The sequence below is a fragment of the Priestia sp. YIM B13490 genome (assembly GCF_042787735.1).
In the GTDB taxonomy this organism is placed as follows: Bacteria; Bacillota; Bacilli; order Bacillales; family Bacillaceae_H; genus Priestia; species Priestia megaterium.
In genome coordinates this window covers 749,731-805,482 of sequence record NZ_JBHZOT010000003.1, presented here as the reverse complement: position 1 = coordinate 805,482, position 55,752 = coordinate 749,731, and the positions used below count along the sequence as shown (strand labels likewise).

The window sequence follows — 55,752 nt, the reverse complement described above, 5'->3', positions numbered from 1 at the left end:
TCTTATTTAAATAAAGGTTCTGCTTTTACTGAAGAAGAAAGAGAAGAGCTTCATCTGCAGGGACTTCTCCCTCCAACGGTTTTAACGTTAGAAGAACAGGCAAAAAGAGCATATGAACAGTTCAAAAAAGCACCGAATGATCTTCAAAAAAATAATTCGTTGAATGATCTACATAACCGGAACGTTGTCTTATTTTATCGTTTATTAACCGATCATTTAAGTGAAATGCTTCCCATTATTTACACGCCTACTGTAGGTCAATCCATCCAAGAATACAGCCATGAATACCATCGACCTGACGGACTATATTTATCCGTAAATGAAGCGGATCGATTAAGTGATGCGATTGAAAACTTAGGACTCGACGGCGAAGATATTGATTTGCTTGTTGTAACGGATTCAGAAAGTATTTTAGGAATTGGGGACTGGGGTGTAGGAGGAATAAATATTGCCGTTGGAAAGTTAGCGGTCTACACAGCTGCAGCGGGAATTGACCCAAGCCGCGTACTGCCTATTGTTCTTGACATGGGAACCAATAACAAAAAGCTTCTTGAAGATCCTTTGTATTTAGGAAATCGTCATGAACGAGTAAAAGGAGAAGACTATAATCGTTTTATTGCTCAATTTGTAAAAGAAATAACGACCAAGTTTCCTAAAGCGCTTCTTCATTGGGAGGATCTTGGGAATATTAACGCGCGTCACATTATGAAAGAATACGGCGATAAAATTTTAACGTTTAATGATGATATTCAAGGAACCGGAGTAATTACTCTTGCAGCCGTTTTAACAGCGGTGCGCATTACAGGAACGCCCCTAAAAGATCAGAGGGTTGTTGTATTTGGACCGGGATCTGCTGGAATCGGGAATGCTGATCGTATTCATAGTTCGATGATGCTTGAAGGGCTGTCTGAAGAAGAAGCATATGATCGTTTTTGGGCATATGATTACAGAGGTCTGTTAACCGAAGATATGGAAGATTTAGCTCCTTTTCAACAGCCGTATGTTCGCCAAAATGAAGAGATTAAAGAATGGGAAAAAGACGATGAAAATAAAATTTCACTGTTGGAGCTTGTTAAGCAAGTGAAGCCAACGATTTTAATTGGAACGTCAGGCGTCACGGATGCTTTTACTGAAAAAATTATTAAAGAAATGGCAAAGCATGTAGAGCGCCCGGTGATTATGCCGCTTTCAAACCCAACTAAACTTGCTGAAGCTGTTCCGGAAAATATTATAAAATGGACGGAAGGAAAAGCCCTTATTGCAACGGGAAGTCCATTTGAACCCGTTGAATATAACGGGCACACTTATGAAATCGGACAGGCTAATAATGCGTTTGTGTTTCCGGGTCTTGGTTTAGGTGCAATTGTCGTTCGCGCTCAAAAGTTTACTGAATCTATGTTTGCAGAAGCAGCCAATGCAGTAGCGCGTATAGCAGAAACAGATACAAAAGGAGATACGCTTCTTCCCAACATTAAAGATCTTCAAAAAGTATCAAAGGCGGTTGCTGTAGCAGTTGCTGATGCTGCTGTAAAAGATAACGTAGCAACTGTTACGGAGCAAAATGTAAATAAACTTGTAGAAGCAGCGGTATGGCAGCCTGCTTATAAACCGGTTAAGGCAAAAAATGAATGAGGTGATGATAAATGAGCATAGGTCAAATTTTTCTCATTCTCGCGCCTATCTTTTTTGTCATTTTGCTTGGTTATTTAGCAGGGCACTTTAAAAAATTTGATAAGCAAACGTCTAAGGGGCTCAACACATTAGTAACGAAGTTTGCGCTTCCTGCACACTTATTTGTAGGTGTAACGACAACCCCAAGAAAAACACTCATAGACGAATGGCCGTTTTTAGTAACGCTGATTTTAGGAATCGTCGGGTTTTACCTCATTATATTGCTCGTCGTGAAGTATGCAGGGAAGCATACGTTAACTTCTTCTTCTATGTTTGCCCTAAACTCAGCTCAGCCAACGTTTGCTTTTATGGGCATTCCAGTACTCGGAGGATTGTTCGGTGCAGGCGCCGTAGCGATTCCAATTGCCATAACAGGCATCGTAGTAAACGCGATTTTAGATCCGCTGGCAACGATTTTAGGAACCGTTGGACAACGGGGGCGAAAAGAAGGGGAAGAGAAAACAAGTTTATTCAAAGTAACGGTTCATTCCATTTTGCATGGTTTATCTGAGCCTTTGGCATGTGTACCGTTAATTGGAGTGATTTTAACGCTTTGCGGCTTTCAGTCACCTAAACTTTTACAGGATATGCTTGATCAAATCGGAAGTATCACATCGGGAGCAGCTTTGTTTGCGGTAGGAGTAACGATTGGAATTGGAAAAATTAACTTCAGTAAAGGTGCGCTTGGGATCGCTGTCTTAAAAGTAGCGGTTCAACCCATCGTTATGCTCGGAATTGCAGTATGGATAGGATTATCTTCAGATGAAGTGACAAAAGCTATTTTGCTGGTAGCTTTTCCTGGGTCTGCTGTAGCTGCGATGATTGCTTTGCGGTTTGAAAGCTTGGAAAATGAAACGGCGTCTGCTTTTGTCATTAGTGCTATTTTATCGTTGATTACGCTGCCGCTTCTTATTTCTTGGCTTATGTAAATAAAAAAACGAAAGAGGAGAATTCCTCTTTCGTTTTAAGACGGATTAATAAGCTAATGCAAATAATCCTTTGATATGAGATAAGTAACGAACGTTACTTGCTTCTTTCATAAGTGATGCTGGTAAACCTTTTAATTGCGTTTTGTTTCCGCCGATTGTACCAATTGCATCTTTGCGTCCAAGACTTCCTAGTGTACCAGAGAAGACAGGAACGAATGATTCCATTGCTCCGCCGCGAATAGCTACTGCTAAGTTCACGCCTACAACTTCACCCATTTGCCAAGCTAATTGAGCAGTAGGTGGGTAAGGGCGACCTTCTGGACCCATTACAACCGCTGAGTCACCAGCAAGGAATACATCTTTATGAGATGTAGATTGTAAGAATTCATTTACAAGTGCACGACCGCGGTTTACTTCGATACCTGAGTTAGCAACTACAGAGTTACCTTGAACTCCGCCAGTCCATACCATTGTTTTTGTTTCAATTTTGCTGCCGTCTTTAAGTTCAACAGTTGTAGCATCCATTTTTGTTACAGGTGTACCAGTAACAAATGTAACGCCACGTTTTGTTAAGCTTGATTGAGCGCGCTCTACTAATTCAGCAGGGAAGCCTGGAAGAACTGTAGGAGCTGCTTCTACACAGTATAGAGAAATTTCTTTCGGATCAACACCGTGTTTTAGACATAGGCTTGGCATTAAGTCAGCGTATTCACCAACAAGTTCGATACCTGTTAATCCGCCACCGCCAACTACGATTGTACCGTCAGCTTTATTTTTTGTTTTGCTGTATTCAGCGATACAAGCTTCTACGTGTGCACGTAAACGGTTTGCATCATTTACTGATTTAAGAACGAAGCTGTGCTCTTCTAAACCAGGGATACCGAAGTAAGCAGTTTCACTACCTAAAGCTGTAACAAGGTAGTCGTAGCTTAATTTTGTACCATCTTCAAGAGATACTTCACGTTGATCTGGTGAGATTTCTTTTACCGTTGCAATTTTTAAATCAACGTTGTAGTTTTTAAGTAATTTATCAAGTGGTAAAGCTACCGCTTGTTCAGAAACGCCGCCTACAGCTAGACGGTGTAATTCTGTAATGATTTGGTGAGTAGCAAAACGGTTCACTACTGTAATTTTTGCTTCATCCGCACTTAGGTGTTGGCGAGCTGTCATTGCAGTTAATAAACCACCGTAACCGCCGCCTAAAATTAAAATATGTTTTGACATAGTCGATCCTCCGTCCACACTTTTTAATGAAAATTATTTTTGTTTTTCGTTTGTAATGTCTAAATACGCTTGTGCAAAGCGGAATAGTTTTTGAGCTTGTGGATCTTTAAGCATGCGTAATAAACCGAATAAACCGATTGAATTAGAAGCATTTGCTTCTGCACGATCGTTTGCTTCGATTGCAGTAGCTGCAAGACCTTTTACTGTTCCTTCTACCGGCTCGATAAATTCTTTTACTCCACCAAGTAGATCTTCTTTTAATACGTCGTCAGTTAATAATGATTGCGCAACGTCGTAAGTTTTTGTAAGCACCGTTACCATTTCAGATAATTTTGGTAAATTATCTACAAGAACAGTAAGAGCTTCTTGTACTTCAGGCTTTAACAATTGATCTAACACATCCGCTTGACCTTTGTTAACTGCCGCTTCTGTTTGTACAGCAGCATTTTCCTCTGCAGCTGATTTTTGAATAGTTGATTGAGACATGAAAAGTCCTCCTTTGCTGGATACTGTTGCATATGTAGTTCCTAGTTATCTGCTAGACTTTCAAACTACATTGTGAAGTTGTGAAATCTTGCACATAATTCTATTTTAATTTTAATACGAGATAAAATCAACTCATTTCGTTGAAAAAATAAGTGAAGAACCTCGTAACCCTTTGTTTAATAAAAGTTTATAAGAAATAAAGCCAATAATTGCCTAGGTAAATAAAATTAAAATAGGGAACTAACATGATTCCTCTTCCTACGATAAAACAAATAACGTCATATTTCAACACATACGAACTTAATATTCTATAAGTAGTAAAAAGATAGGGCGCATTTACTATTTAAAGAGTTTTCAAAAAATTACATTGACTTACTATAGCGTTCTACATATAATCAGAATATAACATCTTATGTAAGGAGATATAACATGGTTATAGTGGATGAACTTTATCATAATGTGATCATTACATTGCCTCAATTAAAATTAATTGAATTTATAATGAAGTTAAAAGAAGCTAAAGCACAAGAAATAGAAGATATAAAAACGAAAATTAGTAAATACGAAGAGAAGAAACGTGCTGAAGAAGCTTGGTATCAATCACTATCACCGTTTCGTAAATTTTTTACCGGGCGTCCTTTAAGTCAGCATCAAGCGGTCGAGTATATGGTATACGTAAAGGAACGCTTTAAAAAAATTGATCACCTTAAAGCACAAATGCGAGAACTTCATGAAGTTCTTGAATTAATAAAAGCGGAAAATGAAGAAACAAGTGAAATTACGCTTTCGCCTGCTATTGTACAAGAAATAAAACGATTAAAAAGCAGTGGAGGCGTTGGGATATGAGTGTTAATGAACTAAGTTTAGGGATAAATACAACGTGGGTCGTGTTAACAGCGGCGATGATTTTGTTAATGGAAGGCGGCTTTGCCTTGTTAGAGGCAGGTTTTGTCCGCTATAAAAATAGCGTGAATATTATTATGAAAGTATTCGCTGATATTACAATAGGAACGCTTTGTTTCTATTTAATTGGTTTTGGATTAATGTACGGTGATGATTTAGGTGGAGTTGTTGGTAAAAGCGGTTTTGCGCTCTCGGGTAATTTATCGCACCTTGACATTCCAATTGGACTTGAAACGTTTTGGCTGTTTCAATGTGCGTTTGTTATTGCGGTCATTTCTATCGTTTCTGGAGCGGTAGCAGAACGAATTAATTTCCGCGCATATCTTTTATATGCGATTTTGATGACTACATTTATTTATCCTATAGCCGGCCACTGGATTTGGGGAGGCGGATGGATTAGTAAGTTAGGGATGCTTGATTTTGCCGGTTCGGCAGTTATCCATGCTCTTGGCGGTTTTTCAGCTTTAGCAGCTGCAATAATGATTGGACCGAGGAAAGGGAAGTTCACGAAAAATGGAATCAGTTCTGTTTCTCTTCCAAGCAATTTGCCGCTTGCATCAGTGGGTGCTTTTTTATTATGGTTTGGATGGTTCGGGTTTAATGCAGGAAGTACGCTAAGTGCCACTGACGTTAGAATTGGTCACATTGCTATTGTCACAATGTTATCAGCAGCAGCAGGCGGAGCAGCTACTTTATTTTATACTTTATTTCGCTACAACCGTTCAGATGCACCTTCTGTAATAAATGGATCGCTTGCCGGACTGGTTGGCATTACGGCCGGGTGCGCTTTTGTTAACACACCATCTGCTATTTTTATTGGAGCTGTATCTGGCTTATTAATGATGGCAGCTACAAACTGGCTCGAAGCACGTCAAATCGACGATCCTGTAGGAGCTTTTCCTGTACACGCTGCTTCGGGAATATGGGGTACGTTGGCTGTAGGCTTGTTTTCTACAGACGGCGGTGTGTTTACCGGAGGGAGCTGGACGTTACTTGGCGTTCAACTTCTTGGGTTAATCGCTCTATGCGCTTGGGGATTTGTTACGACGTGGATAGGGTTAAAGGTTATTTCCTTGGTGGTTCCGCTTCGATCTACGGAAGAAGAAGAAGAAGTGGGCTTAGATATCAGCTACCACGGTATCATGGCAGCTCATCAGGCTCCTGAATTTATTGAATATGAAAACTACTATGCGGAAGTAAAAGAAAAAGCCGCAGATTCGTAATAAAAGGCCGCGCTTTATAACAAAAGGGCGGCCTTTTTATATGAAAAAAATAGATTTAAAATACTTGGTTTAAATGATTGAAAAGTCAGAATATTTGTGTTATATTATAAAAAAGCCAAGGAGTTGATTTCTTATGAAAAAGAATTTACTTAATTCACCGCAAAAATCCAACGGAAAGGTGCTTGATGCATTATTCGCTGAGATGATTTTAGACAAGGCGATTGCAGAATTTCGTAAAGCACAGCTAAAAGAAGAAATCGACCGCACGCTATTGATGAAAAATAAAGAAGAGTTTTTGAAACTCTCATCAGAACTTAAACAAATTTCTTAATTACTTACTATACTTCACACACCATCTATTTTTAGGTGGTGTGTTTTATTTTTGAGACCTACTAAAAGGGATTAATTAGTAATAATTATGAATATATTCCTATTTAAAACTTTATTTACATTAATTGTATTGACTTCTTTTATGGATTTTTTTAACATAAACAAGAATTAAAGAGGAGGGGTTTGGTTGGGACATCTATTATTAGTAGATAGCTTGATTGCGGGTATTGTTTGCATTGTGTTAGGAATTTTATTTAGAGCTCATAAAACAAGCAAATTTTTGTATGGCATAGGGATTGTATTTGGTCTTATTTTTGTCATTGGGACGGTCACTCATTCTCCATCTAATACAGAAACTTCATCAGTTACAGCTGAGAAAGTAGAAGCAAATCAAAAAGACAGTAAAGACACATCAGAACTTAAAGCTCTCGTTACTAAGGGAATGACAGATAAGGAATTTCAAAAAGAAAAAGAGAAAGCCGCTTTTCAACAGTCAGACTTAATTGCGTTAGGTAACGGAGAAGTCGGATATGTGATCAAAGCTGAAGACGGTTACGTTGTAGCTGATACGAATGGCGAAACCATTTCAAGCGTTGAAACGTTTAAAACGGCTGATGAAGTAGAACAGTATGAATTAAATGAAGTTAAAAAAGTACATAAAGATGTAAGGACAGTTGATGCTCATTATACAGCTTCAGATTTAGAAAGCTTAGAAGATTTTGATCAAAAAATTAATGAAGTGCTGAAGCGCGTTAATCTTACAAAAAAGGAGTTTAATGAACTAAAATTAAAGGATGTTAAAACATTAACTTCTCATGAAATAGAAGTAATGAAGGCTATACGTGACTCTGTTTCACCCCTTACAAAAGATACGCTGCTGCAAAAAACGATCCCTGCTAAAGATATTGAAAAGTATGTAGATGGATCTTATACAGCAGTGGGAGGATATGTAGCTAAAGCTGAAGATGTTCATGATATTACTTCGTACAAAGAATTTGTTGAAAGCTTACGTTTAGATTACACCGATGGTTCAGGCAAAAGGCCGTTTCCTGAAGAAGGATCGACATACGGCGTAATCAAATTCAAATCGCAAGCGGTAAGCCATGTTGATATTCCCTACGGGACTGTGTTCGGAGGAAAAACAACAGACGGACCTCCATGTACGCTTAATGGGTTTACAGGATCTCGAAACGGGGAAACCGTTCCAGAGTTCAAATTTGATAACTATTATCCACCAGCAAACGGAGCGGAACTATACCAAGTGGTAAATGGGGAAGAAGTACTTTTAGCTACCTATGTGGTAGAAGAAAAACGATTTGTGCCAGCGGTTGCTAATCCAATGTAAAGGACTGGTTTTTTGTGATTCGAAAAGGTTTGTATGCAGCATATAATGAACGAGATTACGAATGTTATGAAACGGAAAACGGGTGTGTAAAGCTGATTAGCTATGATAAAGGCGATGTAGCAAATGGATTCATTCCATACAATGACACTACTTTCACAAAAGAAGTTCCTCGTGATGCTGTTGAAGAAGTGTTTTTTGTAGCTCCGTATGCTACTTATCAAAATGAAACGTTTGGTGTGTCAGATGCTTCTGATCGTCGAGTGCTTTTGACCACATCTGAAAAAGAAAAAGCTGATAAATATCATTTTCAACGAACGGATAAATATCTATACGAAAAACATGTGTTAAAAGAAGAAGTAAAGTTAATGGAGAAAAAAACTCCTTATTCATAAGACCCCATAATAAAAAGAGGATGCACTCGCATCCTCTTTTTATTTAATCAATTTTCTTGAAGTGTTTCTGTTCGTATTATCATTTGTACGAAGGAAGGTAATGCCAAGACCGATTAATCCTCCTACGATAGCAGGAACTACCCAGCCGAGACCCACTCCATACATAGGTAGAATGGATGTAAACAGATCGTTTACTGCCGCAATTTTGAATCCAGCAGCATTTAAGCCATCAAATAAACTAACGATAAACGTGAACAGAAGGCTTACTTGGTAAACTTCAGAACGTCCTTTAAATAAAGGATGTAAGAATGTTAAAGCAATTAACACAATAGCTAACGGATAAATAGCTGTTAAGACGGGAACCGAAATAGCGATTAATTCCGTTAAACCAAAGTTTGCTACAACGGCGCTGAATGCTGATAAAATGACAGCAATCAACTTATAAGAAACCCTTGGAAACAGCTTATGGAAGAAAGATGAACAAGATGTTACAAGGCCTACACTTGTTGTTAAACAAGCAACGGTAATCATCAGACCTAAAAGAATTCCTCCGTAAGAGCCGAAGTAGTAATTTGATACTTCAGCCAAAACCGTACCTCCGTTATCAAGACGTCCAAGCTCTGATACGCTTGAAGCACCCATATAAGACAATGCACTATAAATAAGAGCTAAAATAACGGCAGCGATAGCCGTAGCTTTTGCACAAATTGTGATGATTTGTCGGTTGGTTTTTGCTCCTTTTTCTTTAATTGCATTAATAATAATAATTCCAAAAACAAATGATGCTAGTGTATCCATTGTTAAGTAGCCTTCTTGGAAGCCTTTAAAAAATGAGTGTGTTGTATAAGCTTCGCTTGGTGCTTCAAATTTTCCAATTGGGTTCACAACGGCTACAACTACCAATATTCCAATAAACGTTAATTTAATAGGTGTTAAAACTTTTCCTACTAAATCGACAATTTTCGCAGGATTTAGCGAAAAAAAGCAGGTAATAGTAAAGAAAATTACCGTGAAAATGATAAGGGGAAGATGCCCTGGATTTTCTGATAAAAAAGGCTTAACGCCAATTTCGAACGAAACGCTTCCCGTTCTTGGCATCGCAAAAAGCGGTCCGATTGCCAAGTATAAAATCGTAGTAAAGATAATACCGAAAGCTGGGTGTACGCGACTAGCTAAAGACTGCAAATCCTCTTTTCCGGAAAAACCAAATGCGAGAACGCCTAGAAGAGGCAGACCTACACCCGTTACTAAAAATCCAGCGTTTGCTGACCAAATATTGCTTCCAGCAGACTGACCTAACATTGCAGGAAAGATTAAATTACCTGCGCCGAAGAATAGGGCAAAAAGCATAAAGCCAATAACCACTATAAATGAAAAAGGAACTTTGTTTGACACGTTAAAACCTCCAAAATTATAAATGCTTTTTATTATCGTGTTGAATAATTAAAATTTTCAGAATTTTATATTCGAATAATAAAAATAAACATGTATCGTATTATACTAACCTAAAATGCATATTTCAATATAAAATTTTATTTTTTTAATTTATTCGCTGAAATAGCAAAAATAGAAAAATACTTAGCAAAAAAATCTCAATATACAACAATTATTTGATATGATAAAACAGAACCGTGGCTTTTAAAAATTCGCATGTGCGGCCTTACATCCTTTTAGTAAAGAACTGTTTACATAAGGTGCTGTAAGGATGTATATTTATACACGGTTCGCGGAACCGCATATGCTCGATGGATGAAAGTCAACTGTGCGAAAGGAGCAAGAAAGTGAAAAGGTTAGGTCTAGCAACTCAGATTCTAATTGGACTGATTTTAGGCGTAGCTGTAGGTGCTATTTTTTATGGAAGCGATACAGCCATTTCTATTTTACAGCCGGTTGGAGACATATTTATTCATTTAATTAAGATGATTGTCGTACCGATTGTGATTTCAGCATTAATCGTAGCGGTCGCAGGAGTAGGCGATATCAAAAAATTAGGTAAGCTTGGCGGAAAAACAATTCTTTATTTTGAAATTGTTACAACCATTGCTATTGTAGTGGGGATTATTGCCGCGAACTTATTCCACCCTGGTGCAGGGGTTGATATGGGACATATTGAAAAAAGCGATATTTCTCAATATGAGGCAACGGCAAAAACGTCTGAAAGTACTGGCATTGCTCAAGAGCTTCTTCATATTGTTCCAACAAACGTCTTTCAATCGGTAGCAGAGGGCGATCTTTTACCAATCATTTTATTTTCCGTACTGTTTGGTGTAGGCGTAGCTTCGATTGGAGAGAGAGGAAAACCTGTTTTAGCCTTTTTTGAAGGCGTCTTGGATGCAATGTTTTGGGTAACTAATTTGGTGATGAAATTTGCTCCAGTAGGTGTATTTGCACTTATTGGTGTTAATATTATAAAGTTTGGTGTCGGATCACTTATTCCATTAGGAAAATTAGTGTTCGCCGTTTACTTCACCATGATTTTCTTTGTGCTTGTGGTTCTTGGAATTATTGCTAAAATGGCTGGAACAAGCATGTTTACGCTGATAAAAGTGTTAAAAGACGAGCTGCTTCTTGCTTTTACAACGGCAAGTTCAGAAGCCGTTTTACCATCTCTTATCAAAAAGATGGAAGACTTCGGTTGTTCTAAATCGGTTACATCGTTTGTTATTCCAACAGGCTACACGTTTAACTTAGATGGTTCAACCATTTATCAGGCGCTGGCATCGCTGTTTATTGCTCAAATGTACGGCATCGACCTTTCCATTATGGATCAAATTCAGCTCCTTCTTGTGCTAATGTTAACCTCAAAAGGAATGGCTGGTGTACCGGGAGCATCGTTTGTAGTTGTACTTGCTACACTTGAATCTATGGGCTTCCCTCTTGAAGGCATGGCATTTATTGCAGGAATTGACCGCATTCTTGATATGATGCGTACCACAGTTAACGTAGTAGGAAATGCTTTAGCTGCAATTGTGATGTCAAAGTCTGAAGGCGAATTTGATAAGCAAAAATCATTAAATTATACAAATGAATTAAAGAAATCAAACATAGCTTAAAACAAAACAAGCCGGGCAGCTGCCCGGCTTGTTTTGTTTGGAGCTGACTGTTATCTTTTTTGAAACATATGGTAAAATAAAAGAAATGAGAGACAAAGGAAGTGTCATAATGACGGAAACTGTTCAGTTAATTAAAAAGCTTGTTTCGATTCCCAGTCCTTCTGGAAATACAGAAAAGGTAATTTCATTTGTCGAAGACTATATAAAAGAGCTAAATATTCAAACGTACCGCAATCGAAAAGGAGGCTTAGTCGCTACTATTCCCGGTAAAGATACAGATCACCACCGCATGCTGACGGCTCATGTCGATACATTAGGTGCTATGGTAAAAGAAATCAAACCGAGTGGACGTCTGAAAATCGACTTGATTGGAGGGTTTCGCTACAATTCTATTGAAGGAGAATATTGTGAAATTGAAACTTCATCAGGAGAAGTATTTACAGGAACCATCCTTATGCATCAAACATCTGTTCATGTGTATAAAGATGCAGGGAAAGCTGAGCGAAATCAAGAAAATATAGAAATTCGACTGGATGAAAAAGTACATAGCGCAGAAGATGTTCGCAGCCTTGGAATTGAAGTAGGCGACTTTGTTTCGTTTGATCCTCGTGTAGAAATAACAAAAAGCGGTTTTATTAAATCTCGTCATCTCGATGATAAAGCAAGCGTAGCTTTATTGCTCCAGCTCATAAAAACAATTCAAGAAGAACAGATCGAACTGCCATACACTACGCATTTTCTCATTTCAAATAATGAAGAAATTGGATACGGAGGGAATTCGAACATTACGCCTCAAACAGTAGAATACTTAGCGGTTGATATGGGTGCTATGGGAGATGGACAATCTACCGATGAATACACCGTGTCTATTTGTGTAAAAGATTCAAGCGGCCCATATCATTACGGTTTGAGAAAGCATTTGGTGGAGCTAGCTAAGCAGCATGATATTCAGTACAAATTAGATATTTATCCGTTTTACGGATCAGATGCTTCTGCTGCTATTCGTGCCGGACACGATATCGTACACGGCTTAATTGGTCCAGGAATTGATTCTTCTCATGCGTTTGAGAGAACGCATCAAGATTCATTAAACCATACGTATAAGCTTCTTTATCACTATGTGCAGTCGAACATGGTTCTGCTTTAAGAAAGCAATATTTAATTAGTGTATTTTTATGCAAAATAAAGAGCAGGACGGGATTGTGATGTCTGTACTTTCCTTTCCTAAAAAAGAAGCCGGCTGTCCGGCTTCTTTTTTTAATAAATACTATATATTTTTTACTGGTGAAGCAACAGTTGGTTAAAAAAGCACCTTTTTAAAGAGGTATAATATTGCTTAAACCTTTTGTACATTTTGTTCATTTACAGAAGTTAAAATGTTTTTAAATTTTTAAAAGTTTCTTGTGACAAGTTTTGTAGAATGGGTTTTCAAAAGGAAATGGTTTCGGCATAATGTGGATATAGCGATCACTACAATAATCGGAGGCGAATCTTTTCATGTGGGTACTGACGGTATATGCTGGAAAAGAAATGAAAATGTTTGAATTTGAAACTGAAAAGCAGGCGAGAGAAGCTTTTGCCAAAACAAATGGCTGTAAAGTTCTTTCAGAAGTGGTGTATTATAATGATCCTCATTTAACATTAGTAGCTATATAATGAAAAAACAAGAGCTGACTTTATGCTCTTGTTTTTTTATAGGTGCTTGTATCTTCCGAAAAGAATAGAGTTGAAATAAAAAAAAATGTACGCTATGATATGGTAGTTACTTCTATTATTCTGATAGTTTAAAAGGTTCATATATATCAAACAGCAACAGTAAAGATGCCAAGAAGGCTTAATAGGGAAACTGGTGAAAGACCAGTACTGCCCCCGCAACTGTAAGTGTGGACGAACGAGTATAACCACTGTGAAAAAATCACGGGAAGGTTCTCAAGTAGAATGATACACAAGTCAGGAGACCTGTCTTTATTGTGAAGTTTCTATTTCTCCGGGGAGCGGGAAGGGAAACGTTGGCTTAAAGTGGCATTCGTGTACACTCTTATTCTGACGTTTTACCCGCTCGCATATTAGCGAAGCGGGTTTTTCTCGTATCGAAAAACTACATATCGTGCAAAAAAGGTGCGCAATGTTCACATTGCGTTAAATGGGAAGTCTGGTGTGAAGCCAGCGCGGTACCCGCCACTGTGAAGAGGAGCTGATTGCATATGCCACTGTATTTGGGAAGGCGCAATCAAGTGATGAATCGAAGTCAGGAAACCAGCCTTTTTCTAATGCGAAGCTTACCCTACGGGATATAGGTGGAAGTGCAAAAACTTAGTTTGAATTTTCTGCGCCTCTATCATTGATAGAGGCGCTTTTTTTAGTAAAGGAGCGAATGAGTGTGACGACGTGGAACTTAAACGGAACAAAACATCACGTATTGATTTGTAATGGAAGCAGCTGTATGAGAAAAGGTGGAGAAGAAGCCACACAAGCTATTCGAAATAAAGTGACGGAACTGGATTTGGATGAAACGGTTCATACAACGCGTACGCGCTGTAACGGACGATGCAAAGATGCTCCTGTAGCTATCGTCTATCCTTCAGGAGATTGGTACAAGCAGGTCACTGAAACCGTGGCTCACCGGATTGTCGAAGAGCATTTAGCAGGAGGCTGCAGTGTAAAGGAATCGCTTATTTATGAATATGATCAAAATGGTTTCGTTTCTCCGGAAAACAGTGACTCCATAGAAGGAATTGACAAAGTAAAAAGTAACGCATAAAGGAGGAGCTAGCATGAAAGGTAAACTGTTAGTTATTGGATTTGGGCCGGGGAGCTTTGAACATATTACACAGCGAGCAAGAGAAGCCATTCAAGAAAGTGATATGATCATCGGTTACAAAACCTATGTGGAATTAATTCAAGGACTGTTAACGAATCAGCAAATTATTAGTACGGGAATGACCGAAGAAGTAAGCCGTGCACAGGAAGCTGTAAAGCAAGCCGAAGCAGGAAAAACCGTAGCTGTCATTTCGAGCGGAGATGCAGGAGTATACGGAATGGCAGGCCTTGTATATGAAGTGTTGATTGAAAAAGGCTGGAAAAAAGAAACGGGCGTAGAGCTGGAAGTAATTCCTGGCATTTCGGCTATCAATTCATGCGCATCTCTCCTTGGAGCGCCCGTGATGCACGATGCTTGTACGATTAGTTTAAGTGACCACCTTACGCCGTGGGATCTAATCGAAAAAAGAATTGAAGCAGCTGCACAAGCAGATTTTGTAGTGGCTTTTTACAACCCAAAGAGCGGAAGACGAACAAGACAAATTGTTGAAGCGCAAAGGATTCTATTAAAGTACCGTTCTCCTGATACGCCTGTTGGTCTTGTGAAAAGCGCTTATCGTGACCGTGAAGAAGTCGTAATGACTAACTTAAAAGACATGTTAAACCATGAAATAGGCATGCTGACTACCGTTGTTGTCGGAAATTCATCTACGTTCTTTTACGACGATTTAATGATTACACCGCGCGGGTATCAGCGGAAATATACCCTCAACCAAACGGAGCAGCCGCTAAGACCGCATCAGCGACTTCGAAAAGAAGCAGAACCATGGGCTCTCGATCAAGAAGAGACTGTAGAGCAAACAGCTTCAGCAATTGAAGCAGTTCAGACCAAACCAGAAGAAACAGCAACTTCACGAGCTCTTGCAGAAGAAGCGCTTCAAGCAATTTTAGGTGAAACCACTTCTGGGGTCGTACACCAGCCAATACAGTCAATTTTCGAAGTCGCGGTTAGTCCAGGACTTGCCAATAAGAAATTCACGCCTGTTCAAATGACAACACTAGCAGAAGTTGTTGGTGAAAAAGGTACGATGGAGTATACACCTGACCATCAAATCAAACTTCAAATTCCAACAGCCCAGCCAGATGTGATTATTAAAAAGCTCCAAGCAGCTTCCTTTTTACTATCTCCGGTCGGAGACGTGTTCACAATTAAAGCGTGTGATTTTTGTGATGGAGAAAAAAGCGATGCTATTCCACATACGGAAGAATTACAAAAACGCCTCGGGGGAATGGACATGCCAAAAGAGCTGAAGCTTGGTATTAATGGATGCGGTATGGCCTGTTATGGCGCAGTTCAAGAAGATATCGGCATTGTCTATAGAAAAGGTGCGTTTGATTTATTTTTAGGAGCTAAAACGGTTGGACGAAATGCGCATTCAGGTCAAATTGTGGCGGAAGGCATAGCACCCGATGACATTGTTGAAATAGTGGAGAACATTGTCCATGAATATAAAGAAAAAGGTCATCCTAATGAGCGATTTCATAAATTCTTTAAGCGTGTGAAGAACGTTTATGGATTCGACTATCAAGATATAACACCAAAAATAAAAGTAGAACCAGCTCCGTGTGGAGATTAAAAAATGGGAGGGCATTATATGAAATCAGTTTTATTTGTCGGTCATGGAAGCAGAGATCCTGAAGGGAACGATCAAATTCGCGAATTTATTTCGACTATGAAGCATGATTGGGACGCATCTATCTTAATAGAAACGTGTTTTCTAGAATTTGAACGCCCAAATGTAAGTCAAGGCATTGATACATGTGTGGCAAAAGGAGCAAAAGATGTAGTTGTAATTCCAATTATGCTCTTGCCTGCTGGCCACTCTAAAATACATATTCCGGCGGCTATAGATGAAGCTAAGGAAAAATATCCACACGTAAACTTCGTATACGGACGTCCCATTGGCGTTCATGAAGAAGCCCTTGAAATTTTAAAAACGAGATTACAAGAATCAGGAGAGAATTTAGAAACTCCAGCTGAAGACACGGCTGTTATCGTCTTAGGGCGAGGGGGAAGTGATCCTGATGCAAACAGTGATTTATATAAAATTACGCGCCTTCTTTGGGAAAAAACAAATTATAAAATCGTTGAAACTTCTTTTATGGGCGTGACCGCTCCACTGATTGATGAAGGCGTGGAGCGATGTTTGAAATTGGGCGCTAAAAAAGTGGTTATTCTCCCGTATTTCTTATTTACAGGAGTATTAATTAAGCGATTAGAAGAAATGGTGAAGCAGTATAAAATGCAGCATGAAAACATTGAGTTTAAGCTCGCCGGCTATTTCGGTTTTCACCCAAAACTGCAGACAATTTTAAAAGAACGTGCTGAAGAAGGATTAGAAGGTGAAGTGAAAATGAACTGCGATACGTGTCAATATCGCCTTGGCATTATGGAGCATATTGATCACCATCATCATCACGATCATGACCATGATCACGGACACCATCACCACGATCACCATCATGACCACGATCATCATGAAGATAAGGTCGGCGAGCTAAAATGATTTTATTGTTAGCCGGAACTAGCGATGCACGTGCATTAGCCGTGCAAGTGAAAAAAGCAGGTCATGAGGTTACGGCAACGGTTGTAACCGAAAACGCAGCTATCGAATTACAGCGTGCAGAAGTGAAAGTGAAAATTGGACGTCTCACAAAAGAAGATATGATGGATTTTGTAAACGAACATCGTGTAAAAGCTATTGTGGATGCAAGTCATCCTTTTGCAGAAGAAGCATCTAAAAATGCTATCGGCGCGGCTGCTGAAACAGCGATTCCTTACATACGCTATGAGCGGGCTTCGCAGGCTTTTACCTATGATAATATGACAATGGTTTCTACGTATGAAGAAGCAGCAGAAGTAGCAGCTGAGAAAAAAGGAGTTATTATGCTGACAACAGGCAGCAAAACGCTGCAGGTTTTTACAGAAAAGCTGCTTCCTCTTTCAGATGTACGGCTTGTTGCTCGTATGCTTCCAAGGCTGGATAATATGGAAAAGTGCCAGCAATTGGGATTTTCGCAAAAAAATATTATTGCTATTCAAGGGCCGTTTACAAAAGAGTTTGATCGAGCGCTGTATAAGCAATACGGAGTGACGGTCATGGTCACAAAAGAAAGCGGAAAAGTTGGATCTGTGGATGAAAAAGTGGAAGCAGCTAAAGAGTTAGGCTTAGATATTATTATGATTGGGCGACCGAAAATTGAGTATGGAACCGTGTATTCCACTTTTGAAGAAGTGGTTCATGCTTTAGTAAACCAAAATAGGAGTTGATTGAGATGGATTTTCGTACAGAATTTAAACCGTTAACTGTTCAGCCTCAGCAAATAGAAGGAAAAAGTTTTGAGATGATTACAGAAGAGCTTGGGCCTCATCCGTTTACAGACGAACAGTACCCAATTGTTCAGCGCGTAATTCATGCGTCTGCAGACTTTGAGCTTGGACGCAGCATGCTGTTTCATCCGGATGCGATTCAAGCAGGAATTAAAGCTATTCGCAGCGGCAAGCAAGTGGTTGCAGATGTACAAATGGTGCAAGTAGGAACAAACAAGCAGCGAATTGAAAAACACGGCGGTGAAATCAAAGTTTATATTTCGGATCCGGACGTAATGGAAGAAGCAAAGCGCTTAAATACAACGCGTGCAATTATTTCTATGCGAAAAGCCATCAAAGAAGCAGACGGTGGAATTTTTGCAATTGGGAACGCACCCACAGCTTTACTTGAATTAATTCGTTTGATTAAAGAAGGAGAAGCGAAGCCTGGGCTTGTTATTGGTCTGCCGGTAGGATTTGTTTCAGCAGCTGAATCTAAAGAAGAACTTGCAAAACTTGACGTGCCGTTTATTACAAACATCGGGCGAAAAGGCGGCAGTACGGTAACGGTTGCTGCATTAAATGCAATTTCAATTCTTGCAGATCAGGTGTAACGCATGAAGGAAGTACCAAAAGAACCTAAGAAACTCAGAGAAGGCTATACGACGGGCGCTTGTGCCACGGCAGCTACGAGAGCAGCTCTGCTTACGCTAATTTCAGGAGAAGTGCAAGATGAGTCAACGATTTACCTACCTGTCGGCCGCTTTGCTACGTTTCATCTTGAAGAATGCGAGTATCGCACAAGCAGCGCTGTAGCTAGCATCATTAAAGATGCTGGAGATGATCCCGATGCCACGCACGGAGCGCTGATTATTTCTGAAGTTTCGTGGTGTAATGGTGCAGGTATTATCATTGATGGAGGAGTGGGAGTAGGGCGTGTAACAAAGCCCGGCCTCCCGGTTCCTGTCGGTGAAGCAGCCATTAACCCTGTTCCAAGAAAGATGCTGAAAGAAACGGCTGAACAGCTTCTAGCTGAATACAATATACAAAAAGGCGTTAAGATTGTCATCTCGGTTCCTGAAGGAGAAGAAATGGCGAAAAAGACATTAAATGCGCGTCTAGGTATTTTAGGAGGCATTTCGATACTGGGGACGCGGGGAATTGTCGTTCCGTTCTCAACAGCTGCTTATAAAGCAAGTATCGTGCAGGCAATCAGCGTTGCTAAAGCGAGTAATTGTGAGCACGTTGTCATTACGACAGGGGGCCGAAGCGAAAAGTATGGAATGAAACAGTTCCCTGAACTTCCGGAAGAAGCATTTATCGAAATGGGAGATTTTGTTGGATTTACGTTAAAACAATGTAAAAAGCAAGGAATGAAAAAAGTATCGCTCGTAGGCATGATGGGAAAGTTTTCAAAAGTCGCGCAAGGCGTTATGATGGTTCATTCAAAAAGTGCACCCATTGATTTTAATTTTTTAGCAAAAGCAGCTTCTGAGTCAGGCGCTTCTGCTGAACTGGTAGAGGAAATAAAAGGTGCAAACACAGCTTCTCAAGTGGGGGATTTAATGACGCAAAGCGGTCATCATAAGTTTTTTGAAAAACTGTGCGAGTACTGCTGTTTATCAGCATTAAAGGAAGTAGGGGACGGAATCGATGTCGATACGTCTCTTTACACATTAAAAGGAGATTTTTTAGGACAGGCGGTGCAACATGGCAATTAAAATTATTGGAATTGGTGACGATGGGAAGTTAAGCTTGCTTCCTATGTATGAACAGTGGGTGTATGAAAGTGATGTGCTAATTGGAGGAAAGCGTCACCTGGATTTTTTTCAAGATTTCGAAGGAGAAAAGGTAGCGATTGAAGGGGGTCTTTCTCCTCTTGTTGAACGTTTAAAAAACGAAGAAGGAAATGTGGTTGTGTTAGCGTCAGGCGACCCGTTATTTTACGGAATAGGAAGCTATCTTTCTACGAAGCTAGACGTTGAAATATATCCTTATTTAAGTTCTATTCAGCTTGCATTCTCACGTTTAAAAGAGCGATGGCAAGACGCTTATTTTACAAGCGTGCACGGCAGGAGCATAAAAGGGCTGGCTCAGCGCATTGACGGCTATAAAACAGTGGCGATTTTAACCGATGAGCAAAATTCTCCTAGTGCTCTGGCAAACTACTTATTATCATTCGGCATGAAGGAATACAAGATGTTTGTAGCAGAGAATTTAGGAGGAGAAACGGAGCGCTGTCAGCTGCTTTCGCTGGAAGAAGCGGCGAATCAACTGTTTTCTCCGCTTAATGTCGTGATATTAAAACAGGTAGAAAAAACCCCAGTCTGGCCTCTCGGAATAGAGGACGATGAATTTATTCAACGCAAGCCGGACAAGGGGCTTATTACTAAAAAAGAAGTTCGCACACTTAGTATTAGCGCCCTGCAGCTAAAGAGAGACAGCGTCGTATGGGATATCGGAACATGTACGGGTTCAGTCGCAATTGAAGCGGCTAAAATTGCGCGTGAAGGACAAATTTTTGCCGTGGAAAAAAACGAAGCAGACTTAGAAAACTGCAGGGAAAATCTATTGAAATTTCGAGTAGACGCCCACACTGTGCACGGAAAGGCACCGGAAGGGTTAAGTGAGTTTGCTGATCCTGACGCGGTGTTTATTGGAGGCACAGCAGGAGGCATGGAAACCATTTTAGACGTGTGCTGCAGCCGGTTAAATGCAGGAGGGCGCATCGTATTAAATGCCGTAACGATTGAAAATTTAGCAGAAGCAATGAAAGCTTTTAAAGAGCGAGGATTCGAGACTGCTGTTACCCTTGCACAAATTTCAAGAAGCAAGCCCATTTTACATTTAACGCGATTTGACGCTTTAAACCCCATTTATATTATTACAGCCAAAAGAGGAGAATGAATATGATTGGAACATTGTACGGACTTGGAGTTGGACCGGGAGATCCAGAACTTATTACAGTAAAAGCATTTCGTAAATTAAAAGAATCACCCGTTATTGCGTACCCGAAAAAACAAAAAGGAAGCAAAAGCTACGCCCAAAAAATTATTGATGTCTATTTCAGTGCAAATGAAAAAGATATGCTGGGCCTTGTGTTTCCAATGACAAAAGATCCTGCTATTTTGGAAAGAAAATGGACCGAAACGGTAGAACGAGTATGGGAAAAGCTCCAGGAAGGAAAAGATGTAGCATTTGTCACAGAGGGAGACCCTATGCTTTACAGTACGTTTATTCACATGATGCGTCTAATGCAAGAACGTCACCCTGAAGCTCCGATTCAAGTAATTCCTGGTATTTCATCCATTAATGGAGCTGCATCTCGTTTAGGTATTCCGTTAGCAGACGGTGATGAACATGTAGCAATTGTTCCTGCTCGTGAAGATTATGAAACAATGAAAAAAGTATTAATGGAAAACGACTGCGTCATTTTTATTAAAGTGGCCAAAGTCATCGATTTTATGGTCGGTCTTTTAAAAGAGCTTGATCTGCTTGAAAAAGCGTCAGTGGTGACAAAAGTAACGTCAGATGAAGAAATTATCTGGAAAGCTTCAGAACTAGAAGGAGCCGATTTACAATACTTAACGCTAATGGTGGTGCGAAAATGAAGTTATACATAATCGGAGCTGGACCCGGAGATCCAGATTTAATTACCGTAAAAGGCTTAAAATTACTTCAGCAAGCAGATGTTGTCTTGTACGCTGACTCACTGGTAAGTCAAGAGCTAGTTGCTAAGTCTAAACCAGGAGCTGAAGTGTTAAAAACAGCGGGTATGCATCTAGAAGAAATGGTCGGTACGATGCTTGAACGCATGCGTGAAGGAAAAATGGTTGTAAGAGTACATACCGGAGATCCTGCTATGTACGGAGCCATTATGGAACAAATGGTGCTTTTAAAAAGAGAAGGCGTTGATATTGAAATCGTTCCGGGCGTCAGCTCCGTATTCGCTGCTGCTGCAGCGGCTGAAGCAGAATTAACCATTCCAGATTTGACTCAAACGGTTATTTTAACTCGTGCTGAAGGAAGAACGCCTGTACCTGAGTTTGAAAAATTAACTGATTTAGCAAAACATAAATGTACCATTGCGTTATTTTTAAGCGCGACGCTCACAAAAAAAGTAATGAAAGAATTTATAAGCGCGGGTTGGAGTGAAGACACGCCGGTTGTAGTAGTCTATAAAGCAACGTGGCCAGATGAAAAAATTGTTCGCACAACGGTAAAAGACCTAGATGATGCTATGCGAACAAACGGCATTCGCAAGCAGGCGATGATTTTGGCAGGCTGGGCACTTGATCCACACATTCATGACAAAGATTATCGTTCAAAACTTTATGACAAAACATTTACCCATGGCTTTCGAAGAGGAGTGAAGTCGGAATGATTCAACTCCAAGAAGGAAAAAAAGCCCTCATTACACAGCGCGGAGATTATGCCGTTGTAGCTATCACAAAACACGGCGTAGAAATTGCAAGAAATCTAGGCCGCACTTTTCAGCAGTCTGATGTGTATTACATGAGCAAGTTTGAAAAAGGAGACGAACAAGAGCAGAACATCCAGCTGTTTTCAGGAAGCGTTCGGATGCTTTTGCCTTCTCTTTTTGAATCGTATAAAGGACTTATTATTATTATCTCACTGGGAGCAGTTGTGCGTATGATTGCCCCTATTTTAAAAGATAAGAAAACGGATCCTGCGGTTGTTGTCATTGATGATAAAGGTGAAAATGTCATTAGCGTGCTTTCGGGTCATATCGGAGGAGCAAATGAGCTTACGCGTGAAGTTGCGGCAGCTCTTGAAGCTCATCCTGTCATTACAACAGCATCCGATGTGCAAAAAACAATTCCGGTTGATTTATTTGGTAAGCGCTTTGGATGGGTGTGGGAATCAGCAGAAAAACTAACGCCTGTCAGCGCTTCTGTGGTGAATGAAGAAGAAATAGCAGTGGTTCAAGAATCAGGTGAAAAGAACTGGTGGCATTATGAGCACCCTGTTCCAGCTAACATTAAAACATATTCATCGATTCAGACAGCTCTTGAAGCATTGCCACATGCAGCTTTGGTCGTAACGCATCGCAATTTAAAAAAAGAGGAAGAAGCAATCTTAGAAAACGGTGTTCTTTACCGTCCAAAAGTACTGGCGATTGGGATGGGGTGCAACAGAGGAACAAGTGCAGCGGAAATTGAAACCGTTATTGAAAAAACGCTTGCTGAACTTCAGTTTTCAATGAAAAGTGTAAAAGCATTATGTACAATAGAGATAAAGAAAGATGAAGAAGGGCTATTAGAAGTGGCGTCTAAGTACGGCTGGGAGTTTGTCTATTATTCGCCCCAAGAGCTAAACAGCATAAGTATCCAACAGCCTTCAGATACTGTCTTTAAATATACAGGTGCATATGGCGTGAGTGAACCTGCTGCTATGTTATACAGCGGTGCTGATAAGCTTGAACTTGTGAAGAAAAAGTCAGGGAATGTCACCATTTCAGTGGCGCTTATTCCCTATGACTAAAGGAGAGAACAACATGTCAAACAGAAGACTCGTCATTGCCGGTACTGGAAGTGGCGTAGGGAAAACAACACTTACAATCGGGCTGATGGCAGCATTAAGACAAGCTGGTTACAGAGTTCAAGGGTTTAAATGCGGACCCGATTATATTGATCCAACGTATCATACGGCTGTTACAGAACGAACGTCTCGAAATATAGACAGCTGGATGCTTGAACACGATATGGTTAGAGAAATTGTCGCTCGTGCTAGTGAAGATGCTGATATTTCCATCATGGAAGGAGTTATGGGATTTTTCGATGGGAAAAACCCGTTAACGAACGAAGGAACAACAGCAGAAATCAGCTTAATCACCAATAGCCCTGTCCTTTTAGTTGTCAATTGTGCTAGTATGGCTAGAAGTGCAGCGGCGATTGTAAAAGGGTTTCAGCAATTTTTACCGGAAGCTAACATCGTTGGTGTAATTGCTAACCGGGTTGGAAGTGAAGGACATTATAAACTTGTTAAGGCAGCGATTGAGCAGGAATGTCATATCCCTGTAGTAGGCTACTTGAAAAGAAACGATGATCTTACGATTCCTGAACGTCACCTCGGGCTCATTCCGTCGATTGAACGAGGAGAGTTAACACCGTTTTTTGAACAGTTAGGAAAGCTTGTTCATGATACAATTGATATCGAAAAAGTATATGAACTGGCTTTAGCTCCTAAAATAGAAATTAATGATCCTATCTTTACAAAGCCGTCCGTACCTCAAGTGAAAATTGCTGTAGCGAGAGATGCCGCTTTTAACTTTTATTATGAAGAAAATTTCGAATTGTTAAAAGCTTACGGAGCAGAGCTTGTAGAATTTTCGCCTTTAAAAGGAGAAGTGGTTCCACAAGATGCTGACGGTCTTTATATAGGAGGCGGATTTCCAGAAGAATTTGCTGAAACGCTGGCTCAGCAAATCGACGTTAAAAATTCTGTTCGAGCAGCTATTCAAAAAGGGATTCCTACGCTTGCTGAGTGCGGAGGGTTTATGTTCTTAACAGATGCTATTGTCACGACAGATGATACATGCCATGAAATGGTGGGGCTTATTCCCGGACAAGTAAGAATGCAGACAAAATTAGCTGCTTTAGGGTACCGAGAAGTGACGGGAAAGCAGGGGAATTTTTTATTTAAAGGCGATATACAAGCTAAAGGCCATGAATTTCATTATTCAACCTTTCATTCAGAGAAAGAGTTTTCGCCTGCCTATGATACAAAAGGGATGCGAGGAATGAAAGAAGAAGGCTATATGAACAATAATTTAATTGCCGGCTATACGCACTTTCATTTCGGCTCTTCTATGAAGATGGTAGAAAACTGGGTGGAACAGTGTAAAGCGGTAAAAAAAGAAAGAAGAGATGCCGTGTGACAGTTGGAAAAGTATATTTAGTAGGAGCTGGACCAGGAGATCCGAAGCTAATAACCGTATATGGAATGGAGTGTATTCAAGAAGCGGATGTTATTTTATATGACCGCTTAGCCAACGAACAGTTGTTAAACTATGCTAAAAAAGACGCGGAGCTTATTTTTTGCGGGAAATTACCGGGTAAGCACGGAGTCATCCAAGATCGTATTCACGAACTGCTTGTTGAAAAAGCGCTTCAAGGAAAAGTAGTGACGCGCTTAAAAGGAGGCGATCCTTTTGTGTTTGGCCGCGGAGCAGAGGAAGCGGAAGTGCTTGCTACTCAAGGAATTCCTTACGAAGTCGTGCCTGGTATAACGTCAGGAATTGCAGCTCCAGCTTATGCAGGAATTCCTGTTACCCATAGAGATCATGCCACTTCTTTTGCGATTGTAACGGGTCATGGAAGAGAAGAAAAAGGAAAAGATTATTTAAATTGGTCAGCGCTTGCTCAAGGAATAGATACAATTGCGTTTTATATGGGCGTTGGAAATTTACCTCATATATGCAAGCAGTTGATGGACCATGGACGAGATAAACATACGCCAGTAGCGCTTGTTCAATGGGGCACAACGAAGTATCAGCGCACCGTAACAGGAACGCTTGCCACAATCGAAGAAATAGCAAAAAAAGCAGAAATTGCTCATCCTGCCATTGTGCTTGTAGGTGAAGTTGTGACAATTAGAGAAAAAATAAAATGGTTCGAAGAAAGAGCGGAAAATATTCTGCTTTAACGTTAAAAGGAGGAGACAATATGACGATTATTTCACAGCTAAAAGAACGAAGAGCGGTACGAGATCATGAAGCGCGTGAAGTGGAAAAAGAGAAAATCGAACAGCTGCTTGAAGCAGCGACGTGGGCTCCAAATGACCGAATGAGAGAGCCTTGGAGCTTTTATGTGATTCAAGGAGAAGCAAAAAAGAAGTATGAAGAACTGGCTGAAGCTTATTTAAAGGAGCGCTTTCCTACAAAGCCTCATTTAGTAGAAAGTTCGTTAAAAGCAGTAAAAAATACGCCTGTACATATCGTTGTAACAGCTGACACAGTTGAAGGAGACGATGAAGCCACTGAAGACAACAAATATGCGGTTTCATGCGCGATTCATTCCATGTGGCTAGCGGCTAAAGAACTAGGTCTTGGATTCGTTTGGAGAACAAGAGGCGTTGGTCTTGTTCGAGACGAGAGATTACATGAGTTTATTGGCAACCCTTCAGGTAAAGTCGTAGTAGGAAACGTATTTCTAGGCTATCCAAATGAAGAGTCTCTTACAAAAATGAAAGAGCCTGCTAGAACACCGTTTACAGAAAAAACAACATGGCTGTAAACTGAAATTCGAAGAAAAAGAGGTTTTTAGATTGAAAGACAAACGGGGTCTTACGTTAATTTATACCGGAGACGGTAAAGGAAAAACAACCGCTGCTTTAGGTCTTGCGTTGCGCGCTACGGGACGCGGACAAAAAGTATTAATGATTCAATTTATTAAATCTCCTCAACGTACATATGGCGAAAAGCTGATGTTTGACAGAATAGGAATTGAAATGATTCAAACAGGAGTCGGCTTCACGTGGACAAAAACACCGCCTGAACATCGTGAAGCTTTGCAAAAAGCTTGGGCGCTAACGAAGGAAAAAGTCTTCTCGAACGAATATGATGTAGTTATTTTAGACGAGTTAAATAATGCACTGGCTATCGAGAAATTTCCTATTGATGATGTGCTACCGCTACACGAAGTAATTGACCTTATTCAAAAGCGCCCTGAGCATATGCATTTGGTCATTACCGGGCGTTCTGCCAAAAAAGAAGTGATGGATGCAGCAGATCTTGTGACGGAAATGAAGCCTCATAAACATTATTATGATGAAGGAATTCCTGCTGTAAAAGGAATTGAATTTTAAAAAGCCCTCTTCACTGAGGGCTTTTTTTATTGAGCAGGGGCATCTACTTTTTCAGCTTGCCAGTAAAATTGGCTAATGACATCAGACAGTGCTTTTGTTGTGTTGGTTAGTTCATCAAAGTTATTATCAACTCCGCCCACTTCAATTAAAATCGCATTTTTAGAAACATCTTGGTTATATACACCGTTACCGCTGGATTTGTTTTTGCCAATAACTCCGCGGCTTAACCCAGGATATTTCTTTTCAAGACCTTCATGAAGCGCTTTTGCCATTTTTAAGTTTTGTTCAAAGTTTTGATTCGCTTTCCCTAAAACAAACACAACTTTTGCATACGATTTATTGTTAATCTTAATGGTTGTATTATCTTTTCGAAGCGAATCTCGGTGCAAATCGATAAAGTAAGTTAAATCTCTATTCTCAGTCATCGCCGTTTCAATTACTGTGCGAGACATGGCGTACGATTGGTTGGTGTTCCAGCCTTTTTCTTTTAATTTCTGTCCAATATTGGTTTGATCCACTTCTGCCCCAATTCCCTGAGCCTCTAAATCTTTTCCTAGCATATTTGCGACTATATTAATATTGGTTTTACTATCTACAGCTTTATTAGCATCTGGATCACCTTCAAGTCCTAACAGAGGCAAGTAAGATTCCCAGCTGTGCGTATGATAAATATAAAATACCTTTTTTCCGCCAGTTGTATTATTATTTGGAGCATTCGTACCATCGTTATCTTTAGGTTGCTGAACTTTTGTAGTAGAATTTCTTTCTTTTAGCGTTTCATCTAACGGTGGTGCAGATTCTCTAGGGAAGTTTGTGAAATTTGTGCCTTCACCGGCGATGATAATATTGGAGTCGTAAATACTGAATCCAGGCAGTTCTGAACCAAACAAGCTTCTCGCGTCTTCTGCTCGAATACTTGTTGATAACTCTAGCAGTGTAGAAGAAAGACCTGGAGGCGAATAATTTTTATCAAAAGCCGTTGAAAAGTGGTGGTTTTCCTGGCTCATCAAATAATAAAGGCTTTCTGCTTTATGCTTCGATAACGTTTGATAGACAATAGAAGAATTGAACTGTTCTTTAAATGCTGAGTAACTTACTAGAACAATGATAGATGATGTCATTAAAACAATGGATAAAATAACAAGAACCATCTTATATGTTAACACTACAAAATTGGCGCGATTACTAGATTTCAATGGCGAAATCTCCTCTCTATGTCAGCATCAGGCTAATAGGTATGAAGGACTTTGCTAATCTAGTAATGATTATATGAATGGAGATTTCTAATTATGATAAGCATTTAATAGAGAAAGTAGTCTTCAAAATCAAAAAAGAAGAATCACGCGAGATATAATCTCATATTCTCCGTGATTCTTCTTCAAATAGACGTCGGATGGCTTCGCCTTTTGGAGTGAGGCTGAATCCTTTTTTCTCTTTTTTAAGCAGCTGATAGTTTTGTAATTCTTGTAAATACGTAACAATGCGCTTGCGCTTCACGGAACTTAATAATCCAAATGCGGGTGTTTTATCGAGCTCTTTTTGACGAATACTGTTAGTAGAAACACCTTCTAAAATTTGTACGTAACTCTGCTGAGTTTCCGTGTTCTTTAAGGTATCTATAAGCGTTAGTAACCGTAGCATTTGGTTTGAATCAAAAGTTATTTGACCGATTTCTAGCGGAGTCGAAAGCAGGTCCTGACGCTGCTTATGAAGTTCATTTTCTATCTTAGCGCCTATTTCTGTCAGTTTCTTTTCTATTTCGTTTGGGTCCATATAACATGTAAATTTGTTTGTTTCCTGCAGCAGGGTGACATCTGGAAAATCCCATTGCGAAAACCATTGAATGGAACCAACTTCGAGATTTGCATTCGGTGTTTTTACTTGTAATACCTTTTGAATGAAAGAAAGAAAGGGCTCGTTTTCCTGTAAAACTTGTCTTTGATTAAGTTGATAAGTGGTTAGGCTGCACAATTTGTCTTGGATTTCTTTGATGTGCACTTCATGATGCTTTAAAAGACTTTTCCATTTAAAAAAGACCAGTAGTTTTTGAATCACTTCTTCATTTTCATCTATAATCTCTTCGAACTGCCGCTGAGTTGTAGCTAAGCGTTTCGCTGCTAGCACTACATTATACTCATCATCGAGTGAAATAGCATTATTTGTAACATCATATGTTACGGAGAGACCTCTGTTTTCTGAAGTTAAGCGAATGATCTCGTTTTCTCCGTGAACAGTTAATACCGTATCTTCCGTATCTGAAAATCCTCTCTCAAAGGCGGTGAAAGGAAGAGATCGAAAAGGTCTCATAATGATTTCAATCCGATTGCGCCAAAAAGCAATTTGCTCAGGGTTTTTCATAATAAAAAGCAAAGGTGATTTTTTTGATTGTTCAATTGCTTCAATCACATCTGCATTTCGATGATAAAGGGAAATGAGCGGATGTTTGAAGAAACACTTATTAATATGTTGAATCCATTCTTCTTTGGAAGAATCATGTATCCTAGTACAAAACATGTAATCTTTCATAATACTTCCGAGGTAGTTTTCCAACTCATTTTTAGTTAAAACCGTAAAATCTTGAGAATAAAACTCATCATGATGAATAGGAATGCCGCGATTCTTATTATATTCTTTCCATAGAAATGAAGTCGGTTTCCAAAAGTGAGGATAAACGTCTTCATTTTTATCAATTGCGACAGGAAAACCGCCCCTATGACTTCCATATAAGAACGTTTGAAAAAGGACTATATCTTCTTGAGATAACTCATTCATTGCTCGCTCAAAGTAGTCATTTAAACGTCCAAGCAGCCCTTTAGTATGTTTACTTCCTACGGACCGAATCGATTTATTTTTGCGTCCGAGCGGAAGGAATGTTAAGTGGTTGTAAGCTGTAAAATCAACAGGCAAATTTTCTGGTAAAGTCATTTGTCTAACTCCTTTCATTTATTGAGTATTTTACCTATTAAAGAAGAGAAGAAAAAGTTTTAGTGTGTCTTGAATATAAGAGTTATTTTTTAAAATTTTCTGTTAATTAATCTGTAGAAATCAAGAAAAGGGATTCAAAGTAATTTTGAATGGGTATAGTAATAAAAATTTTGACACATATTATCGAATATATATGAATGTTGTCAAAAAAAACAACAAAAGTGATGATTCATCCAAAGGAGGAAGCTTATGGATAATAAAGGTCCGTTTAAAAAGACGATATCCCTATTAGATTTAACATTGATTGGATTGGGGGCTATTTTTGGCTCCGCTTGGCTGTTTGCCGTTAGTAATGTGGCTACGCAAGCCGGTCCTGCAGGAAGTTTTTCTTGGGTTATTGGTGGAGTTATTATTTTATTAATAGGCCTTGTATACGCTGAGCTAGGGGCTGCCTTGCCTCGTACAGGAGGAATTATTCGGTATCCTGTTTATTCACACGGTCATCTTGTAGGCTATATGATTTCATTTATTACTATTGTAGCGTACACTAGCTTAATCGCTATCGAAGTAACAGCTGTGAGACAGTATGTGGCCTACTGGTTTCCAGGTTTAACAAAATCCGGATCTGATTCACCGACGATATCTGGATGGATTCTACAATTTGTGTTGCTTTGCTTATTCTTTTTACTCAATTACTGGAGTGTAAAAGCATTTGCAAAATCGAATATTATCATTTCTATTTTTAAATATTTTGTACCGCTTACAGTAATCGTAACGCTGGCATTTTATTTTAAGTCAGGAAACTTTACGATGGGAGAGTTTGCTCCCGGGGGGTTTGATGGCATCCAGGCCGCCATTGCCACAGGCGGGGTTATGTTTGCCTACTTAGGCCTTCATCCAATTGTATCTGTAGCTGGAGAGGTAAAAAATCCTCAGCGTAATATTCCAATTGCTCTTGTGATTTGTATCATTCTAGCAGCTCTCATTTATACTGCTCTACAAGTATTGTTTATCGGAGCTATTCCATCTGACATGATTAAAGGCGGTTGGTCCGGCATTCAAGATAAATTCTCACTGCCATTTAAAGACATCGCTGTTGTTCTTGGCCTTGGCTGGCTAGCAACACTTGTTATTTTAGACGCTATTTTATCACCGGGTGGTAACGGTAATATTTTTATGAATACAACATCTAGACTTATCTATGCTTGGTCTCGTAACGGTACGTTATTTAAAACGTTTGCTCATGTGGATAAAAAAACAGGGATTCCTCGATCATCTCTATGGCTTTCATTAGGACTTTCGATTTTTTGGACACTGCCATTTCCTTCATGGAATGCACTCGTAAACGTATGCTCTGTTGCGCTTATTCTTTCTTACGCGATTGCACCAATTTCATCAGCGGCCTTTATGGTGAACGCAAAAGATTTGGAAAAGCCTTTTAAATTAAGAGGAATGAGTATAATTGGTCCATTATCCTTTATTTTTGCTTCCTTTATTGTCTACTGGTCAGGATGGAAGACTATTTCATGGCTGTTAACTTCTCAATTGGTTATGTTTGTTATATATTTGATTTTTGCTAAATATGTGCCTAAAAACGAAGTAAGTCTTCGTCAGCAGATTAAATCAACTTGGTGGTTAGTTGCTTATTATATCATCATGCTCTTTATTTCTTATATTGGTTCGTTCGGCGGAGGAAAGGGTTTGATCGATACGCCTGTAGACTTAATTATCATAGCGGTCGTATCTCTTGGGATTTATTATTGGGCTAAATATACGGGCCTTCCAAAAGCGCTTATTGATTACGATCACCATCCTGAACAGGAAGAAAAAGCACCTGTATAACCTGTAAAGCAGCGATATTCGCTGCTTTTTTCTATGTTATTTGAACATGAAATTCTAAAGTTTGTCGTATAATTTAGTAGGAAAGAAGGAATTAGCACATTATTGTTTAATTAATGTAATGTAACCGTTTTAAATCCAACGCTTGGAGGAAGAGTATGATTGAAAAAATAATAAATTCACTTCGAAAGCGGCTGTGGGAAAACAATAATGTTATAGAAGTGTGTAAAAATGAAGGAGAAGTATACAGAACCACATGTACTTTTTTTGATGGAGTAAGCAAGAATCAACTGAATGTTTTTGAAGATGAAATGCATGTATCACTTCCTGAAGACTACAAGCAGTTTTTGCAGCTAACAAATGGGTGTAATTTGTTCATTGATGCTGACAAAAAAATAGCAGGGAATCTTTATAGCTTAGAAGATGTAAGAGAAACAGCTTATAAAAGTCAGAGTCTCTATATGACAATTGGGTCTGTTGGAGAAGAAGAGATTATCATTGACTCCAAAAAATCAGCGCACTCTGCATATATAATAGTAAAAAAGCGGAACGCATCGTTTCAAGATGCACATGTATTACATATGAATTTTCAGAAATGGCTGGATTGTTTTATAGTGAGTCAAGGGAATTGTTTTTGGCACTGGAATGAGCTTTGTAATAAAGTTCATTCAACGGACAAAAAGACGACCGCTCAATAATATTATCTTCTCGAACTTAAAAGCAGAGCGTATAATCGTTCTGCTTTTTGTATAGTCATTATAAGCTAGAACAGCGAAGCGATTCTAAAAGGTTATGAGTATGATTGTATAGAAATTGTCTAATGTCTGAGTTGTGAATAAGTTTGGTCCTAAAGCATTAGTCACTCCAGGTCTTGTGCTCGTTATCCTATCTCTTGTACTTTTTAGTCAACTTTCTACTTCTACGAGTGCAGCTTATGTCGTTGCGCTGCAATTGGTATTTCGATGGTGTTGCTGCCTGCATAGACTACCGGGGTATATCAGCTCTCTAAGCAGCTGTATCCCTATGGCACAGCAATAATGAATACATTACAACAAGTGCTGGAGCAATTGGAACTGCGCTATTTGTCGGTATTATGTCTTCTGGAAAAGAGAGGTACGTAAAAGGGGTAAATGAATCAAATACAGCTTTAGCAAAAGTGAATGGACTGATTTCCGGATTGCAGCAAGCATTTTTTATTGCTGCTATCGTTGAAGTGATTGTCCTGATCTTATCTTTTTTTCTAAAACGAACTCAAGCTCCAGAAAATTCTTCGGCAGGAGTTCCTATCAAATAAACGAGCACACTAGTGTGCTCGTTTATTTATATAGAAGGAAGACGTTCCCAACCGTATGCTTCGTCTTCAACTTTAGTTTCTCCAAACTGACTTGTGCGATTCAAGATTTTTTTGCCGCCTGATTTTTTATAAAACTGAACGGCTTTCTTATTTTTCTTCATAGCCCAAATAATCATAGACGTATATTGCTGATCAGCAAATTCTTTTACTGAATGAGAAAATAGAAGGTGACCAATTCCTTGGTTTTGCACTTCCTTGCAAACGTATAGCGCGTATATTTCAGCACGGGACAAATGAGGCTTACCTGCTGAAAAGCCGACAATCTTTTCTCGTTCATCGATAGCGAGCAAAATAAAATGAGAAGGCTCGGTAAGAAAAAGGGACCATTTTTCTCTACTTTGTTCATAAGATAAGCTTTTTAAATAAGCATCAGGTACTAATCCTTTGTATGTAATGCGCCAGCTGTCAACGTACAGACGGGCAACAGAAGGGATGTGAGAGGAAGTAGCTTTAATAATTTTCATTAAAAAATCTCCTTTTTTAAAATATTAAGGCATATAGTATACCTTTCAGCCTAAGAATATTATGAAAAATAGATCATAATTTTCCAGTAATTCATAAAATGGTAAAAAAGGTGGTGTTCATTCTCACTCTATCACGGTAAAGTGAGAATATACATTTGTTTTGTTGTTTTAATTTTTGCTATATGTATAATGTCTAACGATCTATTTGTTATTCACCTTTACTAGTCTATCAAATAGTTTTGTTAAAGCCAAAGGGGCATAGGGTAAGTAATGTCAATTCAGCTTCGTTTTATTTTAACGTATATCAGTATTGTGTTTGTCTTTATTATTTTGCTTTTTTTATCGGGCTTTCTCATTTTCTTCTCCATTACTGGAGACGCCGATTTTGTAAGAAAACTGTACAGTCACTCCTATGAGTATAAATTGTTAACGCCAGAAGAAGAAAATGCATTCTTGGATTTAAAGTTATTGAGTGAAGAAAAACCGGAGCAGCTGCTGCGTCCGGAGACGGTTAAAAAATATGAATTTGAAAATATTGATATTGTGATTCAAAAAAACAAAGAGGTTGTATATGCTTCAGAATCCATTAAAGGAGAAAACCTTCGTAAATACTTGCCAAAGCATCAAAAAAGTAAAGGAAATCATTCGTATCAGCAGGACATGCTGCGCATAGGCAAGCAGTACTTTACATATATCAACCTTGATTTTCCTTTCTCGAATCAAGAAAAAGGAAGCATTTACGTTTTGCGAAAAATCAGCCCTTATGTAGGCATTATTAATCGAATTTTCCCTTTTTTAATCTTTCTACTATTAATTTTAGTAATTGTGATTATTGGATTTATAAACTATCTTGTTTCAAGAAGCATTATTAAACCCATTCGTGAATTAAAAGAAGCGGCTGAAAAAATAAAACAAGGTGATCTTCACTTTGAAATCTCTGCTAATTCAAAGGATGAAATAGGCGAATTAACGCAAGCTTTTGAAGAAATGAGGCAAAAACTAAAATCTTCTGTTGAACTGCAAATTCAGTATGAAGATAACCGTAAACAGCTGCTTTCAAGTATTTCACACGATCTGCGAACTCCTATTACTTCCATTGTAGGGTATGTAGAAGGAATTCAAGATGGAGTAGCTAATACGCCAGATAAGCTTTCTAAATATTTGTTAACGATTTCAACGAAAGCAAAAGACATGAATGCGTTAATCGATGAGCTGTTTTTATTTTCTAAATTGGATTTGCACGAAATTCCATTTGTGTTTAAAAAACTTAATATTTCAGCATTTATGGAAAGTTATGTGCAAGAGCTTCAGTTTGAAATGAGCGAACATGATATTGATGTTTTATTTTCTAATGATTCTCTAACGACACTGTATGCAAAGGCAGATGCTGAGCAGTTGCGAAGAGTTTTAATAAATTTAACAACCAATAGTATTAAATTTATGGATAAAGAAAGAAAAAGAATCGATATCGTTCTTTCTGCTACCGAAAGTGAACTCATTATTGAAGTGAAAGACAATGGCGCAGGGATTTCACCGGAAGCATTAGCGCATATTTTTGACCGGTTTTATCGAGCAGAACAGTCCCGCAACAGCAATACTGGAGGAAGTGGACTTGGACTGGCCATTGCAAAACAAATTGTTGAACGCCACGGGGGAGACATCTGGGCACTAAGTAAGCTTGGCGAAGGAACAAGTATTTTCTTTTCTTTGCAAAAAATGAATGAAAATGGTGATACATATGAAGAAGATATTGTTAGTTGAAGATGAAGTAAGTATTGCTGAATTGCAAAGAGATTATTTAGAAATTAACGATTTTGAAATAGACGTTCAATATAGCGGTGATAAGGGATTAGAAAAAGCGTTAAATGAACATTTTGATCTGGTTATTTTGGATATTATGCTCCCTAAAGTGAGCGGATTTGAAGTGTGCAAGCAAATTCGAGCTGCAAAAGATATACCAATCATTTTAGTTTCAGCTAAAAAAGAAGAAATCGATAAAATTAGAGGGCTCGGGCTAGGTGCAGATGACTATATTACCAAGCCATTCAGCCCTGGGGAGCTGGTTGCAAGAGTCAAAGCGCATTTAGCGAGATATGAAAGACTCTCTGATAAGCAGGAAAAGCGTATGATTCGTATTCATGGTTTAGCGATTGACACGCTCGCTAGAAGAGTATTTGTGAATGACAAAGAAGTGTTTTTTACAGCGAAGGAATTCGATTTGCTGAAGTTTATCGTTTCTCATCCAAATCAAGTATTAAGTAAAGAACATCTATTTGAAAAAATTTGGGGATTTGATTCTTCAGGAGACATTTCAACCGTAACAGTTCACATTCGAAAACTGAGAGAAAAGTTAGAAGAAAACCCAGCAGATCCTCAGTACCTAGAAACGGTTTGGGGAGCAGGGTACCGGTTTAATATTTAAAAAAAGAGATCCGAACGATTAATCGTTCGGATCTCTTTTTTACTACGTAGTAACGATTCTATGACGAGCTTTAATCTTACTCACGGGAGGTTCTGAGGAAAATATATTTTTTTCACCGATTTTATCATATAGACCGGTTGACTTTAACATTTCTTTCGGCTGGTGCTGTAAGCCAGAAATAACGACTTGGCTATGCGAATCTTTCAAACGTTCGACCACCTTCGATAGTAAAGCTTCTCCAGATGTATCAATAAAGGATACTTGGCTCATTCGAAGCAATAAAACTTTCGGTTTCGCTTCAGCGATCTTATCAAAGGAATCTTCTAATACTTCAGCTGATCCAAAGAAAAGAGATCCTTGCATGGTATATTCCATCAACTCAGATTTGTGAGCGTTTCCAGGTGTTTCCGCTAAAACCTTTGAAATCTTCAGTGATCCGCTCATTCGTTTCACGAACATAACAATAGCTAAAAGTAGACCCACGCCTACACCTGTTGTTAAATCGATTGAAACTGTTAATAAAAACGTAGCTACAAGTACAAATGAATCAGCTGACTTGGTTTTTAAAATATGCGCAAATTCTTTACGCTCACTCATATTCCAAGCCACAAACATTAAAATAGGTGCCATACTTGCGAGCGGAATGTTTGATGCATAAGGAGCCAGCATCACAAGGACCAATAAAACAACTAAGCCGTGTATGACTCCTGATAACGGAGAAGCTGCGCCGTTTTTGATATTAGTAGCCGTTCTGGCAATGGCACCAGTTGCTGGAATTCCGCCAAATAGCGAGGTAGCGATATTAGCAATTCCTTGGCCGACAAGCTCTTTATTGCTATTATGCTTGGTTTTAGCCATATTATCAGCAACAACAGCCGATAGTAAAGATTCAATACCTCCAAGCATTGCAATTACGCAGGCAGCCGGAAATAGCATCACGATGTTATCCCAAGTTAAATCTGGGAAGCTAAAAGATGGTAGTTTGCTCGGAATGGCACCGTAAGTAGAGCCAATCGTTGCAACTTTTCCTGGGAACAGTGTAATGGCTACAAGTGTGGAGACAAGAAGACCTAGAAGGGCACCGGGAATTTTAGGTAAAAACTTTGGCGTTGTAATCACGATAGCTAAACAAATAGCGGCTATGATGACGCTGTAAATGTTAATCGTTGCAATTTTTCGTAGGATTTCAATCATATTTAAATGAAATTCCTCATGTTTTGCAATTCCTTTTAATCCTAGAAAATTAGCGATCTGACCTGAGAAGATAATAATCGCAATTCCTGCTGTAAATCCAATCGTTACAGGGCGCGGAATAAACTTTATAAATTTCCCTAGCTTAAATATTCCGAGAAGCGTAATCATAATTCCAGCCATAAAGCCGGCAATAATGAGGTTCTCATAACCATACTGCATGACAACTCCAAGCAGCACCGGAACAAATGCACCTGTTGGACCTGCAATTTGAAATTTCGATCCGCCTAATATTGAAACCATAATCCCTGCGATAATGGTTGTATAAATCCCGTATTCAGGTCTTACACCAGAAGCGATGGCAAAGGCCATTGCTAAAGGAATAGCAACGACCCCAACAACCAAACCGGCGATAATGTCTTTTTGTAAATGCCCTGCTGAATAGCCTTGAAATCGGTTATCTTTTAGCATTCGATAAAATCCTCCTTCATGAGCTTACGGTTTCAGCTCGGTCTTGGGAATAGCCGTTGACAACGACGTCAAGTTTTCCTGTTGAAGGATGAATAACCATTCCAGAAACAAGCACGTCTTTCGGTAATAAAGGGTGATTTCGAATCATATCCACACTGTTTTCGACACTATCTTCTACACATTCAAACCCAGTCAGCCATGATTCTAAATCAATACCGGCATATTTTAGATTACGAATTTGTTCCGCGCTGATCCCTCTTTGTTCAGCAGAGGCTAAAATAGCTTCAGCTTTCATGCCCGTCATTCCACATTCATGATGACCGATGACACATACTTCATCAGCTTGCAAAGCGTAGACGGCAACTAATATACTTCTCATGACGCTGCCAAAGGGATGGGAGATAACAGCTCCGGCATTTTTCACTATTTTTGCATCTCCATTTTTTAGCCCCATGGCTTTAGGAAGTAATTCTAACAAACGTGTATCCATACAAGTTAAGATCACTATTTTTTTGTTAGGAAATTTGGATGTTTGAAAAGCCTCGAATTGATTATTTGTTACAAATTTTTCATTAAACTTTAAAACTTCAGATAGACAAGTCATTGTTTTCCTCCTGCGTTATTTATTTTTAACTTATTTTTTAGTCTAAAGATAAAGTTTAAAAACGAACTAAATAAAATATTAAAATTTCCTTAAAATATTCAGAAAAAACTTATAAATAAATCAAATTTATATGCGTGAAATTATGTAAGCGTATTCTTTCTCTGTTTCAGCGAATAATATGGGAATTATATGTTAAAATGGTACAAAGTTGGAATTGTCTAAAAGAATGGTAGAGAGGAGGAAGGCAAAAGTGAAGGCTCTTATAGCAATAGGGCTTATTTTTTGTTGTTTAGTAGGGTGCAGTTCTAATGCCCAAGTCACCAACGACAAAAAAATGGGGGAGAATATTCAGCAATCATTTGAACAAAAAGGTGTAAGCTCAGTGGATGTATCGAAGTTAAGTGATTTTAAATGGGAAAAAGGATATTTATTAACAAACAAAAGCAAGAAAGCCGACGTAGAAAAACTTGTAAACGCACCGATCAGTGAAGAGATTATGAAAAAAATATCTGCTGCTAATCAAATGCTTGTGTTTGTACACGAAGGAGAAGTTGTCTGCTATGTAGAACTACCCCAAGATTTCATAGCGCATGATAAAAACCAACTTGAATTTTCATCTTCTCATTCTGAACTAAAACTTAATAAAAAAAGGGAGGGCAAGCCTATAAAAGCAGGAGATAAAACGTTAAGTTCAGAAGATGCTTTAGCTGTAGAATCAATTATGAAACAAATTCAATGGAAAAAAGCTGATTACAGCATCGCTCTTGATCCAGATGTACAGCTTACTTATGAAGGAGTCGTATACAATGTACGATTCACCGCCGAGAGTGCGGAACTTACTTCTAAAAGAAGAGGGGTATACGGTAAAGTAACAGGAGAAACAGCACAGCAGCTATATGACCTATTGATGTAACCTATTGATTTATCAATAGGTTTTTTTGTGCACATATTTTTTAAATTTACATAAAATGTCTTACTGTTATTGACATTAACGTTAACGTTAATCTATAATAGTAATATAGAGTTGACGTTAACGTTAATGTTAAAGGGAGGTGAAGGGGAAAGCATGTATTTAATCGATGACGTGACGAAAATGACCGGTTTGACCAAGCGTGCTCTTCGGTATTATGAAGAGATTGGACTCATTTTGCCCCCGCAGCGTACAAAAGGAAATGCACGGATTTATTCCGAAGAAGAGGTAAAAGAACTAAGAAAAGTAGCAGAAGCAAAAGAAGTTCTTGGTTTTTCTTTACAGGAGCTGCAGCAGTTTATGTCGCTCAAAAGAATGATTGAAGAAAGAAGTCAGCAGCAAGGATTATCAGCGAAAGAGATAACTAAAATAGAAAATTTACTGGAAAATCAAATCAAGATGATTGAATTTAAAGTGGTTAAAATGCAGGCATTTAAAACAGAATTAAAAGAAATGCGAGAATCTGCTATGGAAATACATGAAAAAACAAAAACAAAAGGAGAGATGAAAGAGTGGAAGGACAGCATTCAAATAACCGATTAGGTCAAATTATTACGGTAGTAGCTACTTTTTTAGCATTTATGGGAATCGGGGTAGTAGATCCGATTTTACCGGAGATTGCTAAACAAATTGGAGCTTCTCATTGGCAAGTAGAAATGTTATTTACTTCCTATTTGTTAATGATGGCGATTATGATGATTCCAGCAGGCATCTTAGCATCACGTGTAGGAGACAAGCGTTTGATGGTAACAGGACTTATCATTGTGACGATTTTTGCAGCACTATGCGGGTTTTCTAACAATATTCCTCAGCTTTCTATTTTCCGAGCAGGATGGGGACTTGGTAATTCGTTTTTCTTTGCAACAGCTATGACGCTGCTTATTGCATTATCAGGTGAAGTGAAAAAAGCAGTAGGATTATATGAAGCTGCGATTGGTTTGGGAATGGCCGGAGGACCGCTTGTAGGAGGCGTGTTAGGAAATGCTTCTTGGAGATTGCCGTTTTTCGGTACAAGTGCTTTAATTTTTATCGCCTTTATTTTAGTATTAACGATTGTTAAACAGCCTGCAAGCACTAAGCCTCGTAAAGCAGCGGGTTTTAAAGACATGGTAAAACTTTATAAATTAAAACCATTTACTCAAGGCGCTGTATCAGGCATGCTTTATTACTACGGGTTTTTTACAGTGTTAGCTTATACGCCGCTTATTCTATCGATCGGAGCTCTTCAAATTGGCTTTGTTTTCTTTGGATGGGGATTATGTTTAGCTTATGGCTCAGCGGTTTTAGCACATCAGTTAGAGAAAAGATATCAGCCAAAACAAGTGTTACATGTTAGCTTAATTGTTTTTTCACTTATTTTAATTTGTTTATTTGCCTTTGATGCAACATGGTTGCGCATTGTCTTAATCATGGCAGCAGGTCTTGTATCAGGACTTAATAATGCATTATTTACGAGTCATGTAATGGAAGTATCTCCTTATGAACGAGGAATTACATCTGGAGGATATAATTTCTTAAGATGGTTAGGCGCAGCGTTTGCTCCTTTATTGTCAGGAGTTATCGGCAATGCCGTAGCGCCTCAAGCTCCTTTTCTCGTAGCGGCGATTCTTGGGTTGCTAGCTTTTGTTATTATGGTTATAAAAGTAAAAACAACTTCTCAAACGAATGAAGCTGTATCTAAATAAACGTTGAAATAAAAGGCTTTTTCTTGTGAAAAGCCTTTTATTTTGTTTTATGTTATAATAGTAAAAACGTTTTTAATCATAAAAATGAAACTCTATACCAACTTGTACGTATACTTTATATGTACATAAATCTTTTTAGGAGCGTGATGCCCATGGCCACCTGTCAAAATTGTAATCATAAATGGAACTGGAGGACAACCTTTAAACAACTGTTAACATTTAGAAACGTTTTAGAATGCCCACACTGTGACAAACAACAGTATATCTCTGCAAAATCCCAAAAGCGATTATCAATCTACTCATTTGCACCCCTTATTATTTGGCTTATTCTCTCACTATTTGACTTTTCCTTTCCATCCATTGTTGTCGCGGAGCTTATTTTCTTCATAGCAGCGGTTGTTATGATGCCACTTTCTTATGAAGTAAGCAGCGAAGAAGAACCCTTGTGGTAATAGAAAAACCTTCCGTTAAAACGGAAGGTTTTTTTATGCGGCTTTACCGTCTAGCTGTTCTCCGTGATGGCGCTGATAATACACCCACCCAGCATTCAATAGTAGAAGAACACTGGTTGTTAAGAATACGTAAGGAATTCCTTTAGCTCCGGCAATTTGTCCGCCAATGACTGGACCAGCTAAATTCCCAAAATATTGCGCTGTTTGATTATAGCCAAACATTTTGCCTGTAATCGAGTCCGGTACAATTTTCTTTAAATAAGAATTAATAGAAGGTAATAATCCTCCCATTGCAAAACCGAGTAAAAAACGAAGTAAGAATAGCTGCCAAGTACTATGCACAAAGGCCTGTAAGCCGCAAATCACCGCTACGATAAGCAGGCATATTTGAAGCACATTTTGAGGACCCACGCGATCGCTGACTTTGCCAAGTTTTGATGCAGCTAAAATATTTGAAATTCCTGTTGCCGCTACGACAAAGCCTGAAATAAGGGCAAGGTGATCGGTATGAGTAGACAGTTGTTTTACATACAGTGTAACGATTGGCTGAATAGCCATAACTGCAAGCTGCAGTAAAAAAGTTGTAACAAATACACCAATCACGGCCTTTGAATTTTTAAGAGACAGTAACCCAATGTTAGATTCTTTCGTTGTTTTCGCCGTCTCTTTTTTGTCTTCTTGAATTAAATTTACAATTAAAAAAGACAAAAACATAAATGCACCCGTCACGAAAAAGACGTGGCGTAGCCCGATTGTATCTCCTAAGTAGCCGCCTACTAGCGGTCCTAATAAAGATCCTGATACAGCCCCTGTAGACAACGTGCCTAATGCTTTACCGCTGTGCTCTTTAGGTGTTTGAGTCGCTACTAACGTAATGGCTGCAGAGATGAAGCCGGAAACGGCCCCCATTAAAAAGCGCAGTCCGACAAGCTGATAGACATTTTGCACAAAACCAATGGAAGTCATAACAACTGCCATACCCAAGCTTGCGCGAAGGAGCATAAGCTTTCGCCCATATTTATCGGCTAAGCTCCCCCATAAAGGAGAAACAATAGCCGCCATTAAAAAGGTAGATCCAAAGGCAATACCAGCCCATCTGCTGATGGAGCTTGTATCGTGAACTCCCAGCTTTTCAATATAAAGCGGTAAAAACGGAATAACTAAACTCATCCCGGCTGTGGTGCAAAAAGAACCGAACCAGCAAATGTACAAGTTTCGTTTCCATAATTCCATTCTATTTCCTTCTTTCGTTGTGCCGCATGGCGTGAAAACAACAAAAGAGCGAAACCATACGGCCTGCTCTTTTAGCATACATGCAGCATCTTTTTATCAGTTTAAATTATACCATATATCAGAAATATTTAAAAATAAAATGATTCACTTAGTGAACTATTAACGTGAAGTGAAAATAGAAAGGGGTACAGTTTTACGTTAGGGTTTTTTAGCCGCTTGAAGATGGTAATAATTCGTTCTTTTCGGGTATAATGTGGCGTGAAGCGTCCTCAATTTATTTTCGTTTGAGCATTTATTTATAATAGAAGACATATAAAAAGACGGTGGTATGTAAATGACTAAAAAAGAAAATGAATCCATTTATATTCAGCAGCATTTGGCAAATGAACGAACGTATTTAGCGTGGATTCGAACGTCTATTGCCACACTCGGCATTGGCTTTGTTGCAGGCGGCCTACATTTCAATTCCGGAAAAACATTAAGTGAAGCAGCCGATACTCTTATTATTGCTGTTATTATCTTTTCTTTAGCTGCAAGTGCAGGTTTGCTTCTCTTCTCAACCTATCATTATTTTTCAACCCGCAAAAAAATTAACAGCCAAACGTATCAATCTTCTCACGCTTTGGTTATTTTTGTTTTAATGATTATGCTGATGCTGATCGGTGCTCTTATGTTTTACTTTTTTAACATAGCGTAAAAAAGTTTAAGAAGTAAGAAAAAAGGGAAAGCAGTCCCAAAGAATTTATGGTTTTATGAAAGGAAAAGAAGATCTATTAATATGGTGGTAATGGCAGATGTAATTATAATAATATCTTCTTTATGAACCGGCTGTATAATTTTACAGGTTAAATTCTTTGTCAACCGTGGATAATGGAAAAGGAAAGCTTTATAAGCCGAAACTTATCCAATACATGTTGAACATAAAAATTGAATATGAATTTCACTACAGAGTGAAGCGAAAGTAAAGGAGAACGCTGTTATGATTCAAACATCTAAGACCGTTGCCGCTCGTTTTTTTACGGAGCGTTTCTTTGATCAGGCTGCTCAAACAGCCTACTATTTTTTGTTATCTTTTGTACCGTTTATTATCTTTCTTTTTTCTCTGCTGAGTTTCTTTCCAATTGATACAAACAATTTGCTGGTATTTATTGAACCATTTACGCCTAAAAGCGCCTATGACGTAATTGAACGGTCAATTGAAACAGTTAACAATAGCGGGAAAAAGGTTTTATCTTTTAGTTTATTGGCGACTTTTTGGCTCGCATCTATGGCTATACAATCTTTGGTTCGCTCGTTAAATGACGCGTATCATATTCAAAGAAAACAAACGTTTTTGCGCGGTTTAATCAATGATTTAATTTTAACTTTTGGTTTTATGGTTGTGGTAGCTATTTCATTATTTGTACCAATTATTGAAGAGGTCATTCGACATCTGGTACTAACAAAAGTCCATGTTCCTGACATATGGTTTCAAAGCTGGACGACAATTAGATGGGGAATTGGGACATTATTTTTATTAGGCTTTTTTATTCTTTTTTACAAACTGATGCCAAGCGCAAGAGTAACGTGGAAAGATGTACTTCCAGGAGCTGTTTTCTCCACGCTAGGATGGCAAGTTGTATCTACCGGATTTGGATACTATGTTCAGTTTGGAAGCTACTCGCAAATCTATGGTCAGCTTGGAAGTATTATCATTTTAATGGTCTGGTTTTATTTAACGGCCGCTATTTTATTAATTGGCGGTTTAATAAATGGTAATAAGTTCATCAAAGCTCACAAGACAACGTATAGAGACGCGGAAAATGACTAGGGAAACCTAGTCGTTTTTTTTATATTCAGTTTTACAGTTAGAAAGTTTATCAAAAAAATATTGCAGGTAACTATTGAATATCTCGTTGCCTTCCCTTTACACACAACAAAAAAGCAGTAGGAGTTCACGTTGAGATGAGGTGGAAAATTGAATAATTTTAATCGGTTTTTAATCGCAATTATTGGAATTGCAGGACTGATTTGTTCCGGTATGTTAGCACTGATGGTTTATAGGGTTCCTCACCTTTCAAACTGGTTAAAAAAGTGGCGGCATCAGGAGTGGTTTTACTACACAATTTTATCAATAAGCGCATTTTTAGCAGTTATTTTTATTATTTTTCTTTTAACAGGCATATTTAGCAGACCGCCTAAAAAGAATTTAGCAATTGTAACTGGTGAAGGCAAAATAACAATTTCTAAAGCAACGATCGAATCTACAGCTTTACGAGCAATTAGAAGCTTTCAGGGAATACGCTCTCCTGAAGTCCAGGCATCTATTCATTCTCGCAAAGAAAAAGTTAGTCTGTATATCAACTGTTCGTTGTTTGGACGAGATGGACTACCAACACTAGGAAAAGAAATGCAGCTTGAAACAAAACGCGCCGTGGAGGCCTTACTGGAGCTTCCCGTTCACTCCGTCCGTATTGACTTAACAGATACACAAACACGAAAGAAAGAGCGTGTTGTGTGATGAAGGAGGGACATAATGAGTACTCCAGATAAATTGATTGCGTACCGTGGCCGAGTACTTGGTATTCTGGCAGGTTTAGTGTTGGCAATTTTGCTATTAACAATTGGTTTTGGTCCCACGCTGCTAATTGTAGCTTTTATGGGAATTGGTTATGTAATTGGGAAGTGGCGAGACGGTCATTTAGATATAAATGCTTGGGTAGGATTCTTTATTAAAGGAAGATAGAAAATCACTTTAAGGGAGATGTTAATTATGGCAGTTAATGAAACAAATACAGCAGTAAAATCTCAGGAAAATACACATCAAAATACATTAACATTTGAAGATCAAGTCATTAAAAAAATTGCTGGAATTGCAGCTAATGAAATTAAAGGAATTTTATCAATGAGCGGCGGATTTATGAGCGGGTTAACAGATCGCTTCCGCAGCACTGAAGATATCACAAAAGGGATTAACGCTGAAGTAGGAGAAAAGCGAGTTGCCCTTGATTTAAAAGTAATTGTCGAATATGGAAAAAATGTTCCAGCCATTTTCTCTGAAACTGTTAATAATGTGAAAAAATCAGTTCATGATATGACGGGATTAGAGGTAGTAGAAGTAAATATGCATGTAGAGGACGTAATGACTCGCTCTGAATTTGAAGCGAAAACGGATCGAGACAAAGAGCAGGAGTCAAAGAGTGATCTTGAATAAAATATAAGAGGTAAACACTTCCATTCATCATATATTCTTTGTATGATGAATGAGAAGTGTTTTTTTATGGGAGGGAGAATTCTATGATTTTGGTTAGTTCCTGCCTAGCAGGTCAAGCTTGCAGATATAATGGAAGCAGTGCCTTAGTTGAGGAAATTGAAGCGCTCGTTGAAAATAAAGAAGCGGTGATGATGTGCCCGGAACTGTTAGGTGGATTTCACACGCCTAGAGAACCGGCAGAAATTATAAAAGGAACGGGGATAGACGTAATAAACGGAAATGCGCGAGTTATTGAACGATCGGGAAAAGACGTGACAGACATATACATAGACGGGGCCTATAAGGCACTGAGCATCGCAAAAGAAATAAAAGCTACTGTTATTGTACTAAAAGAAAACAGCCCTTCATGTGGAAGTGAACATATATATAACGGGGCATTTTCAAACGTTAAAATAGCAGGTGAAGGGGTAACGACTGCATTGCTAAGAAAGCATGGTTTTATCGTCATGTCCGAATCTCAATTTACAGCTGAAATGCATGGAGACCCATCATAATCAAAAGAAGCGTACACTATATGTGTACGCTTCTTTTATAAAAGCTTATTTACTGTGAAGCGTATCTGCTGTGCTTTCTGTTCGTGTTACCGCATAAAGAGAGCAGAAAAGACCAAGCAAAACAAAAATAGACCCGACCCAGCCGTTATAAATAACAGAGTATTGATTAACGACAATTCCTCCAACATAGGAGCCGATCGCAATTCCTACGTGTGAAATCGCTGCATTAGTGCTGATTAAAATGTCCGACGTGTCGCGTGCACTATGGATAATTAAATTGCTTTGAGCTGGTGAAACCGCCCAGCTGAGCGCACTCCAAATGATCATAAGAAGCAAGAACACAATAAATGGTAAATGAACGCCAAAAGGCATAGCAATCATGCTAACAAAAAAGAGAGCAATCATGGTGATAACAGATGAAGAAGGGTTCCATTTATCAGAAACAGCTCCTCCAAGTCCTCCTCCTGCCACGGCAGCAAGACCAAAAATACCATAAATAATGGTCACCATCGTTGTATTTAATCCTAGCGTTTCTTGTAAAAATGGTGTGAAGTACGCATAAAGCGTTAAATGGCCCGCAAGTACAAATAATGTTGCTAGGTGAATAGCGAGCATCTTTTTATTGCGTAAAGCTTTTACCTGAGTTTTTAACGGTACAATTGGAGCAGGAGCTAGACGCTCCATTGTAAACCAAACGGTAATCATAATAATGGCAGTCAAAATTGCAATCATAACAAATACTTCACGCCAGCCAAGCGCATTTCCAATCAAAATACCAAGAGGAATGCCTAAAACAAGTGAGCCGCTGATTCCCATAAATACGATGCCAATTGCTCTGCCTTGGTATTCAGGTTTTACCATTCTAGAAGCCATTGTGGTAGATAATACAATGATAAAAGAACCGCTCGCAGCAGCAAGAATACGTCCAATCAGTAGCATATAATAGCCCGAACTGTAGGCTGAAAATACATTGCTCAATAAGAAAATAAATAATGTCCACATATAAACTTTTTTACGCTCTATCTTAGCCGTCACATTTAGTAAAATCGGCGCAGACAAGGCATAAACAAACGAATAAATAGAGATTAAATAACCTGCTTTTGCTAATGATACATGAAATGCATCGGCAATTAAGTCTAAGATGCCTCCTAGAATTAATTCGACCGTTCCAACAACAAAGGAAGCAATCGCAAGTATGTAAACTTTTTTATTCATCAAAAAACCCCCTCTTTAAAAAGTTACAACTAGAATAGTAACCTTTTTTAGAAAGGATTTCAATAGGTAATATTAAAAAGGTTACTAATGAATTAGTAACCTTTTTAATATCGCAGTCGAGTAAGCAGCTCCATGATCTCAGAATCTTGAAGAAGCTGCTCTTGATATTTCTTTGTAATATGGGTAAGTGCGACGTCATGATAAAAGAAATCAGCAAAAACTTTTACAAGCGGCTGCGACATGGTTTTTATTGCTTTCCATGTCTCATGTTCAATGCCGGCAAATAAAAGATAAGCATCGTCAACAATAATCAACTGCGACGGCTCAAGGTTTTTATGATCATCTATTGGATTTAATGTATGTAAATGTTTGAGGGCAGTCTGCAAGTTTCCTATGGTTAAGACCTCGACGTTTACGCCTTGTTTCTCTTTTTCTTCTAGCAATGAGCGGTAATGTTCTAACTCATCATTCCATGCGGATAAAATAATAGAAGATTCCGCTTCGTCAATCAATTGTTCAATGTGAGCAGAAATAGAGGATTTATCTTTTAAACTCCAAACATGATCATCTGTAAACGTTTTTTTAATTTTATATGTTTTTAATTCATTAATGTCATTTTCAAAATCAGCAGTAAGTTTTTGAATGACGGTTTGAAGGGCTACCGCTGAGTAAAGTTTCTTTTTCCCGGACAATGTATTTACTACAATACCTTTATCAATTAAACGATTAAGCACTTCATAAATTTTTGCTTTTGGAACATGCGAATACGTAACAATCGAACTAGCATCCAGCGGGCCATCATTCGCAAGCAGCGCTTCATATACTTGACTTTCATACTGAGAAAAACCAAATTTTTGCAGCATAATTTTCTATTCATCATCCTTTCTTTTTTTAAGTATATCACGGTTTGTAAAAGTATTACTAATTGTATCAGATGTAATAATCTTATTAAACTATGTTCTAAATAACCATTAAAAATAAAATAAGCTATTAAAGAATCTTTATTACAGTAGAAATATTTTTAACCATATACTTTCTATACTAAAACACTCAACATTGGGTAAAGAAAAGAAAGAGGTGAAAAAAATGAAGAAAAATGAAAAACTACTGTTGAAAAAAATGAACATAAAACAGCAAAGAGAAGTAGCTGCTCAGCTTGAAGACGTACTGGATTCCTTACTGTCCCTTGAAGAAAAATTATGCTCAGCACCTGATAATAGCGAGTGGCTCTCTTTACAAGCTCAGCTTGAAAAAAGAGAACATGAGCTGAAATTCAAGCATAAAATGCTGTGCGAAGAATGGACAGCACTATAAAAGACAGGCATTTTGTCTGTCTTTTATTGCATCTAAATTTTCATCACTCGAATAGGGCTAACCATCAAAATAGCTAAAATAATCATAAGGTAAGGGTTTACGTAATAAAACATGCCAAGCAGGGCGATAATTAGAGCGGGAAAAGGAATAGGAAGCCCTATAAAATAACCCATGGTTGGATTTGCACTAAATTTAGCTAATCTTAATGCGCCCATGCTTGGATAAATCATAAAAGCGAGTACGGTTAGCCAAGAGTGGGGAGAAAGAGTATGAAATAGCATTGCAGGCGCTACGCCAAAGCTTATAATATCAGCCAAAGAATCTAGCTCTACACCAAACTCACTGTTAACTTTCAGCTTTCTCGCAATTTTGCCGTCAAATAAATCGAAAAAAGCGGCTAGAAAAATAAAAAGAGCAGCTAAGCGTTCGTAGCTATTCATATTAAAAGCTATGGAAAATACGCCGCTTAGCAAATTTCCAATCGTAAAGAGATTCGGAACCCATTTTAACAGTCGAAGAATCAATGTCATACAACCGCCTTTCACTGTGTGTACGATTAGTGTAACTGTTAAATCGGATTATTATGTGAGGTGTTAGATAAAAAAGAAGGTAGTATTGAAACCTGGCTGTCGTTCCTGTAATATATATCGTATAATACGATAATAACTAAAAATACGATATAAAGGAGTATGATCATGAAAGTAGAGGAGTTAAACAGCTATTGGACGTCTATTTATTATCATTTGCACTATACGCATCAAGAGAAAATTACACACCAAACAATACGTCTTTTACAGCATATAGATAAATCAGCTTCGGTTGGAATAAAAGAAATTGCGGATTATTTACACGTTTCGCATAATACGGCATCTGAACACGTAAAGAGAAATATTGATAAAGGGTATGTATATAAAAATAGAGATATCCATGATGAAAGAAAAGTAATTCTGCATTTAACAGAAGCAGGAAAAGACCTATTAAAACGGAATTCAAGCTTGGATGAAGAAAAAGTATCAGCTATTTTACGTGAAATGACAACATCTGAAAAACAGCTGATTCAACAGGGTTTTCAGTTATTGAGCGAACGTGCAAAACATGTATAGTATCATCAAAATTTTAATGTCGGCTCTTATTATTGCAGGGGTAACAGAAATGGCCAAAAGATTTCCGACATACGGTGGAATTGTGGCTGCCCTTCCAATTGTGAGCTTACTAAGTATTATATGGTTATCAGTGCAAGGAGAAAAAAAGGAAGTGGTCAGTCAGTTTACACTTGGCGTTCTTTATGGACTGCCAGGCACTATTTTACTACTTGCTGTCGTCTATATTTGCTTAAAAAACTCTCTTCATTTGTTTATGAGTTTATCCATAGGAGTTATGTGTTGGGGCCTGTTTTTAGGCCTTCAAAAGATAGTGGTTAAACTAATTACTACATAAACTATTGGAATTTAATCCAATTTTCTGTAAAATAAAAGTCTAAGTGAAAGATAGGAGCTGAGTAGAGTTGAGTTTAGCAGAGAAAAAGTTAGGAATTGACCGAGTTGTTTTTATCGGCAGAACGTTTGAAGAGTATAGAGCTATGTTTAATTTGAATGAAAAGTATTTAAAAGGAAAAAAAGTGTTAGATTGTGCTAGCGGGGCCTGTTCTTTCACTGCTCATGCCATGCAGCAAGGTACGGAGGCTACTAGCTGTGATATTGCCTATAAATTTACGGCAGAAGAGCTTGAAAAGAAAGGAAGCCTGGATTTAATTCATACGATGAATCAAATGCAGCACGTACAGGAACAGTATGTGTGGAAGTATTTTTCGTCTATTGATGATTTAACTGAACATCGAAAAAGAGCACTAAAAGATTGTATTGCTCATATGAAAAAGAACCCCGAAGCCTATCAGTACGGAGCACTTCCTAATTTGCCGTTTCAAAAGAAGGAGTTTGATTTAACGCTTTGTGCAAACTTTTTATTTATGTACAGCGACCGGTTAGATTATACGTTTCATTTAGAGGCTTTAAAAGAACTGATACGCGTTACAAAAGAGGAAGTACGTTTGTTTCCTTTAACGAATTTAAGCGGCAAGATTTCTACCTATTTGCCGCAGCTGTTAGAAGAGATTGCGCCTCTAGTAAAAGGAACAGAAATAGCAGACGTCCCGTATGAATTTCAAAAAGGTGCCAATCAAATGCTGAAAATATATGTATAACAAATATAACGAAAGCCGCTTTTAGTTAAAGCGGCTTTTTAACATTCAAACGTTTTTTGGCAGTTTGAGTATGCTTCGTTATGGTTTCAGATCCAAGCGCTTTAGCTAAACCGAACGAAGGCATATTCACGTATACTGATTCATAATTTCCTGCAGGAATGACGTACGTTTCATGATAAATGCCCACTGCATTCGTTTTTGAAGCCTGTTTATAAAAAGAATTCCAAGCTTTTAAGTGCTGAGGACCTTTGGCATAGGAGGTCAATTGCTCAACTGACTCCCAATATTGAATCAGCGTGATGGTTCTTAAATTAAAAGTTCCTTGCAAAGATAAAAAGCCAAGGTTTTTGTTTGTATACAACTCGCGAATCATAGGAGGCATTGCTTTAAATACAGGGAACCATTTGTGTACGGCTGTCCATTTATTAATGCGCATTCCTATAACAAAGACGACCAACTCCTGACCGGGCTTAGCCATCATACGATTGGAATGAATCATAAATTATGCGCCTCCTCATCATATAATTTATTAATCGTATCTTTGCACCATTCTATCGAAGCACACGTTGTTCGTTTACCGTAGTCTAGGGTAATAAGCCAATACGTTCTGTCGGGAGAAGGGCTGTTAGAAATGCTGTCTTCAATTCCGCAATACATGTGATAACGTTCAGTTAGTTTCTGCTGAGCGTTTTTTAACTGGGAAATTGTGAGCTGCTTTTCTTGCTGACTACTAAAAAAGAGTTTTAACAAAATTTCATTTCTTTCGGAAGGGAGCTGCTTAATAGGTTCACGCAGCCAATCTTGCAGAACTTCTTTTCCCTTAGTTGTTATTACATACTCTTTTTTATCTGGTTTATCAGTTTGAGCAACGGAATTGACCGTTGCTAGTTCATTATTCACAAGCTTTTGTAAAGTGGGATAAATTTGGCCATAACTGATTTTCCAAAAATGATTTAAACTTCGATCCATTAACTGCTTAATTTCATAACCAGTTCTGCATTCCGTGGTAAGCAGTCCTAAAATTGCATATGTTGTTTGATTTTCCTTCATTTATTTTCCTCACCTATATCTTTTTGATATATATATTACCATAAACAGGATAATATTCAATAAAAAAACGCGAGAGTTATGCACTCTCGCGTCTAAAAAAAGGTTTGTATTGCTGAACCATCATTTGCGAAGCAGCAATAAATAAAAAGATAAAGCCTCCACACATTAGCAACATGACAGCACCTATTCTCCATAAAAGCTTTGGCATCAGCATATCTCCTTTTTTGAAGTTATTACCTATAGTGTAAAGAATAGCTTGCAAAAATTCTAGTCATAACTACATATAATTTTATGACTTTTTTAGACTGACTCTTCCTTTGGATCATCTTCATCAAAAATAGGAACTTCCGTATACGTGTCTTTTTTTTCGAAAGAGGAAGAAGAATTCTCTTTTTCCTCTTGTGCAGGCTTCGTTTTACCAGAAGAAATATCTGATTTAGCGTTTTTTAACTCTTCCATGTCTTTTTGGATTTGGTCCGTGAAATCCTTTGGTATAGCTCCGCTTCCGTATGTAGCTCCGATATTTAAAGTACCGCCGAGTTCTTTAATGCCCACTTGGCCAATATTGTTGTTTTGTTCGTATTTATCAAGAAAAAATTTATCAATATGAATAGGCGGAGGAGCATTTTCTAAAAGTGTGCCTTTTTGGTGAATCAATTTCACTTCTTCTTGAAGGGAAGACGTTCGTTTTAGCATGTCCACCTGTACTTCAGTTAAAAGCGACATGCTGCGTTCTAATGCTGAAACTCTGTTATCTAGTTCGGTCATTTTTTCGATATAGGGAGCCATTTGTTTTTCTACAGATTGTTCTACTAACCGAGTTATATCCATATAAGGTACAGCGTCTATCTTTTTATCGCGAGGGGGTTGCATGGAGATCACTTGTTCCAATTGCGCTACTTTTTCCTTTAAAAATTGAAGCTGGTTAGCAATCTCTTTCTTATCTTTTGCATATGCTTGTTCAGCATTTTTATGAGTGCTTCTTTGTGAAGGTGAAGAATCATTGGAGTGCGAGGGCTGAGCCTCCAGCTTTTTTTTGAGCATTATGAGAGAACCAATTTGCGGTTCGAGTTTTAAAAAACGGTTCATGTGAACTTCAAGCGTGTTAATGCGCTTGATTTGATGTTTGAAGTCCGCTAGCTCAGTATGAAGCTGTTGGTTAGTCTGTTTGGGGTTGAAAAATCCTTTCATAGACATTTCGCTTCTCCTCATCTTGGGCTTATTTCCGATGTAATAACAGTTAGATAAATATATATTGGTCTAGTTTGGAAATTCACGTTAAATTCTTTGCGTTTATAAATGCTTATGTGAACTATTGAATTTCATTCATAAAACTACTAAGCCTTATTCAATGTGAATACGTTCTTCTTGGAAAAACTGCCTGTGATAAGAAAGAATAAGCAGTCCATTTTCAAATTTCGCACGCAGATGATGCGCATCCGTAGGCTCTGGCAATTCAATAATTCGGTTAAAGTCTCCAGAAGGTCGTTCTTGTACAACCGGCTGTCCTGTAATGAGAGGGTGCGGTGAGCCTTTTAACAAAAGCCGGCTGCCTGAAACAGACACGTGCAAATTTTCTTTTAGATAGCCGGGCAAGTCAGCGATAATAATGATTTCATGTGGGGTAACGTAAATGTCAACAGGTGGAAAAGTACTTTTAGAAGCCTGAGGTGCCTGATATGAATCAGGAGCATTCATATCCATATTTTCTTTCATAAATTCGTTAAAAGCAGTTTGATCAAAAACACCGTTCCAAAAGTCATTTGTTTGATATTTTTTAGCAAATTCCATCCACTGCATAAGTTTATCAAAGTCCATATGGTTTCCTCCTTACCACACATCATAAAAAGATGGAATTTGAATATAGTTTGAAAAGGGGGTGGTTTAAATGGCAGGTGCATCTATAAATATTAATATTTTAATGCTAAAGATAAATTCCTTTGAAAATGCGTCTGCAGTAAATATCGGACAGAATTTACTAGCAGACTGGAATAATTCAGATAAAAAAACACAGGGATTTGGGCAAAATTTTGGTGATGATAGCGGCTTTATAGGAACGAGAAGCTGTGTCGATGATCGAGATCAAATTGACAGCCCATCATCTTTTCAAAAAGTGCCCATTTCATAGAAAAAGCCTAATAAATATAGCCAGTTCAGATGCAGGTTATATTTATTAGGCTTCCGATTGAATGCTAATAGACGAATAGATGAAGATATGCTGCTAGTTGTGCGCAGTAGAGGTAGAGGAGATGAAAAAATTAAATTACGCTATTTTTAACTGAGTTTGAATCATTTACATCTGAGTCTATAATCCATGAGAACGGAGTTACGTTCGGAGAAAAATCTCCGTTTGATTCTCCCAGACCTTGATTACGTTTATAAGATACGAACACATCAAGCTGCTGATTAGGTCCTATGCTTAAAACAGATGAATTATCCAAAACGTTCACTTTGAAGGCTTGTAAGTTAATGACCATAGGCGAAAAAATCATATGGTTTCCTCCTTATTTATCATTTTTTGTTGCAAATGCATCTACATAATCATTATCTACAGTTTTGTAAGCAGATCCCGCTGTAAAACATTGATCAGCGTGCTGCTGTCCGAAGGCCTGATTTTTCTTTGCTGTAACATATCTTGTAACTTTTGACGTATTTCCAATAGAAATACTGCTTGCTTGATCAGCACTGCGAACGTTCAATTTTCCTAGGTTGATTTTTGTTGAGTCGAATAGCATATTATTCTCCTTTCAAACGACAGTTCTTCTAAGTCTTTAAAAGCTTATTGTAGCTTCTTTGAAAATATGAATAATACATGGATTCATTCAGAGAGTAGAAGTGGTCTACTGTAGCGTATTGTAGTTCTGTGTAAAACGTGAAAAGATTTTAAAACCTCGAGAGGAAAAGGAGGGAATAATAAAAATGCACGATATTTTACATGCTGTAAACACATCAACAGTAAAAAGTGTGTTGGCAACGATTGTTCATGTAGAAGGATCCTCATATTTAAAAGAAGGAGCGTCCATGCTGTTTCAAGAAAATGGAGAGAACATTGGGATGTTAAGCGCTGGTTGTGTAGAAGCAGATATTGCTGAGCGCGTAAAAGAGTTGTTCGACACTGAGCACGTATTAACCGTTACGTACAATTTAAAAGAAGAAGGTGATGCAGGATGGGGACAAGGAGCAGGCTGCAATGGAATTCTCTATATTCTCCTAGAACCTGTAACTGCGAGGATGAAGCAAAATCTTTTGCGGGTAAAACGTCATTTAGATAACCGAAATCCTGTTTTGCATATTAAAAAATTAGAAAAAAACTTTATTCAAACAACCTCTTTTTATGTAGAAAAGACGGGCGAAATATTTGGTGGAAATAGCGACACATCATCTTTTGCAACAGATGATTGGAATAAGGGAAAGAGCGGTATTCAACTTTCAAATTGCTCCCTGCTCACATATGCTCATCTATATAAACCAAAGCCTCGTCTAGTTATCTGGGGAGCAGGTGCCGATGCAAAATACTTAGTATCACTTGCTGCCAATACGGGGTTTTCTGTTACCTTATGCGACTGGAGACCGGCTTTATGTAATAAGGAACATTTTCCGCTAGCAGAGGAAATACATATTGGATTTCCCGAGGAAGTAGACGAACAGCTGTCCATACAAAGCGATGATTTTGTTGTGATCATGACGCATAATTTTTATCGCGATCAAGAAATTCTCTCGCTATTAAAATCAAACCCTGTGAAGTATATAGGAGTTTTAGGATCTAAAAAGCGAACACTTCGATTATTGAATACTGATATTTCTTCACGCATTCATTCGCCGGTAGGACTTTCTATAGGAGCGGTAGGACCGCAGGAAATTGCTGTTAGTATTCTTGCTGAACTAATTCAAAACCTCCGAATGTATGATGAAAAAAAGGGATGAAAATGTCCGGGTTAAATATTGTTGCTGTTTATCTTGCCGCAGGAGCTAGTAAAAGGATGGGCAGAAATAAACTGCTGCTGCCTTTAGGGAATGGATGTTTGGGAAGTAAAGCTTTACGAAAAGCTGTTTCTTCAAAAGTAAATCATACGATAGTAGTAACTAAGAAAGGAGATCATC

General features: G+C 38.4%; 65 protein-coding genes and 2 riboswitches (2 of these 67 cut by a window edge). Of the genes, 46 read left to right on the top strand and 19 right to left on the bottom strand.

The window, feature by feature from the left end; all coding sequences use genetic code 11:
- Together ACFX4R_RS14050 and ACFX4R_RS14045 are read left to right on the top strand one after the other, a co-directional pair.
- On the top strand, positions 1 to 1,632 hold the 3' portion of the coding sequence (locus tag ACFX4R_RS14050) for an NAD-dependent malic enzyme (RefSeq protein WP_162214354.1). It extends 72 nt beyond the left edge of the window; the window shows 1,632 of its 1,704 coding nt (coding positions 73-1,704); the start codon falls outside the window, past its left edge; it ends in the stop codon at positions 1,630 to 1,632.
- An 11-nt stretch (positions 1,633 to 1,643) separates the two neighbouring features.
- On the top strand, positions 1,644 to 2,600 hold the full coding sequence (locus tag ACFX4R_RS14045; protein WP_043982913.1) for an AEC family transporter: 957 nt from the start codon (positions 1,644 to 1,646) through the stop codon (positions 2,598 to 2,600).
- 45 nt (positions 2,601 to 2,645) lie between these two features.
- Here ACFX4R_RS14045 and ACFX4R_RS14040 read toward each other — a convergent pair whose 3' ends face one another.
- Positions 2,646 to 3,824, bottom strand: a complete 1,179-nt coding sequence (locus ACFX4R_RS14040; RefSeq protein ID WP_013057328.1) for an NAD(P)/FAD-dependent oxidoreductase — start codon at positions 3,822 to 3,824, stop codon at positions 2,646 to 2,648.
- A 33-nt stretch (positions 3,825 to 3,857) separates the two neighbouring features.
- Positions 3,858 to 4,310: a DUF1641 domain-containing protein gene (locus ACFX4R_RS14035; protein WP_013057327.1), complete on the bottom strand. Its 453-nt coding sequence runs from the start codon at positions 4,308 to 4,310 to the stop codon at positions 3,858 to 3,860.
- A gap of 429 nt (positions 4,311 to 4,739) precedes the next feature.
- On the opposite strand from ACFX4R_RS14035, the gene ACFX4R_RS14030 reads away from it, so the two are divergent.
- The 5 genes from ACFX4R_RS14030 to ACFX4R_RS14010 all read left to right on the top strand — a co-directional run bounded on the left by ACFX4R_RS14030 (position 4,740) and on the right by ACFX4R_RS14010 (position 8,503).
- Positions 4,740 to 5,156 (top strand): hypothetical protein, encoded by a 417-nt coding sequence (locus ACFX4R_RS14030; RefSeq protein ID WP_043982911.1) that lies wholly within the window; start codon positions 4,740 to 4,742, stop codon positions 5,154 to 5,156.
- Positions 5,153 to 6,436: an ammonium transporter gene (locus ACFX4R_RS14025; RefSeq protein ID WP_043982909.1), complete on the top strand. Its 1,284-nt coding sequence runs from the start codon at positions 5,153 to 5,155 to the stop codon at positions 6,434 to 6,436. The genes ACFX4R_RS14030 and ACFX4R_RS14025 overlap by 4 nt, the downstream gene beginning before the upstream one ends.
- Positions 6,437 to 6,569: 133 nt before the next feature.
- Positions 6,570 to 6,767, top strand: a complete 198-nt coding sequence (locus tag ACFX4R_RS14020) for an IDEAL domain-containing protein (protein WP_013057324.1) — start codon at positions 6,570 to 6,572, stop codon at positions 6,765 to 6,767.
- Positions 6,768 to 6,953: 186 nt separating this feature from the next.
- The gene (locus ACFX4R_RS14015; RefSeq protein ID WP_165575070.1) at positions 6,954 to 8,111 is read left to right on the top strand and encodes a hypothetical protein; all 1,158 of its coding nucleotides are present in this window, start codon (positions 6,954 to 6,956) and stop codon (positions 8,109 to 8,111) included.
- A gap of 14 nt (positions 8,112 to 8,125) precedes the next feature.
- Complete coding sequence (locus tag ACFX4R_RS14010; protein ID WP_043982905.1) at positions 8,126 to 8,503, top strand: hypothetical protein; 378 nt, start codon at positions 8,126 to 8,128, stop codon at positions 8,501 to 8,503.
- 39 nt (positions 8,504 to 8,542) lie between these two features.
- Here the strand turns inward: ACFX4R_RS14010 and brnQ are convergent, their stop codons facing one another.
- Positions 8,543 to 9,898 carry a branched-chain amino acid transport system II carrier protein gene (gene brnQ, locus ACFX4R_RS14005; protein ID WP_034651532.1) on the bottom strand — a complete coding sequence of 452 codons (1,356 nt, stop codon included), beginning with the start codon at positions 9,896 to 9,898 and terminating at the stop codon, positions 8,543 to 8,545.
- A 386-nt stretch (positions 9,899 to 10,284) separates the two neighbouring features.
- Here brnQ and ACFX4R_RS14000 point away from each other — a divergent pair, with 386 nt between their 5' ends.
- From ACFX4R_RS14000 to cobO, 17 genes are all read left to right on the top strand, one after another.
- Positions 10,285 to 11,556, top strand: coding sequence for a cation:dicarboxylate symporter family transporter (locus tag ACFX4R_RS14000; protein ID WP_014459829.1), 1,272 nt, complete (start codon positions 10,285 to 10,287; stop codon positions 11,554 to 11,556).
- A 109-nt stretch (positions 11,557 to 11,665) separates the two neighbouring features.
- A complete protein-coding gene (locus tag ACFX4R_RS13995) occupies positions 11,666 to 12,703 on the top strand; it encodes a M42 family metallopeptidase (RefSeq protein ID WP_043982902.1) in 1,038 nt (345 codons plus the stop codon).
- 350 nt (positions 12,704 to 13,053) lie between these two features.
- Complete coding sequence (locus ACFX4R_RS13990) at positions 13,054 to 13,212, top strand: hypothetical protein (RefSeq protein WP_013057318.1); 159 nt, start codon at positions 13,054 to 13,056, stop codon at positions 13,210 to 13,212.
- Between the two features lie 146 nt (positions 13,213 to 13,358).
- A riboswitch (cobalamin riboswitch) is annotated at positions 13,359 to 13,537 on the top strand.
- Positions 13,538 to 13,655: 118 nt separating this feature from the next.
- A riboswitch (cobalamin riboswitch) is annotated at positions 13,656 to 13,835 on the top strand.
- Positions 13,836 to 13,936: 101 nt separating this feature from the next.
- Positions 13,937 to 14,317 carry a (2Fe-2S) ferredoxin domain-containing protein gene (locus ACFX4R_RS13985; protein WP_043982900.1) on the top strand — a complete coding sequence of 127 codons (381 nt, stop codon included), beginning with the start codon at positions 13,937 to 13,939 and terminating at the stop codon, positions 14,315 to 14,317.
- A 13-nt stretch (positions 14,318 to 14,330) separates the two neighbouring features.
- Positions 14,331 to 15,953, top strand: a complete 1,623-nt coding sequence (gene cobJ / locus ACFX4R_RS13980) for a precorrin-3B C(17)-methyltransferase (RefSeq protein WP_162214352.1) — start codon at positions 14,331 to 14,333, stop codon at positions 15,951 to 15,953.
- An 18-nt stretch (positions 15,954 to 15,971) separates the two neighbouring features.
- Positions 15,972 to 16,883, top strand: a complete 912-nt coding sequence (locus ACFX4R_RS13975; protein ID WP_075421809.1) for a sirohydrochlorin chelatase — start codon at positions 15,972 to 15,974, stop codon at positions 16,881 to 16,883.
- The gene (cobK, locus tag ACFX4R_RS13970) at positions 16,880 to 17,647 is read left to right on the top strand and encodes a precorrin-6A reductase (RefSeq protein WP_043982897.1); all 768 of its coding nucleotides are present in this window, start codon (positions 16,880 to 16,882) and stop codon (positions 17,645 to 17,647) included. Before ACFX4R_RS13975 ends, cobK begins: the two co-directional genes overlap by 4 nt.
- Positions 17,648 to 17,652: 5 nt before the next feature.
- Positions 17,653 to 18,300 carry a precorrin-8X methylmutase gene (locus ACFX4R_RS13965; RefSeq protein WP_013083415.1) on the top strand — a complete coding sequence of 216 codons (648 nt, stop codon included), beginning with the start codon at positions 17,653 to 17,655 and terminating at the stop codon, positions 18,298 to 18,300.
- Positions 18,301 to 18,303: 3 nt separating this feature from the next.
- Entirely contained in the window at positions 18,304 to 19,407 is a 1,104-nt protein-coding gene (locus tag ACFX4R_RS13960) for a cobalt-precorrin-5B (C(1))-methyltransferase (RefSeq protein ID WP_043982896.1), read from the top strand.
- Positions 19,397 to 20,593 (top strand): bifunctional cobalt-precorrin-7 (C(5))-methyltransferase/cobalt-precorrin-6B (C(15))-methyltransferase, encoded by a 1,197-nt coding sequence (locus tag ACFX4R_RS13955; protein ID WP_043982895.1) that lies wholly within the window; start codon positions 19,397 to 19,399, stop codon positions 20,591 to 20,593. The genes ACFX4R_RS13960 and ACFX4R_RS13955 overlap by 11 nt, the downstream gene beginning before the upstream one ends.
- Positions 20,594 to 20,595: 2 nt before the next feature.
- Entirely contained in the window at positions 20,596 to 21,297 is a 702-nt protein-coding gene (gene cobI, locus ACFX4R_RS13950) for a precorrin-2 C(20)-methyltransferase (protein ID WP_013057310.1), read from the top strand.
- Positions 21,294 to 22,070: a precorrin-4 C(11)-methyltransferase gene (gene cobM / locus ACFX4R_RS13945; RefSeq protein WP_025751698.1), complete on the top strand. Its 777-nt coding sequence runs from the start codon at positions 21,294 to 21,296 to the stop codon at positions 22,068 to 22,070. Before cobI ends, cobM begins: the two co-directional genes overlap by 4 nt.
- On the top strand, positions 22,067 to 23,191 hold the full coding sequence (locus ACFX4R_RS13940; protein WP_043982893.1) for a cobalt-precorrin 5A hydrolase: 1,125 nt from the start codon (positions 22,067 to 22,069) through the stop codon (positions 23,189 to 23,191). The genes cobM and ACFX4R_RS13940 overlap by 4 nt, the downstream gene beginning before the upstream one ends.
- A gap of 13 nt (positions 23,192 to 23,204) precedes the next feature.
- Positions 23,205 to 24,587, top strand: a complete 1,383-nt coding sequence (locus ACFX4R_RS13935; protein WP_043982891.1) for a cobyrinic acid a,c-diamide synthase CobB — start codon at positions 23,205 to 23,207, stop codon at positions 24,585 to 24,587.
- Entirely contained in the window at positions 24,584 to 25,354 is a 771-nt protein-coding gene (gene cobA / locus ACFX4R_RS13930; RefSeq protein ID WP_013057306.1) for a uroporphyrinogen-III C-methyltransferase, read from the top strand. The genes ACFX4R_RS13935 and cobA overlap by 4 nt, the downstream gene beginning before the upstream one ends.
- Before the next feature lie 20 nt (positions 25,355 to 25,374).
- The gene (locus tag ACFX4R_RS13925) at positions 25,375 to 25,944 is read left to right on the top strand and encodes a nitroreductase family protein (RefSeq protein WP_043982889.1); all 570 of its coding nucleotides are present in this window, start codon (positions 25,375 to 25,377) and stop codon (positions 25,942 to 25,944) included.
- A gap of 31 nt (positions 25,945 to 25,975) precedes the next feature.
- A complete protein-coding gene (gene cobO, locus ACFX4R_RS13920; protein WP_013057304.1) occupies positions 25,976 to 26,515 on the top strand; it encodes a cob(I)yrinic acid a,c-diamide adenosyltransferase in 540 nt (179 codons plus the stop codon).
- Between the two features lie 26 nt (positions 26,516 to 26,541).
- Here cobO and spoIIP read toward each other — a convergent pair whose 3' ends face one another.
- Positions 26,542 to 27,711 carry a stage II sporulation protein P gene (spoIIP, locus tag ACFX4R_RS13915; protein WP_043982887.1) on the bottom strand — a complete coding sequence of 390 codons (1,170 nt, stop codon included), beginning with the start codon at positions 27,709 to 27,711 and terminating at the stop codon, positions 26,542 to 26,544.
- A gap of 160 nt (positions 27,712 to 27,871) precedes the next feature.
- Complete coding sequence (locus ACFX4R_RS13910; RefSeq protein ID WP_377569794.1) at positions 27,872 to 29,440, bottom strand: RQC-minor-2 family DNA-binding protein; 1,569 nt, start codon at positions 29,438 to 29,440, stop codon at positions 27,872 to 27,874.
- Positions 29,441 to 29,689: 249 nt separating this feature from the next.
- Between ACFX4R_RS13910 and ACFX4R_RS13905 the strand changes: the two genes are divergently transcribed.
- From ACFX4R_RS13905 to ACFX4R_RS13895, 3 genes are all read left to right on the top strand, one after another.
- Positions 29,690 to 31,282 carry an APC family permease gene (locus tag ACFX4R_RS13905; protein WP_043982885.1) on the top strand — a complete coding sequence of 531 codons (1,593 nt, stop codon included), beginning with the start codon at positions 29,690 to 29,692 and terminating at the stop codon, positions 31,280 to 31,282.
- A gap of 155 nt (positions 31,283 to 31,437) precedes the next feature.
- Positions 31,438 to 31,977 carry an SMI1/KNR4 family protein gene (locus ACFX4R_RS13900; RefSeq protein WP_043982883.1) on the top strand — a complete coding sequence of 180 codons (540 nt, stop codon included), beginning with the start codon at positions 31,438 to 31,440 and terminating at the stop codon, positions 31,975 to 31,977.
- Between the two features lie 395 nt (positions 31,978 to 32,372).
- Positions 32,373 to 32,573 (top strand): hypothetical protein, encoded by a 201-nt coding sequence (locus ACFX4R_RS13895; RefSeq protein ID WP_043982881.1) that lies wholly within the window; start codon positions 32,373 to 32,375, stop codon positions 32,571 to 32,573.
- Positions 32,574 to 32,599: 26 nt separating this feature from the next.
- Here the strand turns inward: ACFX4R_RS13895 and ACFX4R_RS13890 are convergent, their stop codons facing one another.
- Complete coding sequence (locus ACFX4R_RS13890) at positions 32,600 to 33,097, bottom strand: GNAT family N-acetyltransferase (RefSeq protein ID WP_043982879.1); 498 nt, start codon at positions 33,095 to 33,097, stop codon at positions 32,600 to 32,602.
- Between the two features lie 270 nt (positions 33,098 to 33,367).
- Between ACFX4R_RS13890 and ACFX4R_RS13885 the strand changes: the two genes are divergently transcribed.
- Positions 33,368 to 34,858, top strand: coding sequence for a sensor histidine kinase (locus ACFX4R_RS13885; RefSeq protein WP_043982877.1), 1,491 nt, complete (start codon positions 33,368 to 33,370; stop codon positions 34,856 to 34,858).
- Positions 34,836 to 35,519 carry a response regulator transcription factor gene (locus tag ACFX4R_RS13880; RefSeq protein ID WP_028408317.1) on the top strand — a complete coding sequence of 228 codons (684 nt, stop codon included), beginning with the start codon at positions 34,836 to 34,838 and terminating at the stop codon, positions 35,517 to 35,519. Before ACFX4R_RS13885 ends, ACFX4R_RS13880 begins: the two co-directional genes overlap by 23 nt.
- A gap of 42 nt (positions 35,520 to 35,561) precedes the next feature.
- Here the strand turns inward: ACFX4R_RS13880 and ACFX4R_RS13875 are convergent, their stop codons facing one another.
- Both ACFX4R_RS13875 and ACFX4R_RS13870 read right to left on the bottom strand, forming a co-directional pair.
- Positions 35,562 to 37,181: a SulP family inorganic anion transporter gene (locus tag ACFX4R_RS13875; protein ID WP_043982874.1), complete on the bottom strand. Its 1,620-nt coding sequence runs from the start codon at positions 37,179 to 37,181 to the stop codon at positions 35,562 to 35,564.
- 16 nt (positions 37,182 to 37,197) lie between these two features.
- Complete coding sequence (locus tag ACFX4R_RS13870; protein ID WP_043982872.1) at positions 37,198 to 37,785, bottom strand: beta-class carbonic anhydrase; 588 nt, start codon at positions 37,783 to 37,785, stop codon at positions 37,198 to 37,200.
- Between the two features lie 250 nt (positions 37,786 to 38,035).
- On the opposite strand from ACFX4R_RS13870, the gene ACFX4R_RS13865 reads away from it, so the two are divergent.
- From ACFX4R_RS13865 to ACFX4R_RS13850, 4 genes are all read left to right on the top strand, one after another.
- Entirely contained in the window at positions 38,036 to 38,698 is a 663-nt protein-coding gene (locus ACFX4R_RS13865; RefSeq protein WP_043982870.1) for a hypothetical protein, read from the top strand.
- 153 nt (positions 38,699 to 38,851) lie between these two features.
- Complete coding sequence (locus ACFX4R_RS13860) at positions 38,852 to 39,298, top strand: MerR family transcriptional regulator (protein ID WP_043982869.1); 447 nt, start codon at positions 38,852 to 38,854, stop codon at positions 39,296 to 39,298.
- Positions 39,268 to 40,440 carry an MFS transporter gene (locus ACFX4R_RS13855; protein ID WP_043982867.1) on the top strand — a complete coding sequence of 391 codons (1,173 nt, stop codon included), beginning with the start codon at positions 39,268 to 39,270 and terminating at the stop codon, positions 40,438 to 40,440. The genes ACFX4R_RS13860 and ACFX4R_RS13855 overlap by 31 nt, the downstream gene beginning before the upstream one ends.
- Positions 40,441 to 40,592: 152 nt before the next feature.
- Positions 40,593 to 40,892: a TIGR04104 family putative zinc finger protein gene (locus ACFX4R_RS13850; RefSeq protein WP_016764349.1), complete on the top strand. Its 300-nt coding sequence runs from the start codon at positions 40,593 to 40,595 to the stop codon at positions 40,890 to 40,892.
- A gap of 33 nt (positions 40,893 to 40,925) precedes the next feature.
- Here the strand turns inward: ACFX4R_RS13850 and ACFX4R_RS13845 are convergent, their stop codons facing one another.
- Positions 40,926 to 42,125: a multidrug efflux MFS transporter gene (locus ACFX4R_RS13845; RefSeq protein WP_043983117.1), complete on the bottom strand. Its 1,200-nt coding sequence runs from the start codon at positions 42,123 to 42,125 to the stop codon at positions 40,926 to 40,928.
- Positions 42,126 to 42,459: 334 nt separating this feature from the next.
- Between ACFX4R_RS13845 and ACFX4R_RS13840 the strand changes: the two genes are divergently transcribed.
- The 6 genes from ACFX4R_RS13840 (at position 42,460) to ACFX4R_RS13815 (ending at position 45,872) form a co-directional block, all read left to right on the top strand.
- The gene (locus tag ACFX4R_RS13840) at positions 42,460 to 42,822 is read left to right on the top strand and encodes a YidH family protein (RefSeq protein ID WP_043982866.1); all 363 of its coding nucleotides are present in this window, start codon (positions 42,460 to 42,462) and stop codon (positions 42,820 to 42,822) included.
- A gap of 282 nt (positions 42,823 to 43,104) precedes the next feature.
- Complete coding sequence (locus ACFX4R_RS13835; RefSeq protein WP_014459853.1) at positions 43,105 to 43,935, top strand: YihY/virulence factor BrkB family protein; 831 nt, start codon at positions 43,105 to 43,107, stop codon at positions 43,933 to 43,935.
- A 147-nt stretch (positions 43,936 to 44,082) separates the two neighbouring features.
- Positions 44,083 to 44,625: an alkaline shock response membrane anchor protein AmaP gene (gene amaP, locus ACFX4R_RS13830; RefSeq protein ID WP_043982865.1), complete on the top strand. Its 543-nt coding sequence runs from the start codon at positions 44,083 to 44,085 to the stop codon at positions 44,623 to 44,625.
- Positions 44,626 to 44,640: 15 nt separating this feature from the next.
- Complete coding sequence (locus tag ACFX4R_RS13825; RefSeq protein WP_043982864.1) at positions 44,641 to 44,850, top strand: DUF2273 domain-containing protein; 210 nt, start codon at positions 44,641 to 44,643, stop codon at positions 44,848 to 44,850.
- A 27-nt stretch (positions 44,851 to 44,877) separates the two neighbouring features.
- The gene (locus ACFX4R_RS13820; protein WP_043982863.1) at positions 44,878 to 45,318 is read left to right on the top strand and encodes an Asp23/Gls24 family envelope stress response protein; all 441 of its coding nucleotides are present in this window, start codon (positions 44,878 to 44,880) and stop codon (positions 45,316 to 45,318) included.
- 83 nt (positions 45,319 to 45,401) lie between these two features.
- Entirely contained in the window at positions 45,402 to 45,872 is a 471-nt protein-coding gene (locus tag ACFX4R_RS13815; protein WP_043982861.1) for a 2-thiouracil desulfurase family protein, read from the top strand.
- A 45-nt stretch (positions 45,873 to 45,917) separates the two neighbouring features.
- Here ACFX4R_RS13815 and ACFX4R_RS13810 read toward each other — a convergent pair whose 3' ends face one another.
- Positions 45,918 to 47,087, bottom strand: a complete 1,170-nt coding sequence (locus tag ACFX4R_RS13810) for an MFS transporter (protein ID WP_043982860.1) — start codon at positions 47,085 to 47,087, stop codon at positions 45,918 to 45,920.
- Between the two features lie 104 nt (positions 47,088 to 47,191).
- Complete coding sequence (locus ACFX4R_RS13805) at positions 47,192 to 47,950, bottom strand: TrmB family transcriptional regulator (protein WP_013083389.1); 759 nt, start codon at positions 47,948 to 47,950, stop codon at positions 47,192 to 47,194.
- 223 nt (positions 47,951 to 48,173) lie between these two features.
- On the opposite strand from ACFX4R_RS13805, the gene ACFX4R_RS13800 reads away from it, so the two are divergent.
- Positions 48,174 to 48,401, top strand: coding sequence for a hypothetical protein (locus tag ACFX4R_RS13800; RefSeq protein ID WP_016764339.1), 228 nt, complete (start codon positions 48,174 to 48,176; stop codon positions 48,399 to 48,401).
- Positions 48,402 to 48,433: 32 nt separating this feature from the next.
- Here the strand turns inward: ACFX4R_RS13800 and pssA are convergent, their stop codons facing one another.
- Entirely contained in the window at positions 48,434 to 48,925 is a 492-nt protein-coding gene (pssA, locus tag ACFX4R_RS13795; RefSeq protein WP_176521268.1) for a CDP-diacylglycerol--serine O-phosphatidyltransferase, read from the bottom strand.
- 171 nt (positions 48,926 to 49,096) lie between these two features.
- Between pssA and ACFX4R_RS13790 the strand changes: the two genes are divergently transcribed.
- From ACFX4R_RS13790 to ACFX4R_RS13780, 3 genes are all read left to right on the top strand, one after another.
- Positions 49,097 to 49,504, top strand: coding sequence for a MarR family winged helix-turn-helix transcriptional regulator (locus ACFX4R_RS13790; RefSeq protein ID WP_162214341.1), 408 nt, complete (start codon positions 49,097 to 49,099; stop codon positions 49,502 to 49,504).
- The gene (locus ACFX4R_RS13785) at positions 49,497 to 49,838 is read left to right on the top strand and encodes a DUF3147 family protein (RefSeq protein WP_114895586.1); all 342 of its coding nucleotides are present in this window, start codon (positions 49,497 to 49,499) and stop codon (positions 49,836 to 49,838) included. The genes ACFX4R_RS13790 and ACFX4R_RS13785 overlap by 8 nt, the downstream gene beginning before the upstream one ends.
- Positions 49,839 to 49,905: 67 nt before the next feature.
- Entirely contained in the window at positions 49,906 to 50,601 is a 696-nt protein-coding gene (locus ACFX4R_RS13780; protein ID WP_162214340.1) for an SAM-dependent methyltransferase, read from the top strand.
- A gap of 25 nt (positions 50,602 to 50,626) precedes the next feature.
- Here ACFX4R_RS13780 and ACFX4R_RS13775 read toward each other — a convergent pair whose 3' ends face one another.
- From ACFX4R_RS13775 to ACFX4R_RS13755, 5 genes are all read right to left on the bottom strand, one after another.
- Positions 50,627 to 51,100, bottom strand: a complete 474-nt coding sequence (locus ACFX4R_RS13775; RefSeq protein WP_043982854.1) for a DUF4188 domain-containing protein — start codon at positions 51,098 to 51,100, stop codon at positions 50,627 to 50,629.
- The gene (locus ACFX4R_RS13770; protein WP_016764331.1) at positions 51,097 to 51,651 is read right to left on the bottom strand and encodes a PadR family transcriptional regulator; all 555 of its coding nucleotides are present in this window, start codon (positions 51,649 to 51,651) and stop codon (positions 51,097 to 51,099) included. Before ACFX4R_RS13770 ends, ACFX4R_RS13775 begins: the two co-directional genes overlap by 4 nt.
- A gap of 76 nt (positions 51,652 to 51,727) precedes the next feature.
- On the bottom strand, positions 51,728 to 51,859 hold the full coding sequence (locus ACFX4R_RS13765) for a hypothetical protein (protein WP_013057274.1): 132 nt from the start codon (positions 51,857 to 51,859) through the stop codon (positions 51,728 to 51,730).
- Positions 51,860 to 51,951: 92 nt separating this feature from the next.
- Positions 51,952 to 52,848, bottom strand: a complete 897-nt coding sequence (locus tag ACFX4R_RS13760) for a hypothetical protein (protein ID WP_043982852.1) — start codon at positions 52,846 to 52,848, stop codon at positions 51,952 to 51,954.
- A 147-nt stretch (positions 52,849 to 52,995) separates the two neighbouring features.
- Positions 52,996 to 53,469: an Hsp20/alpha crystallin family protein gene (locus ACFX4R_RS13755; RefSeq protein ID WP_043982850.1), complete on the bottom strand. Its 474-nt coding sequence runs from the start codon at positions 53,467 to 53,469 to the stop codon at positions 52,996 to 52,998.
- Positions 53,470 to 53,539: 70 nt separating this feature from the next.
- Between ACFX4R_RS13755 and ACFX4R_RS13750 the strand changes: the two genes are divergently transcribed.
- The gene (locus ACFX4R_RS13750; protein WP_013057271.1) at positions 53,540 to 53,779 is read left to right on the top strand and encodes a hypothetical protein; all 240 of its coding nucleotides are present in this window, start codon (positions 53,540 to 53,542) and stop codon (positions 53,777 to 53,779) included.
- Between the two features lie 130 nt (positions 53,780 to 53,909).
- On the opposite strand, the gene ACFX4R_RS13745 is transcribed toward ACFX4R_RS13750, so the two are convergent.
- Both ACFX4R_RS13745 and ACFX4R_RS13740 read right to left on the bottom strand, forming a co-directional pair.
- A complete protein-coding gene (locus ACFX4R_RS13745) occupies positions 53,910 to 54,143 on the bottom strand; it encodes a hypothetical protein (protein WP_013057270.1) in 234 nt (77 codons plus the stop codon).
- 12 nt (positions 54,144 to 54,155) lie between these two features.
- Positions 54,156 to 54,386 (bottom strand): hypothetical protein, encoded by a 231-nt coding sequence (locus tag ACFX4R_RS13740; RefSeq protein ID WP_043982849.1) that lies wholly within the window; start codon positions 54,384 to 54,386, stop codon positions 54,156 to 54,158.
- Positions 54,387 to 54,570: 184 nt separating this feature from the next.
- Here ACFX4R_RS13740 and ACFX4R_RS13735 point away from each other — a divergent pair, with 184 nt between their 5' ends.
- Complete coding sequence (locus ACFX4R_RS13735; protein WP_043982848.1) at positions 54,571 to 55,575, top strand: XdhC family protein; 1,005 nt, start codon at positions 54,571 to 54,573, stop codon at positions 55,573 to 55,575.
- On the top strand, positions 55,572 to 55,752 hold the start of the coding sequence (locus ACFX4R_RS13730) for an NTP transferase domain-containing protein (protein WP_308115089.1). It continues 470 nt past the right edge of the window; only the first 181 of its 651 coding nucleotides appear in the window; its start codon is at positions 55,572 to 55,574; its stop codon lies beyond the right edge, outside the window. The genes ACFX4R_RS13735 and ACFX4R_RS13730 overlap by 4 nt, the downstream gene beginning before the upstream one ends.

Coding starts and splice junctions, on each gene's coding strand:
- ACFX4R_RS14030 (WP_043982911.1), top strand. CDS start 4,740: ATGGTTATAGTGGATGAACTTTATCATAATGTGATCATTACATTGCCT.
- ACFX4R_RS14025 (WP_043982909.1), top strand. CDS start 5,153: ATGAGTGTTAATGAACTAAGTTTAGGGATAAATACAACGTGGGTCGTG.
- ACFX4R_RS13835 (WP_014459853.1), top strand. CDS start 43,105: ATGATTCAAACATCTAAGACCGTTGCCGCTCGTTTTTTTACGGAGCGT.
- ACFX4R_RS13995 (WP_043982902.1), top strand. CDS start 11,666: ATGACGGAAACTGTTCAGTTAATTAAAAAGCTTGTTTCGATTCCCAGT.
- ACFX4R_RS14045 (WP_043982913.1), top strand. CDS start 1,644: ATGAGCATAGGTCAAATTTTTCTCATTCTCGCGCCTATCTTTTTTGTC.
- ACFX4R_RS13805 (WP_013083389.1), bottom strand. CDS start 47,950: ATGCTGCAAAAATTTGGTTTTTCTCAGTATGAAAGTCAAGTATATGAA.
- ACFX4R_RS13775 (WP_043982854.1), bottom strand. CDS start 51,100: ATGATTCATTCCAATCGTATGATGGCTAAGCCCGGTCAGGAGTTGGTC.
- ACFX4R_RS14020 (WP_013057324.1), top strand. CDS start 6,570: ATGAAAAAGAATTTACTTAATTCACCGCAAAAATCCAACGGAAAGGTG.
- ACFX4R_RS13765 (WP_013057274.1), bottom strand. CDS start 51,859: ATGCCAAAGCTTTTATGGAGAATAGGTGCTGTCATGTTGCTAATGTGT.
- ACFX4R_RS13745 (WP_013057270.1), bottom strand. CDS start 54,143: ATGATTTTTTCGCCTATGGTCATTAACTTACAAGCCTTCAAAGTGAAC.
- cobK (WP_043982897.1), top strand. CDS start 16,880: ATGATTTTATTGTTAGCCGGAACTAGCGATGCACGTGCATTAGCCGTG.
- ACFX4R_RS13850 (WP_016764349.1), top strand. CDS start 40,593: ATGGCCACCTGTCAAAATTGTAATCATAAATGGAACTGGAGGACAACC.
- ACFX4R_RS13895 (WP_043982881.1), top strand. CDS start 32,373: ATGTCTTCTGGAAAAGAGAGGTACGTAAAAGGGGTAAATGAATCAAAT.
- ACFX4R_RS13905 (WP_043982885.1), top strand. CDS start 29,690: ATGGATAATAAAGGTCCGTTTAAAAAGACGATATCCCTATTAGATTTA.
- ACFX4R_RS13870 (WP_043982872.1), bottom strand. CDS start 37,785: ATGACTTGTCTATCTGAAGTTTTAAAGTTTAATGAAAAATTTGTAACA.
- ACFX4R_RS13990 (WP_013057318.1), top strand. CDS start 13,054: ATGTGGGTACTGACGGTATATGCTGGAAAAGAAATGAAAATGTTTGAA.
- ACFX4R_RS13880 (WP_028408317.1), top strand. CDS start 34,836: ATGAAGAAGATATTGTTAGTTGAAGATGAAGTAAGTATTGCTGAATTG.
- ACFX4R_RS13760 (WP_043982852.1), bottom strand. CDS start 52,848: ATGTCTATGAAAGGATTTTTCAACCCCAAACAGACTAACCAACAGCTT.
- ACFX4R_RS13910 (WP_377569794.1), bottom strand. CDS start 29,440: ATGACTTTACCAGAAAATTTGCCTGTTGATTTTACAGCTTACAACCAC.
- ACFX4R_RS13935 (WP_043982891.1), top strand. CDS start 23,205: ATGTCAAACAGAAGACTCGTCATTGCCGGTACTGGAAGTGGCGTAGGG.
- ACFX4R_RS13960 (WP_043982896.1), top strand. CDS start 18,304: ATGAAGGAAGTACCAAAAGAACCTAAGAAACTCAGAGAAGGCTATACG.
- ACFX4R_RS13785 (WP_114895586.1), top strand. CDS start 49,497: ATGTATAGTATCATCAAAATTTTAATGTCGGCTCTTATTATTGCAGGG.
- ACFX4R_RS13750 (WP_013057271.1), top strand. CDS start 53,540: ATGGCAGGTGCATCTATAAATATTAATATTTTAATGCTAAAGATAAAT.
- ACFX4R_RS13735 (WP_043982848.1), top strand. CDS start 54,571: ATGCACGATATTTTACATGCTGTAAACACATCAACAGTAAAAAGTGTG.
- cobM (WP_025751698.1), top strand. CDS start 21,294: ATGAAGTTATACATAATCGGAGCTGGACCCGGAGATCCAGATTTAATT.
- ACFX4R_RS13955 (WP_043982895.1), top strand. CDS start 19,397: ATGGCAATTAAAATTATTGGAATTGGTGACGATGGGAAGTTAAGCTTG.
- ACFX4R_RS14040 (WP_013057328.1), bottom strand. CDS start 3,824: ATGTCAAAACATATTTTAATTTTAGGCGGCGGTTACGGTGGTTTATTA.
- ACFX4R_RS13885 (WP_043982877.1), top strand. CDS start 33,368: ATGTCAATTCAGCTTCGTTTTATTTTAACGTATATCAGTATTGTGTTT.
- ACFX4R_RS13890 (WP_043982879.1), bottom strand. CDS start 33,097: ATGAAAATTATTAAAGCTACTTCCTCTCACATCCCTTCTGTTGCCCGT.
- ACFX4R_RS13900 (WP_043982883.1), top strand. CDS start 31,438: ATGATTGAAAAAATAATAAATTCACTTCGAAAGCGGCTGTGGGAAAAC.
- ACFX4R_RS13800 (WP_016764339.1), top strand. CDS start 48,174: ATGAAGAAAAATGAAAAACTACTGTTGAAAAAAATGAACATAAAACAG.
- ACFX4R_RS13940 (WP_043982893.1), top strand. CDS start 22,067: ATGATTCAACTCCAAGAAGGAAAAAAAGCCCTCATTACACAGCGCGGA.
- ACFX4R_RS13810 (WP_043982860.1), bottom strand. CDS start 47,087: ATGAATAAAAAAGTTTACATACTTGCGATTGCTTCCTTTGTTGTTGGA.
- ACFX4R_RS13845 (WP_043983117.1), bottom strand. CDS start 42,125: ATGGAATTATGGAAACGAAACTTGTACATTTGCTGGTTCGGTTCTTTT.
- ACFX4R_RS13860 (WP_043982869.1), top strand. CDS start 38,852: ATGTATTTAATCGATGACGTGACGAAAATGACCGGTTTGACCAAGCGT.
- cobI (WP_013057310.1), top strand. CDS start 20,596: ATGATTGGAACATTGTACGGACTTGGAGTTGGACCGGGAGATCCAGAA.
- ACFX4R_RS13975 (WP_075421809.1), top strand. CDS start 15,972: ATGAAATCAGTTTTATTTGTCGGTCATGGAAGCAGAGATCCTGAAGGG.
- ACFX4R_RS13770 (WP_016764331.1), bottom strand. CDS start 51,651: ATGAAGGAAAATCAAACAACATATGCAATTTTAGGACTGCTTACCACG.
- ACFX4R_RS13965 (WP_013083415.1), top strand. CDS start 17,653: ATGGATTTTCGTACAGAATTTAAACCGTTAACTGTTCAGCCTCAGCAA.
- ACFX4R_RS13815 (WP_043982861.1), top strand. CDS start 45,402: ATGATTTTGGTTAGTTCCTGCCTAGCAGGTCAAGCTTGCAGATATAAT.
- ACFX4R_RS13755 (WP_043982850.1), bottom strand. CDS start 53,469: ATGGACTTTGATAAACTTATGCAGTGGATGGAATTTGCTAAAAAATAT.
- ACFX4R_RS13925 (WP_043982889.1), top strand. CDS start 25,375: ATGACGATTATTTCACAGCTAAAAGAACGAAGAGCGGTACGAGATCAT.
- ACFX4R_RS13790 (WP_162214341.1), top strand. CDS start 49,097: ATGAAAGTAGAGGAGTTAAACAGCTATTGGACGTCTATTTATTATCAT.
- ACFX4R_RS13740 (WP_043982849.1), bottom strand. CDS start 54,386: ATGCTATTCGACTCAACAAAAATCAACCTAGGAAAATTGAACGTTCGC.
- cobJ (WP_162214352.1), top strand. CDS start 14,331: ATGAAAGGTAAACTGTTAGTTATTGGATTTGGGCCGGGGAGCTTTGAA.
- ACFX4R_RS14035 (WP_013057327.1), bottom strand. CDS start 4,310: ATGTCTCAATCAACTATTCAAAAATCAGCTGCAGAGGAAAATGCTGCT.
- ACFX4R_RS13840 (WP_043982866.1), top strand. CDS start 42,460: ATGACTAAAAAAGAAAATGAATCCATTTATATTCAGCAGCATTTGGCA.
- ACFX4R_RS13825 (WP_043982864.1), top strand. CDS start 44,641: ATGAGTACTCCAGATAAATTGATTGCGTACCGTGGCCGAGTACTTGGT.
- ACFX4R_RS13820 (WP_043982863.1), top strand. CDS start 44,878: ATGGCAGTTAATGAAACAAATACAGCAGTAAAATCTCAGGAAAATACA.
- ACFX4R_RS13875 (WP_043982874.1), bottom strand. CDS start 37,181: ATGCTAAAAGATAACCGATTTCAAGGCTATTCAGCAGGGCATTTACAA.